This window comes from Bacillus sp. es.036, assembly GCF_002563635.1.
Classification (GTDB): domain Bacteria; phylum Bacillota; class Bacilli; order Bacillales; family Guptibacillaceae; genus Guptibacillus.
In genome coordinates this window covers 286,450-344,120 of the sequence record NZ_PDIZ01000003.1, presented here as the reverse complement: position 1 = coordinate 344,120, position 57,671 = coordinate 286,450, and the positions used below count along the sequence as shown (strand labels likewise).

Below are 57,671 nucleotides of genomic sequence, written 5' to 3'. Positions count from 1 at the left end.
TTCTTGAAATTCAGGTTCTGTCGTAGCGGGTGCATGATTTTTACTACGTTTAAAATACCAATCATGCGATTCATTATCGATCGCATGTGCTCCAGTCATCGTGCCCACAAATAGAACAATTGTTAATAAAGCTATCCTCATCTAACCCCTCCTTCTCTACCCTCCTATTTAGTGTGTGAAGTTTGATCTGCTTTCTATCCGCAATACCTTACAACTCTCTCAGGTAATTATCCCCAATCTGAAAAGGATTGTCCTTTTTCGTAAAAATAACCAGCATTTCTGCTGGTTACTGCCGAGTATTAAATTCAAAACTTAAATAATCCTGAACAGGTATCCATGCCCCAATTCCCTGCTGTGTTACATTTCGTACTTCCAATTTCATTTTGCTTCCTTTTAACACAAGATACACTTCACCATAGGTTACTTTGCCTTTCTCATTCACTGCAGGTACAAAACTTGTCAGTGTCCCATAATGCTTTGCACCAACGTTATAAACATTCCCTTTTTTCGTATCTTTCCCAATCATTGTTTGAAAAGAAAGAGATAGCTTCGTTTTTTCAGAAGCTTTCATCATCATCATTTTCTTTACATCTTCACTGTCAGGAATTGAGGCAGTTAGGCCGCCGTTTACTTTTTTCTCTTCTTCTTGACGGTATGTCATTTGAACTGGACCAGTTCCACCTCTATTGTCTACTCGGTTCACATTCGCCTGCTTATATTGCCAATTAACATTTGTCTCAGCAGAGTCATAATTCAGTGCCCACTTGCCGAGATAGATGCTCGCACGATAGCCAATCGCAAGCTTAGATGGTGAAATTGAGGAGTCATTTAATATCTGAATTAGCTCAGGATTTTCGATACGAACCTTAGCGGAGCCAGTCAACTCTTTTGTTAGCTCACTCGGCTGTAAAGTCGGTAAATCTTGGGCTGGGTTCGGGTATGTGTTCTCCTTTGAAATATTGACCGTCGAATCTGGAACTTGTAGCGATTGATTATTTCCTGCTTTCTTCCCCTCGGCAGCTAAGGAATTTAGTGGCGAGATAAAGGTTAAAAGTAGGATAATTAAGGCTAATTTCTTCATTTTAATTCTCCTTTGTTGGCAACTGTTCATTACGAATGATTCAGACTCATATCCGTATTTTTTTCTAGAAACCTTTCTTTTATCCAACAAAGTGAGATATTTAAAGCCTTAGATGTCATTAATGTTTAAACATCCATCCTATATGAAAAAAATGAACGCTTAAGCGTTCATTTTTTCAAAAGTAGGATAGAAAAACTGTACAAGTGGACCAATACCAAATGTAATAGCCAGGGTACCGATTCCGATCGGCCCTCCTAAAATAACAGCAGCAACTAGGGCAATCAGCTCACCAATTGTTTTTGAAGTTCGGATGCTTAGACCTGTTTTGTGATGAATCGCAAGCATTAACCCATCAATCGGAATAACGGCAAATTTCGCTTGAAGATAAATTGCGATTCCAAGTCCTACCAAGATCATTCCAATTGCAAAAACAGCGTATGCTATGAAAACATCCGAAATCGTCCAATCTGCAAATAATGTTAATAACCAAAAATCAATGAATAAACCTGTAACAATAATTGTAATGAGTGCAAAGAAATCCGGCCACGCTCTCATTAGAATTGCGTTTACAATAATCAAGATCACCCCAACAATAATGACCCAACTGCCAACTGTAAATCCGATTGTTTCCGATAATCCAACATTAAGGGCATCCCAGGCCCCCGCACCAATATCTGATTTGATGGTTAATGTTATTCCAGCTGTTAATACGAATAACCCAACTACATAGAACAAAAAGCGCTTCATTTTCAATGATGGCATCCTCTCTTTATCTGCATAGACTCCATTGTCCATTGTAACGCAGGAAACAGTTAAAAGACGATACTTTCCTTGAGCATTTAACCATTCTTTTTTTGAGGGACTTTGTCATCACTTGTCTCTTGATTACCTTCAAACAAATCAATTTCACGCCATTTCCCATAACGGTAATATGCAATCGCGAATAGACTTGAGATGATAAAGCTTACTCCTATTCCATATGCAATCCCCTCTGCGCCTAACCATTTTGAGAAAAGGTAAGTAAGCGGTACACGAAGGACCCAGAACGAAATAATATTAAGTACGAGCACTTGAACCATCGCACCTGCTGCTTTCACAACGCCGTTTAAAACAAAGTTAATGCCAAGAAACGGATAGAAAAAGGCAACCGTTTTTAAGTAGTTTTCACCAAAAGCAATGGTCTCCGGATCGTTAATGAACAGGCGAATCATTGATTCAGCAGAAAAGAAGATAATGGCGCTAATGGTAAGAGAAACGGAAAGAATTAAAATAATCCCATTTTTAGAGATCGCAGAGACTCTACCCCATTTCCCAGAGCCAATATTTTGTCCAGCCATGCTGTTCACCGCTGCTCCAAGTGTAAAAGCCGGTAACATAATAATGCGATCAAGTCTTTGTGCTGCTCCAAATCCTGCAACTACTTGCGTACCAAAGCTCGCTACAATTCCCATAATCGCTGTTACTCCTGCAGATACAGTCATCATTTGCAATCCTGCTGGTATACCTAGCTTGGAAATACGCTTAATTTCTTTTGAGTCAGGAAGATGCGGAATTGTAAATGGAATTTTAGACTTCCATACTGAATAAATCACGCCATACAAAAAGGCAGCACCTTGTGAAAGAATTGTCGCATAAGCTGCCCCTTCAATTCCCCAATTAAAATAAGAAATGAAAAGAGGGTCCAATACGGTATTTAATATAACAGCAAACAGTACAAAGCGAATCGGAGTTTTGCTATCCCCAAGCGCCCGTAAAACTGTCCCAATAAAGTTATAGCCAAATAAGAACAAAATACCGAGAAAATTAATTCGTAAGTACACTTTCGTACTCTCAAATATTTCATCAGGCGTTCCTAAAAATTTTAGAATGGGATCAGTAAAAATAAATCCAATAATGCCAAAAAGAACCGAGAGAATCGTTAAAGCTACAACAAATGCATTTAGCGACTCAATGAGTCCGTTTTGATCAGAGGCTCCCTTCCTCTGAGACAATACGGTTAACGTCGCACTATTCACCCCGATAATGAATGAGAGAACAGTAAAAATCACCGGAGCTGCAATAGAAATCGCTCCAAGAGCATTTGCCCCGAGTAAGTTCCCCACCCAAATGCTATCGATAAATTGATACGACGTTTGGAGTAAATTTGTTAAGAATATAGGTAACGAAAAAAAGACCATTTGTTTCGCAATATTTCCTTCAGTAAAGTCGTGTGTTTTGTTCATCTGATACCCTTCTTACTTAACGTTTTAGAATCTCACTTTGGTATACCCTTAGTATCGGTTTGAAAAACGATCGAATGCGCCACAATGACTTGTAGGAAATAATGGCATATTCAGGTGTTTTAGAATTTGAGAATAGAGGAAGATTAAGACTAGAGTTAAATTCGAAAGGAGAATTTGTAATGTCAATGTCTCAATCAGAAATTAAAAATAAGGTTTTAAGCATTTTCGATTCTCACTATGTAGGTACGCTAAGTACAGTGAAGGATAATAAGCCACATTCACGATTTATGACTTTCTTCAATGACGAGTTAACGCTCATGACACCAACAAGTAAGGAAACACATAAGGTGGAAGACATCGAACAAAATAAGAATGTGCATGTCCTACTTGGTTACGATGGCGAAGGATGGCATGATCGCTTTGTAGAAGTACAGGGGCAGGTTACCATCGATGATTCCAAAGAAACGAAGGAAAAATTATGGGGGGATCAACTGAAACGCTGGTTTGATTCACCTGAAGATCCTAACTACATCGTTCTTAAAATCAAACCGGATACAATCCGCCTCATGAACGAGGGAGAAAACACTCCAGAAACGCTAGAATTGTAGAGCAGAAACGAAAGAAGGGACACGCTCGTGTCCCTTCTTTCGTTTCTTATTCAGCTACAATTTCATAGGATTCTTCCAGTTCAATACTGCCAATAACAGATTGCGCCATAGAGCAATGTTTTTTCGTTAATTCAAGCGCTCTTCCAACCTTTTGATCGTCAAGATCACCATATAATGTAAAGTGAAGGTGAATTTTTTCAACGCGATTCGCTTCTTCTTTATTGCGTGTAACATCAGCCTTTATTTTAATATCGTCATATTTCATTCGCTTTTTATCAAGAATCTGTCGTAGCACACCACCGCTGCAAACTGCTACAGACGAGACAAGCAGCTGGTAAGGTCGAAAGCCAAACTGTTCATCTCCAGATATGTGAAGTGTCCCATACTCAAAATCAGCTGTAAAACCTGTTTCTTCTTTTTTCATGTTAAATTCCAACATGCCCACTCCTCGTTACTAGACGTTGCTCTTATTTTAAATCAGGAAATGAAAAATTGCGAATGGTAGCCCTTTTCTTTCCATTCTATTATAATGGCACTGATAAGAATTTCCTTTTTTGGCCAGATGGAGTGTGAACAGTTTGTTTGAATCAAAACGATATCGTTTCCTAATTTTAATTTCGATTGTCTTTATTTCAGGGTACTCTCAAGGTATGCTACTTCCATTATTATCTATTCTTCTTGAAGAAGCAGGCGTTTCGTCAAGTATGAATGGGTTAAATGCTTCTGCTCTTTATATCGGAATTTTATTTGCTTCACCATTTATCGAAAAACCCGTGCGCAAATACGGGTACAAACCTGCCATTGCTGTTGGACTTTTTCTTGTTATCGTTTCAATTACGTTGATTCCTATCTGGCAAGCTTTCTGGTTCTGGTTTATTTTAAGAGTAATTGTAGGAATTGGTGATAACCTTCTACACTTTGCCACACAGCTCTGGATTACAACAACAACTCCAAAAGAAAAACGGGGAAGGAACATTGCAATATACGGCTCTGCTTTTGGGCTAGGGTTTGCAGCAGGACCACTTTCTACGATTTTAGTTGAATATTCCTTGTATCTTCCATTCTTACTTGCTTCAGGAATTGCTTGCGTTACCTGGCTGTTACTATCGAAAATTAAAAATGAGTTCCCCGATCCATTAACACATGGCTCTGAACGGGTTCTCTCTAAATATGCTCACGTATTAAAAATCGGCTGGGCAGCCCTATTACCTTCGTTCGGATACGGTTTCCTCGAAGCATCCCTTCATGGGAATTTTCCCGTTTATGCGCTTCGAGCAGGATTAGACGTAAAAGCTGTTTCGATTCTACTTCCCTCATTTGTTGTAGGAAGTCTGGTGTTTCAAATGCCACTTGGGATTATTAGTGATAAATTCGGACGTAAAAACATCCTACTTATTAGTATTCTGATTGGCTGGGTTTGTTTTTCAAGTGCGATCTTTACAACATCCATCCCGTTGCTATTTACACTATTCTTCCTAGCCGGAATGATGGTTGGATCACTTTTTTCCTTGAGCATCACTTACCTAGCCGACCTTCTCCCCACTAGTCTTCTGCCGACGGGAAACATTTTAGCAGGCATTTTCTTTGGTCTTGGCAGCATTCTCGGACCGTTTCTTGGTGGAGTTTTTATCGATTGGTTTGCTACGGGAAGCATCTTCTATGCGATTAGCGGTATGTTGCTAACTTTATTTATTGCAACGGCTGTTCATAAAAATCCTGAGCCAATGAGACAATATTCTACTTCGTGAGTAAAGAAACGTTTTTATAGCCATTTTAATACTATATGGAATGAACCCTTTTCATTGACTTATGATGGATATGTACTATAATAATAACTGTGATTATCTGATAATGATTATAATTAATTCCGAATAAAGGAGTCGATAGAGAATGAAACTACGCGAAGAAATGCCTGAATTAGAAGGCGCTACACAATGGTTTAACGGAGAAGTTAAGAAAAGTGATCTTGTTGGCAACAAGCCACTTACACTTGTTCACTTCTGGTCGATTAGCTGCGGCCTATGTAAAGAAGCAATGCCAATGGTAAATGAATTTCGTGACGAGTATAGTGAAGACATGAATGTTGTAGCCGTTCATATGCCCCGTTCTGAGAAGGATCTTGATCTAGACGAAATCAAAAAGGTTGCCGATCAGCATGATATTAGTCAACCAATCTTTGTCGATAGCGACCACAAACTAACAGATGCATTCGACAATCAATATGTCCCTGCTTATTACGTATTTGATTCAGAAGGCAAACTGCGCCATTTCCAGGCAGGTGGAGAAGGACGTAAAATGCTTACGAAACGAATTACAAAACTTCTTGATAAAGCAAAAAAAGAAGACTAAGCTAAGAATCACGAAAGAGGCAGCGAATTCGCTGCCTCTTTCTATTTTCTCTTTATTATTTTCTGATAGATGATAAGAACGAAATGATAAGCCCCATAACCTACAAGCGCTCCGAGGGCATTTAAGAGAATATCGTCTATATCAAAAATACGGTGAGCCACGAAGTACTGAAGTAATTCAATAACCGTGCTCGTTAAAAATCCGATGATTCCAATGATAAGGAAAGATTTCCCCTTTTTACTGACTAGTGGCATCAAAAACCCTAGCGGCATAAAAAGCAAAATGTTCCCGATGATATTCTTTAAGATAAGCCAATAACTTCCGCTTTCCCACATAAGCTTAATGCTATCAAATAGAACAAGGTTAACGGATTTCCCATACGGATAATAATTATAAATAAACAACGTTGCATAGAAAAGTGCAAGTAAGTAGATACCTAATGCGAAGGATCCGCCTCTTTTTACCCACTTTTGCGTTGACACACCTTCATTCTGAGTCTGCATAATCTCTGTCTCTCCCTATTCTTCAGATGCCTTATGGGCTGTCTATATGCTATAGTATTCTATACAAAATATGTTCATGTAATAAAATTGAGGTGGAAAAATGCCGAGCTCCAAAGAAAATGTCTTATTGCAACTATCTTCAGACCTGAATAACTATAACATTCCTTATTTTTTCATAAACGAAACAGCACTTTGGCTTCAAGGTGCAGTGGATGCACCTCATTCTATAGCCGTTTCGGTTCAATGGGATGCTTTTGAGTCCGTACTTGAGGAATTCAACCTAAAATACGGCATTGCAACACCAGAACACAAGGCTGATATTTCTTATGCTGTCTATCCGATTGCTAATACATCTGTTCGAATAGAATGCACATATAACACGGTCATCCGAACGAACCCTTACTTAGTTTATGTTGATTTTAAAGAAAAAAGCGTCCCTTGCCTTTCACTTTACTACTATCAGCAGATTCCAGAGTGGCGTATGACTGTTGAAGCACACCTAAATAATGTTCAAGATAGCGTGACAGAACAAAACAAAAAATCTTGGAATCAACAAACATATGAAGCTTTATTAAATCGTTTCGGTACTCCGGAAGAAGCAGCAATAAAGTTAAAAGAAAATCCAACTTCACGAATGAAATCATTATTGCCTTATCTTCCTGCACTGCAAGGAAAGAAAGTAGCCAATCTAATGGGTTCACACGGTATGAAAGCAACAGCGATGAGTCTTATGGGAGCCGATGCAACGGTGATTGATTTTTCATATGAAAATGAACGTTACGCCAAGGAAGTAGCCACTAAATGTGGTATTGACCTCACATATATTGTAGCTGATATTTTAAAGATGGATCATCATCAAGACGGAGAATTTGATGTCATTGTAATGGAGCTAGGAATCCTACATTATTTCCTTGATCTTCATCCATTGTTTAAAGTAGTGTCTCGCCTCCTGAAAAGCGGCGGCACGTTTGTCCTTCAGGATTTCCATCCCATTTCTACAAAGCTTATTACATCTAAAGGTAAGAAGCATAAAGTGGATGGTAACTATTTTGATCCTACAATTCACAAAACTGTAGTCGCATATGAAAAGCATCTAACAAACGAAAAGGAAGACAGTGTGGTCTTGCAGCGGAAATGGACGCTCGGTGAAATTCTAACGAGCATGGCAGATGAGGACTTAATTATTAAACAAGTATCAGAGGAACCAAATATCAAGCTTCATGATCGAGGTATCCCAAAGATCTTTACTGTTAAAGCAACGAAACAACCTTATTAAATCAACAAAAGCACCCGAATGGGTGCTTTTCTCGTTAGGAAACAAGCGACTCAATGACTTCGTCATCTCGTTTATCAGAATAATTTTTTCCGACTACGATTGACTCTTTGTTCATTAACTCATTCAATTCACTAGCTTCTTCTTTTTCACCAGCTACGTATATTCTTTCCCACTGACGATTTTTCGCTTTTTTATCAAGTTTCGCCGCCATTGACTTATACCATCTTTCACGATTGGCTTTAATGCGATCTTCATAAAGCTCTCGCTGGGCTGTACTACCGTTTCCAGAAATATTCTCATTTCCAGTAGTTCCTTCGTAGATTTTCCAGTTGTCTTCGTCAGGATCCCAAGCATACTCTTCACTTTTTGTTAGAAAACCAAGCTCTGTTTCAAGAATACGTACATAATCATGATGAACAAGAATGATTCCTGTGTTCGGATAGTCACTTTTCAACTTCTCTAGCGCTTCAAGTTGAGGTTCTTCTTCCCAATATAAATTTGTTTCAACTGGTACCTGTGTGCGCTCCACAAACCATATTTGGTCGTCTGAGGAAGCAATAATAACAAGACCACGCTTTAAATCATTTTCGATGCGATTGAGCTCATCTTGAACTTTTTCTTTTACTTTTTCGTATTTTTCAAGCTCTTCTTTATTATCACTTTGTTTTAAGTAATCTTCAAAGTTACGAAAGCCGTTTTTTAGCTGGATCTTCCATTCGCCATTTTGTCGGTCAGCATCACGACGGTCCGTATTTAAATATAAGGTAAACACTTTATCGGGTTTTTGAACATGAGCATGTTTTAACTGATCTAACTTCTCTTTTAATAACATTTTTCTCCTCCTCATCATTACTTTGTTATTAATTCCATTCCCTCCTTTTTCCTATTCTTAAACGTAAAATCCAAAAGCCCAATTGTGATTATAAACATAGTCAAGAAGTGAAGTATGTGGTAGAATAAAATCATTAAAACATAATAATAATTCTAATCTATTGAAATCCATTCTCAGTAACGAAATCAAATGACTTATTTGTCAGTACTTAATATGCTGTGACCTCAAAAGTGGTCACAGCATTGCACGTTTATAAGGAGAATGATGATGACTATTATTCTCAATTAGGAAAAGGAGGAATGATAATGGAACAGATAAATTTACGGTCAGACACATACCCTTCCCACTCGTCATTCTGGTGGAATACATTAAAAAAACATGGCGAACTAGGTGCTGCCCTGTTAAGTGGAATCATTATAGCATTTACATGGATCACAGAAGGTATCTACTCTCCTACGATTGAATCTGTCTTATATATCACCGCATTTATAATCGGTGGATTCGCAAAAGCGAAAGAGGGAATAGAAGACTCTTTTGCTGAAAAAGATGTAAATGTTGAGCTTCTTATGATTATTGCTGCCATTGGAGCAGGAAGTATTGGTTACTGGACAGAGGGCGCTATTCTTATTTTTATTTTCGCACTCAGTGGAGCTCTTGAAACTTACACTCTTAATAAAAGCGAAAGTGAACTTCAGTCTCTCATGGAAATACAACCAGAGACGGCAACGATTCTATCTAACGGAGAAGAACGCATTGTACCAGCAGAATCTCTTTCAATAGGAGATTTCATTCTAGTCAAACCAGGAGAACGGGTGCCTGCTGATGGTGTGATCACAAAAGGCCAAACATCTCTTGATCAATCGGCCATTACTGGTGAATCCATTCCAGTTATTAAACGAATTGAAGAAGAGGTATTTGCTGGAACGTTAAATATCTCTGGTCATTTAACGATTAAAATGACCAAACGTAGTCAGGATACGGTGTTCCAAAAAATTATCGCACTTGTTCAAGAAGCACAAGATCAAAAAGCACCTTCCCAGCTTTTTATTGAAAAGCTAGAAGGCTGGTACGTGAAAATCGTTTTAATTGTAGGCGCACTTCTCATGGTCCTTCCCCATTTTCTACTTGGCTGGACATGGGATGAAACGATCTATCGCGCAATGGTCTTTCTCGTTGTCGCCTCTCCCTGTGCACTAGTCGCATCGATTATGCCTGCCACGCTCTCCGCTATTTCTGCAGGCGCACGAAATGGTATCCTTTTTAAAGGCGGAGTGCATCTTGAACAGCTAGGTACAATGAAGGCTGTTGCGCTTGATAAGACAGGAACGTTAACGGAAGGCTCTCCTGTCGTCACAAATGTTTTCACCCGAACTGATATTGATGAAAAGACGTTTATCAAAATCGTCGCTTCAATCGAGCGACAATCAACACATCCACTTGCTAAAGCGATTGTCGATCATGCCGGAGACGTCATCTTTCTAGAGCCAAATGATATGATGGATCATTCTGGATGGGGCGTGGAAGCCACAATTGAGGGAATTAGTTGGAAAGTCGGTAAATTAGCGTTCTTGTCTGAAGAGGATGGATTCAATTTATTTGAAGAAAACTATCGTCAACTGCAATCAAGTGGAAAAACAATCGTTCTTGCTGCAGATAACCAGGGCATAGCTGGAATGATTGCTTTAAAAGATAAAGTTCGTAGCGAATCAGCGAATATGGTGAAGGAACTGAAAAAGCGTGGAATTGAACCGGTGATGTTAACTGGTGACAGCGAGCAAACGGCAAAAGCCATTGCTGAAGAAGTCGGGATCGGCACGTATTACGCCAATTGTCTTCCAGAAGACAAAGTAACTCGAATGAAAGAATTAAAAGAAAAATACCAAACGGTTGGAATGATTGGGGACGGTATTAACGATGCACCTGCTCTTGCCGCATCTGATGTAGGAATTGCAATGGGCCAGGGTACTGATGTCGCTCTTGAAACCGCAGATGTTGTTCTTATGAAGAACGATCTCGGAAAACTGACACGAGCCGTAAAGCTTTCAAACCGATTAAACAAAATCGTAAAACAAAATGTGATATTCTCTATTTCCGTTATTCTTATTTTAATTGCATCTAACTTCTTTCAATTCCTAACCCTCCCTTTAGGAGTACTCGGCCATGAAGGCAGTACAATACTCGTTATATTAAATGGACTGAGGTTATTAAAATAAAAAGCCTGATAGCGCCACGCGCGCTGTCAGGCTTTTTTTCTAAAATAATTCGAAGTGGCATTCACTTCTCCACCAATAATAATGACAAGACCTGTCAGGTAAAACCAAAGCATTAGCGCGATTACGCCTCCAAGACTTCCGTACGTTGCAGAATAGTTACTGAAGTTATTTATGTAATAAGAAAAAGCCAGCGAGACAAGCTGCCATAGCACTGAAGCAAAGATAGATCCTAACAGCACATCTTTATAATTCAATCGTTTATTCGGTGCATAGAAATAAATAAACATAAACACAACAATCATGATCGAAAGACTTAGAATCCACCGAATAATCCCAAACATAAAGCTTAATGACTCAGGTAAATCAAAAAATGTAACGAAAAATCTCCACAGCGTTTCACCGAAAACAGGTAATACCAATGCAACGACAATAACAAAAATCATTGCTAACGATAAAAGAACAGACAAACCTCTCGCAAGTAGAAAATGCCGACTTTCTTGAACGTTATATGCACGGTTAAGTGATTTAATAATGGCATTAATTGCATTGGAAGCAGACCATATTGTCGCGATCACCCCGAAGGATAAAAGCCCTTTCCGAGCTCCATCTTCGAGAATAATGTTCTCTTGTATCGTGACAAATGACTCAGATGGTGCATATTGAGCGATTAAATCAAGAATTTGATCCTGTGAGAAATCAAAATGAGTCAGGAGGGTAATCGCAAATATAAGAAAAGGAAACAGCGATAACAAGAAATAATAAGCAAGTTGCGCTGACAAGTCAGTCACCTGATGTTCTTTTATTCTTGAAAAAAGCTGTTTTGTAAATTGTCCTAGCGATGCATCCACTATTTACCCTCCTGGGACTCGATTAGTGTGTCATTGGATCGCCGTTGTTACCAGTTAGCTCTTCACCGGCTTCAACGACTCTCGAGCCTATTTCTTTAAGATCATGCTGCGTTTCTTTCACAAGATTAAAGGCTTCAACTGAACTTTCTTTCAGTCCGTTAAACTTCTCTGATAAAGTTGAAATATCATCTTGTACTTCCTTCATTAGCTCACTAGCATCATCCACCGTTTGCTTCCATTTATCCGTATAGTAAGAAGGATTATTCTTAACGTCACGCAAAACACTTCCTGCTTTTTTCGAACCATTCTGAATGGATTCTCTCGTCCCTCGATCTAGAAGTGAAATAAGGGCACCTGCCAGTCCACCAATAAGGACTGCCTTAAACAGTTTATTTTGACTACCGCCTGAATATGTTTGACTCATTTCATTTCCTCCTCATTAGATTAAGATGACATTTATTTCCCTTAATCGTTCATAATGAAACCATTGCAGTCAAAACGTATACTTTTGCAGTATGCGATCCACTGCACTTCCATAGCTTTCCCCAAATAAGATCAGATGAACAAGTAAATAATATAATTGATAAATGGGAAGACGATCGGTAAATTCTTTCTCTAGCGGAAAATCAGCTTGATATTGGTCGTAAAATGCTTTCGAATACCCACCAAATAAATATGTAAAAGCAATATCGATCTCGCGGTCTCCATAATAAACAGCAGGATCGATTAAATAAGGTCCTTCATCAGTCATGAGCCAATTTCCTCCCCAAAGATCACCATGTAAGAGCGAAAAATCGGGTTGATGCCCGATAATCGCATCAAGACGTTGACGGAGTTTTGACAAACGTTGATCACGTTCCTTCGTAAGCTTTCCTTTGTTACGAGCGAGGTTCTGCATTCTCCCAAGTCGTTGATCTCTAAAAAAGGTGATCCAATCAGTGGATGGTTCATTTAGTTGATCTAATTCACCAATAAAATTGGCTTGATGTAAACCAGCAAAATTCTCTTTCTTCTGATGTAAGGATGCAACTAGACTTCCAAGTGCTCGGTCCCCTTCATTGCTCGATGGCACAGATCGAATCCATTCCATAAGAAAAACACTCTCACGATTACCTTGAGACAGAATTAAGAGAGGTTCAGGTACCGAGACCCCATGTCGTCCTAACAGCTCAAGACCATTTTTTTCAGCGTAAAAAAAATCTTCTGGTGCTGATGAATTACTTTTCGCAAAGTATTCCCTATCCTTTGTTCGAACATAGTAAGCTTCATTTATAGACCCACCTGACACACCTTCTACTACCTCAACGGAAGTCAAGTCACCGCTTTTTCTAATCGCTTCTTCGATATGTTTCATATACCTTCTTCTTTTCTGATATGTTCCAATAATTTCTCACAACCAGCATTTACCATTTCATAAACTTCTTTAAAATTCCCTTCAAAATAAGGATCAGGAACATCTTCTATTTCACTTTCACTCACATAATCCATTAACCTTGAAATAGAGGTTGTTGGATTAATTCCTGCCATTTCGTGAAGTTCTCCGAGGTTTCCTGCATCCATTGCGATGACGTATTCAAAGTGAAGCAGATCAGCTTCCTTCACTTGTCTCGCTTTTATACCATCTGTTGAGATGTTTTGTTTTAAGAGAATGTCGGCTGTCCCTTCATGTGGGGGTTCGCCTATGTGCCAATCGCCAGTTCCAGCTGAGTCGATTTCAATTTGATTAGCTAATCCAGCTTTCGCTACTTTAGACCGGAGAACAGCTTCTGCCATAGGAGAACGACAAATGTTCCCAAGACATACGAATAGAACTCGGATCATCATTATCCCTCCATAACTTTAATGTACACAGTACGGTTCCGTGGACCATCAAATTCACAGAAATAAACTCCCTGCCACGTGCCGAGAATCAATTTCCCCTCTTCAATGATGATCATTTGCGAAGCCCCAACTGTACTCGTTTTTAGATGCGAAGCAGAATTCCCTTCAGCGTGTCGATACTTAGGGTGCTCCCAAGGATAAACTTCATTCAACCTCATTAGCATATCGTGCTTCACATCCGGATCCGCATTTTCATTGATCGTAACTCCTGCTGTTGTATGCGCAGAATAAACCATTACAATTCCCTGTTTGATATTTGCGTCATGAACTGCGCTTCTCACGTCACTTGTAATATCAATCATTTCATCTCGTTGACTTGTTTTCACAGAAATTCTTTTAAGCATACGATCCCTCCTCATATTACTGTATTACTACTACCCTTGTTACTGTGATTTCATTCAAATTTCAGTATGAATAACCACGTGGAACATCGATTACTAATGAGAGTCTCGTTTTAATAGTCATCTCGTTCGTAGAGATAAAGGTATGGAATGTCGAGAAACAAGTAGTAAGACTCGTTTATAGGATAAGAATAGGTACGAATAAGTTCATTTGTTTCGATATCACTATAAAGATCGGAAAGGATCCCTACCTGATCATGTTTCATCCTTACGATGTTCTCTAGGAAATAAGGACGCCAACTCCAGTTATCACCTTCATACTCAGGTTGAAATTCCCAATTTCCATCACCATTACGATAATAGTTAGCTGAAACTTGATGACCGTCTTCATCGCAAATATATCCTCTAAAACACGCATTTCCAAGCGAATGAGCTGCTTCAGACACAATCGTATTCCAATCATGGTGTTTATTTCGCTTCATCTGCTGCTGCAAATGACGGTTAAAATTTTGGGAAAGCTCGTAAAGTGAAAGAAGGCGCTTTCTCTCATGTGTAATAAAATGTTGAAATTCTTTTGTTAGGAGTGCTCTGTACTTGTTCACATCATGAAATTCTGCCTCAGGCTTGCCAAAAAAATGACCTTGATAATACCTTCCACCATTCTCCCACGCATACTTTAATTGTCCAATCGCTTCAATCCCTTCAAACAATAGTGTTGCGCCGATTTTTCTTCCTAACATAGACAACGCATAGAGAACTTCTCGATACTCTGGAGGCATTCCTTTGTCTTTTAAGTTTAATAATCCTACTTTAATGATGTTTGGATTTAGTATAGCGATTTTTTCAATATTACTCATTGTGTTTCCGGCATGACTTATGGCAACTTGTACCCCAAGGCTTTTATAGTAAGTAAGAATGTGTTGCAGTTTCTGAAGGCTTTCATCAGCAATATCATAATCAGACACTTCAATCACAATTTGTTCATAAGCAATGCCTTTATTAAAGTATTCTTCAAGAGAATGTGTTAGTGTTTCACCATGGTCAAATAGTAAATGTCTTGCACTAGCATTAAAAAACACGCTCTGACTCGTACCTCGCTCTAAAAATAGATCAATGGCACAATCACGAATGTGCGTATCAATTTCCAATATGTACTCTTCAGGGATCGATTGATCCTGAAAGAAAAAGCCGAGACTTTTCATTCCTTCTTCTGTGTTAATTCTTCCAAGAACTTCATATCCAATAATTTGCTGCTTATCAGCACTAACAATCGGCTGGAAGTAAGGGAAGATCTCTTCTTTTTTTCCCATAACATCAAGTGCATCCATAACAAGGCCCTCCCATTCGATCACAATAAATACTCTTATTATACCATGTATACCAAACTACCTTTCTTCTCGAAAGATGTTTTGCTAATTTTTCAAAAAAATCCACCCAGTTACTTTTTACTCAAGGGATTAGATGGGTTTTTATTGGATTTTTTACGATAGCGTTTTATACTAGAAGTACCATTCAATTGTAAAAGGTGATGATCAAATGAGAACCTCGACGTCATGGAGCTGTTTATCATGAAAGTAAACAAAGAACAATTTAAGCGTATGAAAAGAAATGAATTTGTCAGAACGGCAATCGAGTATGTTGATACAGGTGTTGTCATTACTGATCCCGAACTTCCGGACAACCCCATCGTGTATGCGAATGAAGGATTTGAGAAGCTAACCGGATATACTTCGGAAGAAATCCTTGGCTTTAATTGCCGATTTTTGCAAGGAGAAGACACGGATCAAGGAACAATCGCTGAATTAAGAGATGCGATTAATAAAGAAAAAAAAGTTAAAATCGAAATTAAAAACTATAGAAAAAATGGGCAATATTTTTGGAATGAACTGCAAATCTATCCCGTTCACATTGAAAGTGAAAATCAAACATACTTTGTCGGTGTGCAACAAGATATTACAAAGAGAAAAGAAGCGGAAGAACGTTCTGAGCACTACCTCGATGAGGTCAAACGCTTATCCACACCGATTGTGCCAATCGACCGGAATGTATCCATCGTACCGCTCGTTGGAAAAATTGATGAAGAACGAATTGAGCTTCTCTTACATCACGTAAGTTCTCATATCCAAAAAAGCGGAGATGAGTTTCTAATACTGGACCTGTCCGGAGTCAGTCATTTTACTTCTGAACTTCACAAAGGTGTTTACCAACTTCATCAACTAATTAAATTAATGGGTGCTGAATTAAGAATAACAGGAATTCGTCCCGATTTCGTTTTAGAAGGGATTCAGGCGGATTTCTCTTTATCATCTGTGAAAAGTTTCCCATCTGTTAAACATGCCTTAAAAAACATAGATGATTCAAGTTCGATCAACTGAGTATGTCTATGATTAATAAGCTTTCGATACTAGTCTCGAAAGCTTATTTCATTTTGTATCCCAACTCTATATCTCCCTTATTAAAATAGAGGTGTTGTCAGTGGACAGATATTTTTCATGGTTTACCGAGAGTTCATTTACCCTATTTTCATTTCCACATCTTTTGACACTCTTCCTAGTAGGAAGTTGTATAATTGGAATGTTTCTTTTTCGAAAAACGTTAAGAAACAAACTTCCCAACCTCGTTATTCGACTAATGATTGCTTATCTCTTACTCCTATCAGAGATAAGTTTTCATGCCTGGTTCGCCTACTATAATGAGTGGAGCATCACCACGGCTTTGCCACTACAGCTTAGTAGTATATCCCTATTTCTAGCGATCGCACTCGTTCTAACAAAGAATAAAACGCTATTTCCGATCACTTATTTTGCAGGTTCCGCTAGTGCCCTACTTGCTATGATTACTCCGGACCTTGGGCCATATGCTTTCCCCCATTTTCGTTTTTTTCACTTCTTTATTGCTCATGGGGGAATACTTCTTGCCACCTGTTTTATGATTATCGTTGAAAAAGCTTTTCCCTCATATCGCTCCTTATGGATGTCGTTTGCAGGGTTAAACATTTACGTACTTTTGCTGTTCCCACTTAACCTTACACTTGGCTCAAACTATATGTTTTTAATGAAAGAACCCGCCAGTCAAACGCTCATCTCATATCTTGGTCCCTGGCCATTCTACTTACTTTCACTTGAAGTGATCACAATCATTGTTTTTCACTTACTTTATCTCCCATTCCATTTTCTACTCCGGCGACCTTTTCACCATTCACCGCTGTTTAATAACAGAGAAATTAGGAAAAGAACGTTATAAGACTTTATGGAAAGGATGACATAAAATGAAACGGTATCAGTTTATAGTGAAAGGAAGAGTGCAGGGTGTTGGATTTCGTGCTTTCACACAGCAAAAAGCAGCCCAACTTGGGCTAACTGGGTATGTTATGAATCAGATGGATAATTCTGTGGAAATTGAGGCACAGGGAGAGGAAAACACACTTACAAAGTTCCAATCTGCCTTACAAAATGGTAGTCCCTTTTCAGCTGTTGATGAAGTTCAGGTGCATGAAAAACAAGTCCATGATCACGAGCGCTCCTTTTCCATTCGATATTAGTAGGCATTCTAACCTCTTTCCACTATAATAAAAGGAAAAGTTAGTTGAATTACGGAGGTAATGAGTTGGTAGAAACAACTTTTTTTTCACATAGTGAAACAGTTAGGGCTCTTAACAGTTTAGGAGATAATATATTCGTATGCGATTTAGACTTAAGAGTAGTCTGGTTTAATGACCAGGCCGAAACCTTATTACACTCAATCATCTCTTATTTGCATATTAATCATCCTTTAGATCTGATTGGAAAAAGCATTGATGAATTTCATCAAAACCCTTCACATCAAAGAAACATTTTACTTCACCGTCTTCCATATGAAAGTACCATTACATTATTCGACCGCTTTGCGGCGAGCATTGTGATATCCGAATACAAAGATGATGCAGGAGTTAAGATAGGATACCTTCTTGTCTGGCGTGATGTTACGGAAAAACAAAAAGAGCTTCAGGAAAATAAAAAACTTGTCCATGAATTGTCTACTGTCATTATTCCAACGGTAATCGATAACGCCATCCTTATACCCCTTATCGGTACAATGAATGAAGAACGAACAGAAAGACTCGTTCAAAGGACATTGAATTACTGTGTAACGAACAATACAGATTACGTATTACTTGATTTCTCTGGACTTTCCGAACTGGATAATAGCTCAGCACAAGTCCTCTGTGAAACGATGACCAAGTCTCTGACTTTGATGGGTGTTTTCGTCGTTTATGTCGGAATTACAAAGCAAGTCGTGCAGTGGCTAATGAACCTTAACTTAGATCCTACTATCCCCACCTTTGCTACATTTCGTCAGGGCATTAACCATGTTGTCAATCTTGAAGGTTACTCGCTCGTTTACGAGAAAAGATAAAAAAGAAGCTGAACGATTCAGCTTCTTTTTTGTGCTATCTTTTTTTGTGCTGCCTTTATAAGCAATATGTTATCTTTCTTTACTAGAAAATTGTTGGAAAACCGTATTAGTGTTCTCTTTAAAAAGGGGTTTTCCTGCTACAGCATTCAATACTCGTTTATTTCGCTCGACTGAAAGAGCCAGGTTCGTAGCTCCCGTTCCATGTGAATGATCCAGGTTTGTTAAGGAAAAAATGTGATTCACTCTTTCGTCTTTAAAAACGAGTTGCTGATCTCGTTCCACTTTAAACCGCTTCTCATCTTCCCATTCAATTTCATTCTCTATTCGTTTAAACCATTCTGGAAAATGAGGCTTGTATCCAGTAGCCAGAACGATTTTTTCGGTTTTGACCTCGAACTCATTGTCCTCTTGCCACTGTCTGCAACTTAACTCATAGTGCCCATCTGACTTTTCCACTCCACTTACTTCTGCTAACGGTTGAATCATAACGTCTAACGGTTTCTCAGAAGAGCGATGATAAAGAAGGTGATAAATATTTTTTAATGTAGATGGATCGATTCCTTTTCTCAATGTACCAAGAGTTGAAAGGGCGTCTTTACGATCGTCAAACGAAAGACCGTGAAAGTAACTCACATAATCAGGCGAGAATACTTCCTGACCTAATTTCGCTGATTCTAATTGAAAGAAACCTGCTGATCGCGTTAGCCAATTTATATGATAACCATATTGCTCTTGATCATGAAGGAGATCATAGAATACTTCCGCAGCACTTTGTCCCGATCCTACAACTGTAACGGATTTTGATTTCTTTAACTCTTTTTCATGGAAAAGGTAATGATTCGTATGAAGAACGTCTTCAAGTGGATATGATTCAAAGCCTTGTGGAATATTGGGTACGCTCCCTGTACCAAGAACAACGTGCTTCGCTTGAATAACAGCAGAGCGCCTCGTTTTCACATCCTCAATTGTAACGTTATAGCACTCTTTTTCTTGAGCATAGTTCACATCAATTACTCTTTTACCAAAAAAACAATTTGATAATTTTGATGCTACCCAGCGAGTATAAGCATTGTATTCCTTTCTCGGAATATCTAATTTATTAAAAAAATAAAATTGGTAAAGACGATCATGTTCATGTAAATAATTTATAAACGTATAAGGACTTTTGGGATCTGCAATCGTGACAAGATCAGCTAGAAACGGAACTTGCAGATCCGCTCCATCAATCAACATGCCTGGATGCCAATTAAATTCCTCTTTTTGATCAAAATAAATTGCGTCTACTTCTGATTCATCCGCAAGGGCTGCCATCCCTAAGTTAAATGGACCTATCCCAATTCCTACTAGATCATATCGTTTTGTTGTATCCACTATTTCCACGTCCTTTTATCTACATTACAAATTCAATTGATTTGCTTGATCGAAACACTTCGATGCTCGCATATCTTGTTTTACCCTATTTCTGCCACTTTTAAATCTTAAAAGACATATTCATCCCCCCATAATTTATACCTCCCTGCTATAATGGTAATTACTAACAGGAGAGGATTTTTAATGATGACGAACTCCGTATTCGAATTCTACCTAACTGAGGTAGATCAACCTTTTTCAGGATGGGACTTTTCTTATATCACAGACACGGAACGAGTAAGTGCAACCCCGCTTCCATGGTCTTACACTTCTTCAGTGATCAAACCATTTCGAACAAGTGAGAGCGTTTTGGATATGGGAACAGGTGGCGGAGAATTTCTTAATGCGCTAAAACCATTTCCAAAGAAGCTATCAGCTACAGAAGGCTATCCACCTAACCTTCCTATTGCAAAAGCTCATCTCGAACCTCATGGCGTCATTGTTAAAGGATTTGAAGATGACCATCACCTTCCGTTTTCAAATGAAGAATTCCAATTGGTAATTAATAAACATGATTCTTACTCACCAACGGAGGTTCACCGCATTCTGAAAACAACTGGATCTTTCATTACGCAACAAGTGGGGGGCGAGGATATGAAGGAACTGAATCACGTTCTAGAAGCTCCTTTAAAAACTGAATATGACCATTGGAATTTAGATTATGCCGTTCTAGAACTTGAAGCTGCCGGCTTTCAAATTCTTGAAGCAAATGAAGCTTTTCCTTCAACAAGATTTTATGACATTGGAGCGATTATTTATTATTTAAAAGCGATTCCATGGCAGATTCCTGACTTTTCAACGGCCCGTTATCAATCCGCCCTTTATCGTCTTCATGAGCAAATCGAGAAAAATGGTTTTATCGATTTTCCATCTCATCGGTTTCTCATCCATGCAACAAAACCCGATCACGCAGATGAATATTGGCTACAAAAAAGAAGCGCACAGTAAGCTTGCGCGCTCTTAGTCAGCACTAACCGCTTTTGAGGCACTTATTGCTGAGAAGCTAATCGTAATGGCACATAAGAGTGCAATCACTAAGAATCCCCTAACAAGTGGCCAGGCTTCCCATCCGTCAATAAATACCGACCGCATTGCTTCAAATAAGTATGTCGTTGGATTGATCGTTGCGGCTACTTTTAACCAACTTGCTTCGATTAGTTCATAAGGTACAAAAGTCGTACTTAGAAATATTAGTGGAAAAAAGACGAAAGTACCGGCCTGTGCGGATTGGGCATTTTTTGTTCTTAGTGCCACACCAACTGAATACCCCGCAAATGCAAGCCCCCAACCAAGCGTCAACAATAAAACAACGATTACTCCGCCAAACCCAGCTGCCACTTCTAGACCGAGAAAATAAGCGACAACTAGAATTAAAACCGTTTGAATAAGCAGCTGTAGCATACCTGCAATAATCGGTCCAAGAACAATTGCAAGCCTTGAAGAAGGTGTAAGAAGAAGACGTGAAAAATACCCATTTTCTAAATCCTTCACAAGAGCTTGCCCCGCACCACCTGCTCCTCCAATCGCTGCTGAAACGATTGATACTGGTAAAATAAACGCCAGGTAATTGGCCCCTTCAAATGCCGGAAGCTCTGAGATCCCGCTTAAACCTCCTTCATACACAAACAAGAAGAAAAGACTAATAATTAGGTTAGGAATAAATATTAATGGATTTCGAATGATCGTAATGATACTCCTTTTTGTAAATACAAGTGTATCAACTAGAAAAGAACCCTTTTTTTGTTCACTCATGCCCTCACGCCCTTTCCTTTTGTTCATTCGTGACATTAATAAAGACATCATCCAAAGATGGAGGTTTTACATTTAATGTTTTCGGCGAAAGGTTATGTTCATCAAGTTTTCTGACGAGATCAGAGAGGAGTTTGGTGCCGTTCTCTGTATAAAGCGTTACCTCATTTTTTGAGCGTTCAATATTCTCTCCAAGATCTACAAGAATTTGACCTGCTCGCTCTGCTTCTTCATCCAGTTCAAATAATAGTTGAATGGCATCAAAGCCGAGTTTTCTTTTCAACTCTTCAGCACTTCCAGAGGCTACGATTTTTCCTTGATTAATAATACTAATGCGATCCGCTAATTGATCAGCCTCTTCAAGATATTGCGTTGTGAGGAAGATTGTCGTGCCTTCCTCTTTATTTAACCTCTTAATTTCTTTCCAAATAGCTTTTCGGTTAGAAGGATCGAGTCCTGTTGTCGGTTCATCTAGAAAAAGAATTTTAGGCTTATGAACTAAAGTTAGTGCGAGATCTAGTCTCCTCCTCATACCACCAGAATATTTTCCACATGGGCGATCAGCGGCATCATTTAAGTCAACTAGAGCAAGTAACTCAACAGCTCTTATTTTCGCTTCTTTTTTAGTGAAGCCAAATAACCGCGCCTGCATTTCAATTAATTCTCTTCCCGTTAGTACCGGGTCGATCCCCGTTTCTTGTAAGGCTACTCCAATATTCCAGCGCACGCGCTCTGGTTCTTCTCCAACATCAACTCCGCCAATCCGAATGGATCCTGTGGTAGGTTTAACGAGTGTAGTTAAGATCTGAACGGTTGTCGATTTCCCCGCGCCATTCGGACCAAGAAAAGCAAAAAACTCTCCTTCAGCCACTTCAAAACTGACACCCTGCACCGCCTTCACATCACCTTTATACGTTTTTACTAGATCTTGAACTGAAATAGAACCATTCATGCCCGCTCCCCCTCTTTTGTCGGTACGCTTCACGTCGACCTTCACTTTTCCACGCTGTTATACATACATTCGCTTCAGAACTACCTTCTCCTTTAAGCGTGCATGCAAAAAAACCTCATAGTGTATGAAGGGGTAATAGTACGAATAAGAAAGTTTCGTATGCACTTTATGCTGATACTCGGAGACAAAAATTGCATGTCGCTCATAAGCTAGCCAAAATCCATGCATATTTTTCCTTTCTGTTATGATCCATTTTGCTTTTTATTTTTCATAAAATAAGAAGAATAATTTCCACTAAAAGAATTACTGTTTTCCCCTTTTCAATAAATCCAATGGATGATAACATGGTTGACGGTTAAGGTTTATAGAATAATCCTTATAGAATTTTCATTAGAGAAAGGATGGTTCGATGCATTACGCAAGCAAAGGCTGGTACGTTGAACAGCTTAAAAAACATGATGTACGTTACATTGAAGGACGCAAGACAGAGAAATTTAAGAAACACGTACTTGCAGCTCTTCTTGAAAAGCAATAAATTGAAGTTCCTTTAAAGGGGGACCCTCCCCCTTTTTTTACATACCATCTATCCAAAGATACACAACGTTTGATACATCGGAACGAATTGGTTTTCTTTCCACTGAAGCGGTGTTGAAAGAAAGCCTAGTCCATCCGCATTGTATCTGCCGATTACCCTCTGATAAACCAATAATTCATCCACTCCATCACGTTGCAAGTCGATTGGATATACGCCTCCTGGAGGCAGCACGTCACCTGCTATTGGTGCTTTTAATTGGCCATTCTCCTTATATATTTCCGAAAGATATTCCTTTCCCTTATAAAGCAAACTCACAACGTAACTCTGATTTAACGTTTTATTTTCGACCTTCGCTTGATAGTAATCAAGATAATTCACCTCATAAGTAAAAGACTCATAAAAGCTTTGTTGATCAAAAAGTAATCTTAAAGATTGATTGAGATAAGAATACAGAAAGTCATACGTGATGCCTCCACTTCCTCCTGAATCCGTGCGGACTAATATTTCCTTCACCTTACTCCCTGTAAAATCTCCCAAATAAAGAGTAGGCCGATAGCCACTACTTCCGGGCAGTGAGAAAGAAACCTCTCCTCCCGAACCGTCATTCTGAATCGTTAACAACACTTCATCGACAAATGGCGTTTCGGGTCCATAAGGTTTCGTACCAGTAAGACGAACAAGATCTGGAAGCCCATTACCTGTTACGTCTCCAATTTGTTGATCTAATAAAATTCGTTCAATCCTCATTACCTTTCCCCCTTCCCTCTCTTACACAATGTATGTTACTATTCAAACTCTTTTTCATTGTAATGATTTGGAAAGGAAGCTAAACTGGTAAGAGTGACACTATTGAAACGAGGATTCGTATATGAAGAACTTAGATAATGAACAAACAATCGGTATACTTTCCGGTGCAGGCGCCTACTTCTTATGGGGGGTTCTTCCTCTATATTGGAAGCTAGTCGGGAGCGTGCCATCTGAAGAAGTACTCGCTCACCGTATCATCTGGTCATTTGTTTTTATGTTAATCATTCTAGCTCTGCTGAGGAAAATCTCTTCTTTTAAAGGTGAACTGTACGCCATCTTTCGCCAGCCTAAAAAGCTAATGGCTATTGCCTTTGCTTCTTTATTTATTACAATTAATTGGTTTGCGTTCATTTGGGCGGTTAATCACGATCACGTGATTCAAACAAGTCTTGGATATTACATCAACCCATTAATTAGCGTTCTTCTTGGAATTCTATTCTTAAAAGAAAGACTGTCATTCTGGCAGCTGATTTCTTTCTTGCTTGCGACAATTGGCGTATTAAATCTCGTTTTTCGTTTTGGGGAAATACCGTGGGTTTCTCTTATTCTCGCGATGAGCTTTGGTTTATATGGCTTATTGAAAAAGAAAGCAAGACTTGGTGCTCTAACGGGACTTACCATTGAAACACTACTCATCACGCCGTTTGCATTAATCTATTTAATGACAGTGCGCTCTAGCGTTGCGGATGCTTTATATATTCAGGATTCAGTTATTTTCAGTCTATTGCTTGGTGCAGGAATCGTAACGGCTGTCCCACTCCTTCTATTTGCAAGTGGCGCTAATCGCATCTCTCTTTCCATGATTGGCTTTTTACAATACATCGCTCCCACGCTAATGCTTGTACAAGGTGTATTTCTTTATGATGAATCATTCACTTCTGTACACGTCGTCAGCTTTACGTTAATCTGGGCAGCGCTCATACTTTTCAGTTTTGCCCGTACGAAACTATTCCGTAGAATTGAACCACCCTTCTTTCAAAGAAAACATTCACTAGAATCTTAGCAAGACAACAAGCCCGCTTCACTTCGAAGAGGAGCTTGTTGTTTTTGTTATCTTTTCAAATGGCCACAAATAAGTTGTCACAGATCTAGAAAAATGAGTGATGTAAGAATCATGATAGTAATACGACTGAGAGAGTGTATCTCGGAGAACAGCCACGTCTACTTTTTGGAGCGGCCACTTATCATGCCTAATTTCACCCTGATAAACGTTGTTTTCACGTACGATAAAAAGCCGATCTCTTTCTGTCAGCCAGTAATCAAGATTTCCTTCTGTTGTCTCGAAGGTATCACCTACTGGTTCGTAAATAATGTGATAATCGGCTTGTTTAGCATCTTTATTGGTTCGTGATGACCAGAAACTAATTTGGTTTCCATCGCTTTTTTTACCCATCTTTGCGTGAAAGTATGGAAGGTGAAAAAGATTTCTAGCAATCGCGACACCTGCTTTATGACTAGCATCAAGGCTAAAGAAATATACTCCACGCTTTTCACCATATTTCACATACGTTCGTACATTTAATTCAAGTAGTCTTGAAGCAAATGGAACCGAAGGCAATCCTCTAAACCGAATATGGGCCATTTCAAATGGAACGATCCCTATCCATGCTTTTCCATTAAACGTATCAACTTCTAATTGAGGTGGAAGCATTGATTGAAGCCAGGAGGGATCAACGGACCAGTGCAAGAATAAGAGGTCCACCCAAGTTTGCTTCATGATCCATCCGGTTAATTTTTGACTCAATTGCCTCTCCTCCTCTCACAAGTATCATAACCAATTGCGAGGATTTTTTTCAAAAATAGCACCATTTGAATGTGCTCTCAACTAAATATCCCCCTCTATCCTGGGTAACCTAACAAATAACACTTTCCATATTTAGAATGCGAATGTTTTGATGAACTGTAATGTTTTATGGTACCGTTTAAGTGGAACAGCTTAGATAGGAAATGAATGAAGCATCAATCATATAATGGAGGGATTATGAATGAGTAAACAAAGACAAATTCATCTAGCAAAACGACCAGAAGGTATGCCTTCAATGGAACACTTCAACATTGTTGAAGCGGATATTCCATCCCCGAAAGATGGAGAAGTTCTTCTGCGTGCACTATACCTTACAGTAGACCCTTACATGAGAGGTCGTATGAGAGATGCAAAATCATACGTAGCACCATTCCAAGTAAATGAACCATTAAATGGTGGTGTTGTAGCTGAAGTAGCAGAATCTAAATCATCACACTTTAATCAAGGTGACGTCGTTATCGGGCACTTGAACTGGGAAGAATATTCAGTAGTTAACGAAAAACACCTTCGCAAAATCGACCCAAGTGTTGCACCAATTACCACGCACCTTGGAATTCTCGGCATGCCAGGTCAAACGGCTTATTTCGGACTTTTAGACATCGGTCAACCTAAAGAGGGCGAAACAGTAGTCGTCTCAGGCGCTGCTGGAGCAGTAGGCTCTGTAGTTGGTCAAATCGCTAAAATTAAAGGCTGCCGTGTGGTTGGAATTGCTGGGTCTGATGACAAGATCGATTATATTAAAAACGAGCTTGGCTTTGATGAAGGCATTAATTACAAAACACAGGACGTCTATCAAGCATTAAAAGACGCTTGTCCAGACGGCATTGACGTATATTATGAGAACGTTGGTGGCGAAATTGGCGATGCCGCTATTAGCTTACTAAACAAATTTGCTCGCATCCCTGTATGTGGCGCTATCTCTTCTTACAATAATAAAGAAGCAGATCTTGGTCCACGCGTTCAAGGTAAACTAATTCAAACAAGTTCTCTCATGAAAGGCTTTGTTGTTGGCGACTATTCTGATCGTTTTAATGAAGGTGCTGAACAACTTGGTAAATGGCTACAAGAAGGCAAATTAAAATACGAAGAAACGATCGTAGAAGGATTCGAAAACGTTCCAAATGCATTCCTTGGCCTTTTTGAAGGTAAAAACCTTGGTAAACAACTTGTTAAAGTGGCAGATCCAGAATATGCTACACTTCCTAATCGCTAAACAAACTCACCTGCTCCTTACCTGGAGCAGGTTTTTGTATGTGCTCTTGCTCATAAAAAGGCGGTTATCTTTAATGTCGAGAAGGAATAGTATGTACTATAGACTATAACGAGGAGGTTCTTATGGGTAAATTTCTTCTTAACCTTATTGCATACTTGATCGTCGTAACGGTAAACGGGCTAGCTAATGCACTTCCACTAAATGGACAAACGACTGGAGAAATTTCAAATAGACTAAATGTATTGTTTACACCTGCTGGTTATGTGTTTAGTATTTGGGGACTAATTTATCTTTTATTAGGGATATGGGTTATCCGCCAATTCCCTAAAAGTCGTCGCGATCTGCCAGTCTATCAGGAAACGAGCGGACTATTTGTATTAAGCTCCATCCTAAATAGTCTATGGATTTTCCTATGGCATTATGAATTCTTCGGACTATCTGTTATTGTTATGCTTCTTTTACTCTTAACTCTCATCAGACTATACACGAAAGCAAAATCAGCAGACGCATCCTTCTTTGACTTACTCCCTTTTTCCGTATATCTTGGGTGGATTAGCGTAGCGACAATCGCAAATATTAGTTATTATCTAACCTATATCGACTGGGATGGTTTCGGCTTATCTGATTCGTTATGGACTATCCTTCTATTAATTATCGCCACAATATTGGCGCTTACTTTCCTAAAGAAAGAGCAAGATTGGGTTTATCCGCTCGTATTTGTATGGGCCTTTATTGGAATTGGTGTAAAAAATCAAAATGGAGACGTTCCGCTGGTCGTCTTTTCATCCTACTTTCTTGCTGCACTGATCTTCATCGTCACTATTGTGTATGCTATTAAAAATAAACGCTAAATAAAAGCCTCGTTTCCAAAAGGAAACGAGGCTTTTATCAATTAAGCAAGTGATTTAAAGTCCTGACCAAGAATTTCCTTCATACTATGAACAGTTATAAAGGCTTTTTGATCAACCGCACCAACGTGCTTTTTCAGTTTTAGAAGATCTTTTCTTCCAAGAATCGTTGTAATCACTTCTTTTTCATCTGAAGTAAATGCGCCTCTTGCTGTGTGAATTGTAGCGCCTTTCCCAATTACTTCAACAATAAAGGAACGAATTTCTTCACTCTCTTTACTAATGATTACAATCTCTTTCTTTGCTTCAAAGCTTTGAAGCGTATAATCAATCACTAAGCCGTTTAGTATGACACCAAATATTGCATACATTCCGATTTCAGGTCCAAATAAGACGACTGAGAATAGGGCAATTGAAATGTCTGAAACCAGAACGGCTTTCCCAACTTCCATTGAGAAGAATTTATTGAGAATCATCGCAATGATATCCGTACCGCCAGTAGAAGCTTTCTGATGAAAGACAAGTCCCATGCCAGCTGCAGCAATACACTGTCCAATGATCAATTGAATTAAGATATCCTGACTAAATGGCTCAGTCACTGGGATAAAGCGCTCAAATGCCCATACAGCAAGTGATAACGCAAAGCTTGCATAGATCGTTTTAACACCGAATTTAGGTCCGAGAAAAAGAATTCCAACTAACAAAAGAACTGCGTTCAAAATAATCATAAACATTCCGACTGACAGGTTTGGGACAAGATGGTTCATCAGAATCGACAAACCACTGACTCCCCCTGTTGCAAGACTATTAGGAGATAGGAAGAAATGAACGTGGGTAGCAACACCGAGCGCACCCAAAGTAATTAGCAGATAAGTTTTGATGTGATGAAGCATCTATTATCCCTCCCGTTGTTTTGTTTTCGTTTCGTAAGCACAATCGGGATTATAATAGGGATTTAATGCTTTGTAAACAACCTAAACCTAAGATTTTTAATTGAAGCGGTTACAATAGATAAATAGGCTTTTAGTACTATGATATCAACTTATTTCGACAGTGATATACAAGAATTTTCTTAATTTTCGGTGCTGGTGGTTTGTTTCTTTTCATCAGTTCACAAGGTTGTGTTTAAATGCGTAAATAACAGCCTGAGTTCGATCCTGGACCTCAAGTTTACCAAGGATATTACTTACATGAACTTTCACGGTTTTAAGAGCAATAAAACATTCATCTGCGATTGTTTGGTTTGCTTTACCCTGAGCCATTAATAAGAGTATTTCCATTTCTCTTTCCGTTAACTCTTCATGAGGTAGCGTTTGAACCCGGCTACGCATGCGTGACATCATCTTCCCAGTCACTTCAGGTTCAAGCACAGATTCTCCATGATAAGTTTTTCGAACGGCATTCGCAATTTCCACAGCTTTTGATGTTTTTAGCATGTAACTTGTAGCCCCAGCTTCAAGTGCCGGATACACTTTCTCATCATCAATGAAGCTTGTGACAATAATAATCTTTGCTTCAGGCCACTCTTCAATAATGTGCTTCGTTGCTTCAATACCATCCATCTCTTCCATTACAAGGTCCATGAGAATAATATCAGGCCGAAGTGAAAGAGCCAGTTCTACACCTTTCTTTCCATTGTCTGCTTCTCCAACAACGGTAATATCTGCTTGAGCTGACAAATAAGACGATACCCCGATTCGCACCATTTCATGATCATCAACAAACAACACCTTAATCATTTCGTTCCCCTCCAACGTTTGGTACGCTCACCTCTAGTCTTGTCCCCTTTTGTGGCAAGCTGACTAACTTAAGAACGCCTCCAATTTCTAATGCTCGTTCATGCATATTTTGTAGACCATATGAGGTAGCTTTCTTCTCATCCATCTTAAATCCGATACCATCATCAACAATTCTTAAAATTGTTCGCCCCTCACGCCGAATAAGAAGAACATCAAGTGTTGATGCTTTCGCATGTCGCAACGTGTTGGAAACACATTCTTGTAAAATACGAAAAAGGTGGTCTTCCACACCTTTCTCTAGTTCGAGAGTTTCAAGTTTCCAACTCACATTAATTGGAACCTTTTGTGACAATTCGGTTAGAAGTTCCTTTATTCCTTCTTCAAGGGAACGGTCCTTTAAAGCGGCTGGTCTAAGATGAAGCAAAAGGGCGCGCATTTCTAACTGAGATTGATGAATGGTTTCCTCAACCATTTTAAGATGCTTTGTTTCTAAATCATCTGCTTCCTCACGCTTCTCTGTGATGGTACTCATGAGCATTGAAGCAGCGAAAAGCTGTTGGCTAACTGAGTCGTGTAGTTCTCTCGCAAGACGATTGCGCTCTTCTGACACAACTTGTTGGACACGCTTCTCATGATCTTCTGCTTTTTCATTCGCTAGCTTTTGAGCTAATCTCACCTGCTCATTTATCCGATTTTGCAGCTTGCTAATCTGTTCAAAAACGCCATTTAGAACTGTGCTGTTTTTATTATGTATCGTGCGTCCTTTATCAAGTTCTTGAAGCGTATCAGCCACATATTGAAGCTCTTTACTAACGTAAAATCCTGATATTCCTCCAGCAACTCCTCCAAGTATAATTGTAATAATTGGAACAATTAACCCAAACGGTAAATCCATTAAATCCTTTTCAAACAATAGAGAGAAGGAGGCGATTGGATAGACGGATAAGTAAGCGACAGTGAAGAGGAAAAGCAGCAATAGAGAGAGCAACGCACCAATGAACATATGACGCTGTATCACATTCATACGCGCTTCACCTCTAAATCCCCTGCAAACATGGAGGTTACAAGCTTCACTTTCTCAGAAGCTTCCTCATAGCCATTCGTTTTGTAAGAAAGCACTTTATTAAACATACCTGGCTCTTCATGATGGAAGATTGTGGATGATCCGAACATAGATGAATGTTGAATACTTACTTCAAGTTCATACGGCACAAGCACCTGGATGTTGCCCACAATGTTACGAATCATAATTATTGATTCGCCTTTCGGAAGAACAGTATAGCTTAAATCAATGACTGTTTCTCCAAAACCAGCCTGGATGTTCACATCGTTCCATTCATACACATGTTCATGTGTCCTTTGTTTTCCAACCCATCTATTTTGAAAAATCGGCTCCTGATGAACAAGACCTTCTTTCACATGTGCAGGTTTTTCTAAAACAGGACAGATTTTTTTAGGTTTTTGTTTTGACTGATAGAGTTGAAACCCAAGGTATACTAACAATACAAGAAGAAAAAACTTTACGACGACCATATTCATTACCGTCGTAACAAAAAAGAAAATACCCCCTCCCAGAAATACCTTTCCGGAAGTTCGTGGCAAACGTTTCCTTCCCATATAAATCAATACACCGGATACAATTAATAAGAATAGAAGGCCACCATTTAAAGAAACTTCTAGCAGTATTAGAATGACTCCAATAATTAAAAGCCCTTTAACCGTGTCACTATTTAAATTCTTCCACATCGGTGTACCTCCTTGCTTCCGTCTGATCCGACTCATCACTAAAAAAGGCGCAAGCGCCTCTTTTAGAATACCATTATTTCTTTTAAGATTTTAATGAGTTTCTTGCGTTTTTACTTTTTTTCTAAATCGTGAAATCGAACGTCCATGCTCGAAACATAGTAATCTCGATTCACCTTTTTCTCTAAATGATCAATATACGTCTCCATCTCATCAAATCGATTAAATGGTTCGTTAAGATGACTCTCTTCAAGAATCACGTCCATTTTGTGATGGGCTCTTATGCTATTCTCTTTACCCATTAATTCCATTCGTTTAAGCGACATATCTTTTAGCTTATGTTTCATCTTCTCATGTTTTTGTTCGAGTCGTTTAAGTTCAAGTCCTGCTTTATCCATTGATTCCGATAACCGATCTGCTCGTTCTTCGTACTGAACCTGCTCCTGTTTAGCAAACTCGTACAAATCTGTTTCACCAGCTTCACTAGCTAGCACAGCTTGTCCTGCACGCTTCTCTGCATTTCGTCTTGCCTTATCAAGTTCTCTTCTAAACTCACCTAATAGCGTTGATTGTCGCTCAACCAGTTTCCCTGCCTTTTCCACTTCCCGTTCACACATTCTTAGATAGTGATTTAACATTGAAATTGGATTTTTTTGTTCTTTTTGATCAAGAATACTATGAAAATCAGCTTCGATCGAATTTTTGATGCGTGTAAGTAATTTCGCCATAATATTTTCTCCCCTTTATTAGTTTCGTTTAAGTTCATCCCACTGCTTCTCAAAATTGGTGAACGGATCATCGGATTCTTCTTTATCTTGTTCATCCCACTTCTTATAAATAACATAGAGGATGTAGATTGCTACAAGCCCAAGAATCGCTGGCATATTTGCTACAGCCGTGCTTAAAGCAATGAACCCTATGATTCCCCAAATGACCTTTCCTGATGTTGAATCCGTTTGAAGGAATTTCTTAGCAGCTACGTATAAGATACCGAGGCTGATGATCATTCCTACTAACGATCCAAGGTTCGATAGTAAGACAACTGCAGCAATAACCCCTACTAATAACAAACCTGCTTTCTTCATCATAATCGCCTCCTTTCATATTTTTATTCTACTTTCTTGCATTAGCTTTCATAATGAGCTAGAGCTATATCTTTGCATAAGACCTGAGTCCTAGTTAGATGATAGATAGTGTCACTTATATGGTTAGTGCCTGTTCTATCTTAACCGAGCAAATCATGGTAAAGTGAAATCAGACATCACGGAAAGGAGTTCGGGAATGGTTATTATTGTTACAATTATCGTTGTAATCATTATGACAATTGTCATTGCCGCTGCTTTTGGAATAGCTGTATCAAAAGGATACAGCGTCAAACATACTGTCGATCCGTTGCCAGAGGAGCATCGGCACAAAACGACAGAGGAAGAGGGTAAACATGAACGGACAGAATCGGAGTAATATAGCACCTGGGAAAACCGTTGATATCGTCTTGAAACAAGATCAGCGATCAGGTAAAACAACACGTGGAATTGTGAAAGATATTTTAACAAAGTCTCCAACTCACCCACACGGTATTAAGGTACGTCTTGAAGATGGACAAGTTGGTCGTGTAAAAGAAATTTTGTCATAATAAATAGAAAAACCCCCGGACAATTCCCGGGGGTTTTCACTTTCCTATGGTTTTAACGCCATCCAACTATCGAGATAATGAATAGAAAAACCTTCTACAGCTGTTGAATTTTCATACGCTGTTTTCACTATGAGAAGCTCTTCAGTCATTTTGGCTTCTCCTTCTTCAAAAAATGTAATGTAGGAAGCTTCTGACGTTTCTCCCGTCTCTACACCGATAGAAATTTTTTTATCATACTGTTCAGCGAATGCTATTTCATTACGAACAAGCGCAATAATCCCATTCCCTCCATCAGCACGATCTCGATAAGCCATCAATGTCGTCACATCAGCTATTTGAATAATCCATTCAGCCAAATTCCCTTTTCCATATCGATTTTGATACGTTTGTTCATCAAACCAGAACGGTGTGTCTACTCCAAATGATAGACCGAGCTCTTTGGCTCGTGCTTTTCCATCTGTTAATCGATCCTGATAAAAAGCGATTGTATTCTGATAGTTGTTTGTCCATCCAGAATGGAGATATGGCTCAATATCTAGGTGAACACCGCTAAATTTTTGGAGCTCTGATGCAGTGGCCTGATATGCTTTCAACCAATTAAATAAATTCGCTTGATATGTAGCACCTTTAAGCGTAGCCCAGTTTGGTGCTCCATCAAGCGCATGGACACGTATCCCTCTAGCAGTCGCTCGTTCGATAAATGTGTGATATGAGGATGCTATAATGGATCGGTTGATTTGTAAATACGCATCACTAACTTGTTGTTTTTCCATAAATTGAAGGATTTCTTCAGGTTTTGTTTCAATGTCCCTTGTGTTCCAAATCCATGTAGCAAGGGATTTGTCCATTTCGATCGCCTCAGCTCTCCCATCGGGCAATACAATAGATTGTACAAAATCGCTCAGTACAAAAAAGAGAATAACAACAGCAACAGGTACCTTTTTCACATGTATGCTCTCCTTTTTTCTGAACCCAGAGCTCAACCCCTGGCAGTCTGGCAACCATTCGCAACATGGCGGGCAGCCCCAAAACTTTGCCTCCCTACTTTTCAATAGGTATGCCTTTTTCAGTTTTATCTTCCAACTACTTTTATTATCGGTAGAGAGATCGTGAGAGTTTAGCTAAATTTTATCGCATATTAAATCATACTGTGCAGCTAATTCTTCAAGAATGCCGCCTCTTATTTCTTAAACAAACGTTTGATTAACTTGGTAACAACGTTGAAGGAACCTCTGTATAAAACAGTTTGAGCTCGTGCAATGCTCGCGTACAACCCACATATAATAGTTTTGCATCTTCCACATTGGATCCGTAATTTCCTTCATTCGCATTTGCTATGATAACCCCATCGAATTCTAAACCCTTTGTTAGATAGATCGGTACTATGGAAATGTCGCCTTCATATGAGCGATCTTCTTTTGTAAGAAGATTGACATCTTTCTCCTTAGCAAACTTTTGATACAACTGCTCACATTCTTCTTCAGTTCTTCCAACAATGGCAATCGTTTTCATCCCTCGACTTTTCATTTCCTGAGCTGTGTCAAACAAGCGATCGAATAAACTTTCTTTCTCTATTTTACGAACGGTAACACTCTCTCCACTACGAAATACAGGGACTGCAGGTTGAACAGGTATGTTAGCATGCGCAATAATTTCATTTGCAAATTCAATAATTTCTAATGTAGAGCGATAGCTTTGTTCTAATTCGATATACAGCTCGTTTTTCTGAAAGAGGTCTTTGAATTCCTGCCATTGATGAATCCCTTTATAGGCATGAATACCCTGAGCTAGATCGCCTAGAATCGTAAACGATTGCGATCGATTCACTGCCATCAATAAAGCTAATTGAAAAGGGGAAAAGTCCTGCGCCTCATCTATCACAATGTGTTGAAAAACATCGTCTTTATGCACGCCGTTTAATTTAAATTGAATATAGAGAAGAGGAGCAAGGTCAGATGGGGATACTTTCTTCTTTTTTAATAGCTTAGATGTTCCTGATATTATTCCTTCATCTAATAGTTGCGTTCGTTTTGTTTTAGGAACATACTCTGGAGGATTTGCCTGAAACAATTCCTTATAAAAAGAAAGCGCTGTTTGCTTCGGCCATCTTTTAAAATATAGGTTTAGCTGTGTATTCGCAACTTTACGATACTCTTTTTGTAAATGACTCCCATCAATTGACTTAATCTCATCTTTGATCCAGACCTTAAAGCGATTCATGATCATATCACGCTTTCGTCCAACAGGATATGCGGAGAGATCTTCTAGCCACTGCTGAATTTTAACTTCAGGCAGCTTACTTCCTTCAAATGGAATGAAGTCTCCTTCTGGTCCTACGGATTGGCTATAAAAGAATAGGGCTTTGTCGATCCAGTCTTTGAAAAGAATCGATCCTTTCACCCTTCCCCCAGCTAAGTTCATATCTGGCCGCTCTCTCGCGAACCATTTTTGAAGGTCGTCTTCTGTAGCATCTAATTTCACTTTTTCCTCAATCATGCTTAATGTCCAATCAGTAAAAGTCGATTGTTGAATTCCTCCTACCCCTAACTCAGGAAGAACACCAGAAATATAGTCAAGAAACATACGGTTCGGTGCAAAAATAATCATTCTTCCTGCTTGTATCGTATCTCGATACTCGTACAACAAGTAAGCTAACCGATGCAAGGCAACTGTTGTTTTACCGCTTCCTGCTGCACCTTGAATGATTAAGGGTGTCGATCGTTCTGCACGAATAATATCATTTTGTTTTGCTTGTATTGTAGAAACAATGTCGCGAAGGCGATTGTCTTTATTTTCACTGAGGCGATAGAGTAGAAACTCATCTGATCCACTTAAATCATCGCTTCCTTCTACATAAGTGTCCACCACTCGCTGAAGTTCTTTATCTCGAATCACAATGTTTCTTTTTAGTTCGATATTCCCTTCAATCACGCCATCTGGAGACAAATAATAAACATCTTCTTCTGGACCAGTAAAGGCATAGAACATACTTGCAACAGGCGCTCGCCAATCAATGACTAGAGAATCCTGTGAATCACCATCTGCTACGCCAACCTTCCCAATGTAGTAGGCGCGTGATGACTTCTCATCTTCTTGAAAATCCATTCTCGCAAAATACGGTTCTTTAGCAGCGATAGCAAGTGATTGACGATTTTCTTCACGAATGCTTTCAAGAGCCTGTTCGGTTACATTATCACCTGAATACCGGGGATACCCTTCCAATGTTTTTTGTTGTTTTGTAATCTCGGCAGCAATTTGATCGAGTTGCTGCTTCTCTTTTCGATAGGCACTTTGATTTTTATGATCCAAGATCAGTTACCTCCTTCTGAGATTTGTCTTTAACTGAGACAGAAGTTTAATACTACCATAAGTGCAGTTTATCTACCAAGTTATTTTTGGAAAATTTAAAAATATGATCTTTTCTAAAAAAATAGTTCTTAAAATGATCCAAACTCTTTTTCACCTCGTTAGCTGTATGTAATCAAAATTAACGGAAAAAAAACGAGGAGCGTGAAGAAAAAATGAACATGAAAAAAGCATTTAAAAAATTAATGGTTCCGGCTCTAGGGCTAACCCTATTGTTTCCAACAGTTGCAGGTGCAGCTGACCCAGAACCAACAGTAAGCACACCAGCTGCCGATCTACGAGCCACACTTGATCAACTCTTATCCGAACATTTTGTACTAGCTGTTACGTCGATGACGAAATCGTATGATGGCACTGAGGATGCTGAAGAAGTGACAGAAGCACTCGATCAAAACGCAGCTGATATGACTCCAGCGATCGCATCTGTTTATGGCGATGAAGCCGCGCAACAATTTGATGACATTTTTAGAGGGCACAATGATTATTCTACTGATTTCGTAAAAGCGGCAACAGAAGATGATGCAGAACTTCGAAAAGAAGCTGAGAAAGAAGTCGATGAATTTGTTGATGAATTCTCCACTTTCCTTGATACGGCAACTGAAGGAAATCTTCCAAAAGACGCTGCTGCAGATGTTTTAGAAGTCCATGAAGACCAAGTTCTAACAACATTTGATGAATATACGGAAGGAAATTACGAAGAGGCTTATACCACATTCCGAGAAGGACATAAGCATATGTTTGCAATTAGTAAAGCATTATCGAGTGCGATCGTAACGCAGATGCCTGATAAATTCGAAAACACGAAAGCTGATACACCAGCTGCCGATTTACGATCAACGCTAAACAGTCTGGCGTCTGAACACTTTGCTCTTTCTTCCATTGGTCTTGAAAAAGGTTATGATCAATCAGAAGACTACGACTTTGTAAACTGGGCGGAAGACAGAAACACCGCTGACTTTAAAGCTGCAATCGGTTCAATTTACGGAGATGAAGGTGCAGCTCAGTTTGAAAAAATCTGGCAGGAAGATCATATCGCTGCACAAGCTGATCTAGTCGTTGCCTCTCTTTCTGAAGACGAAGAAACGATGAAAATGGCTAAAGAACGTCTCTTAACAACTTTCCCTGAAAATTTCGGTACTTTCCTTGGAACAGCAACAGAAGAAAACCTTCCAACTGATGCAGCAACTAAAGCACTTATGGCTCACGAAGAACAAGTTGTCGGATCATTTGAATCATATATGTCTGGTGATTTTAAAGCATCCACAGATCAATTCCGCGAAGGTTATGCTTTCATGTTTGGTGTAGGTGAATCTCTAGGTGGTGCGATTGTGAAACAAATGCCAGATAAGTTCGCTGGAGAAGCAATGCCTGGTGATATGCCTAAGACAGGTATGGGTGGTGCGAGTGAGCAGTCATCTGACCTAACAGCTCTTTGGATTACAGTAGGTTCCCTCGCTGTAGCCGGATCAGCATTTGCTATTCGTAGAAAAGTCGTTAATCAGTAATCCACCTATCATATTCCTCCTAAAATAAATTGATACGTAAAAAATCGCTTCTAACATTGTTAGAAGCGATTTTGCTATGCGTTATACTTTTTTAACACATCAATGACAGAGTCGATTTTTGCATGATCCTCCGGAGACTGATCAATATGATGCCAAATTAGCTTCCCGCTATCATCATAAATCCATGTCCCACCTTGTATATAAACATCTTGAGTTTTCATTGATTTAAGAACAAAGTCTTTCTTCTTTTGCTCTTTTGGGATAAATCCATCCATCTTACGAGTGATGAACCCAATGGCTGCTTGTCCAAGTAATTTCCACTTCGGCATTGTATGGTGACCCATCCCTCGATAGGCTTCTCTTTTCGGGTCTCCCGCAATAACAAAAGGAAACTCTCCGAAGGCTTCTGTGAACTGACCGATATATGTGGCATTAGAAGGAGCAATCGCTATAATTTGAAAGCCTTCCTTCTCAATCTCATTTACGCGCTTACGCAACTGCGTAAGATAAGCACGACAAACGGGTCAGCCAAGATGACGTACAAATACAACCATTGATTTCTTATGATGTATAACCTCTGCAAGCGTAACATTTTTACTTTCTGGAATTTCAAGTTGATAAGTTAATTGATCCATAGTAACCTCTCCTTACTTGTCATGACGTTTGATCTGTGTTGATTACCTGTTTCTTGTGTTCAATTTTACACCTTTTTTGATAGTAGTGATACCCAATGAATCCAATAACTGCCACGATTAAGATTAAGAAGACGTATTTCTGAATACTTCCAAAAATGGCTTGGACTGATTTGATATTTCCATTCTTTCCGATCCACAACATCGCAATTGTCCAAGGAAAGATCCCCACAAAGGTAAGTACGGCAAATACCCATGCCTTTACTTTACTCATACCAGATACGTAGGACACATAATTTCCTACACCAAGCGGGCGTGTAATCGCAATACTCCATGATCCGCACTTTCTAAACCACTTTTGTACACGTTCTACTTTCTTCTTCTTAAGCTTTTTCTCTACTTTATCCTTAACTTTCAAACCGATCCCATAAGGAATAAAACTAAAAATGGTATAGATTACGCTTGTCAGAAATGCAAAACCGACCATTTCAATAATGGAAGCATTTAATAAGTAACCATACGTTAACGTCATCATACCACCAGGGAAAGGTAAAGATGACGCTTCAAGCGCATTGCTAATTAAAAGACCCCAGATGCCAAGCTCTTTCAGGAATTGAATCAGAAATTCCAACATATTGGATCTCCTTTACTCTCTATTTAAAACTATCTATTCAATTCCCTGATCTCCAAGTACGAAACCGAAATAAGTTTGTTTTAATCTTCCAATCGAATTTTTAATCTATATTTCGCGGATATGATAAATATTTCCGCGGAAATGATCAAATCTGCACGAATTTTGTTTAGATACGGAAAAGTTTTGTAAAAGCAAAAACCCTATCATCAACTTGATGATAGGGTTAACCTTATTACGATCCTATAGGGACAGCCTTTTCTTGTTCAAAAGCAGTTACAGCTTCCTCAAAAACGCGCAGACCTTCATCCAACTGTTCTTTTGTAATAATGAGCGGAGGAATCATTCGAATAACTTCCTGATGCTTCCCGCAAAGATAAAATAGCACACCTTTTTCAAGTGATAAGTCTAGAACACGCATCATCCCGTTTCCATCAGGTGCACCTGTTTCAGGGTCGACAATTTCGATGCCTATCATTAAGCCTACACCACGCACATCACCAATCACTTGATGCTTTTCCTTTATTAACGCCAGTTTTTCTAAAGCATATGCCCCCATTTCCCGGGAGTTTTGAAGTAATCCTTCCTCTTCAATCACATCAAGAGTTGCAAGCGCTGCTGAACATGCGATTGGATTCCCGCCAAATGTTGTCCCGTGTGTCCCCATTGGCCACTGACTCATTAATTCTTTTGAAGCGACAGTAGCACTCAATGGCATCCCAGAAGCAATTCCTTTTGCAATCGCCATAATGTCCGGTGTGACATCAAACGTTTGCGCAGCAAACCAATCCCCTGTACGCCCGAATCCTGTTTGAACCTCATCAAAAATGAGTAACATGCCGTGTCGATCACAAATCTCTCTCACTTTCTGTAGCCATTCTTTTGGAGGAATTAAGTAACCGCCCTCTCCTAGTACCGGCTCCACGATAACACACGCAACTTCCTCAGGAGTAACCTGATGATCAAAAAGACGCTCAAAATCCTTCTCAAGTTCTTTCACACAATAGTCTTCAACGCTTTGATCTTCGGGACAACTAGCAGTATCAGCATATGGAATTTGATACGTTAGTCCATTCGGTTGCAAAAACTTTCGATACTTGCTTTTGGATGTACTCACACCCAGCGCTCCCAGCGATCGACCATGGAAACATCCTGTAAATGAAATAACGTACTGTCGCTTCGTTACATATTTCGCTAATTTCAACGCCCCTTCAATGGCCTCAGTACCGCTGTTTGCAAAGAAAAAGCAATCCAAACCTTTGGGCATAATCCCTTGCAGTCGTTCAGCTAGTTGAAGAATGGAGTCATACATAATAACTCCAGATGGTCCGTGCATCAGAGAATCCGCACCATCTTTGATTGCCTGTATCACTTTTGGGTGACGATGTCCTGTATTTGCAACAGCAATCCCAGAAGTAAAATCAAGGTAGGTCTTTCCATCAGCACCATAGTAATAGCATCCTTCTTCTTTCACGACAGGTAAATTAGGATGATCTTTCGCCATACTAGGTGCTAGATAGTCTGACATGTTGCTGTATCTCTGTTCAAATGATGTAGACAATGTGATCTCCTCCTTTAAATTCAGCTTTTATTTTATAAAAAGAAATGAGCCATAACGACGATAATCGGGAGCGTAATAACTGTACGTTGTAAGAAAATAATCGCTAGTTCAAGAACTGAAATCGGAATCTTAGATTTTACTAGCAAAATCCCAATCTCCGACATGTAGATAAGCTGAGTTAACGAAACAGCCGCGATAACAAAACGGGTAAGTTCACTTTCGATACCCGTCCCAATTACAGCAGGTAAAAACATATCTGCAAAACCAACGAGCATGGCTGGAGCTGCAGCAGCTGCTTCAGGAATCTGCATCAGTTCTAGTACAGGGACTATCGGCATCGATAAATACGTAAAGAAAGGAGTGAATTCAGCAATGATCAGTGCAATGGTACCAAGAGCCATCACTAGTGGGATCAAAGCGAAGTAAATATCTAGCACTGTATTCACACCTTGCCCTGCTATATACTTAACACCTTTTACTTCTGAAGCCTTCTCGAGCGCTTTCTGCATTCCCCATTTAAAGCTAGAAACACCTTGAGGAACATCTTCTGAAATCTGTTTTCCTGTCCCTTCATAATACGTGTCCGCTTTACGAGATAGCGGTGGGATTCGAGGACAAACAAATGCAGCAACTAACCCTGCAACGACAACCGTAAAGTAAAAAGGAATAAACATATCTTCTAAACCAATAAAACTAATCACAACAAGACTGAATGCAATCGAATTGATCGAAAAGTTTGTTGCAATAACAGCCGCTTCTCTTTTTGTATAGTAACCTTCTTCATACTGTTTCGTTGTAATCAATACACCAACGGTCCCGGCTCCCATCCAGGAAGCAAGCGCATCGATGGATGAGCGACCAGGTAATTTAAATAATGGGCGCATCACATGGCGAAGGGCTGTTCCAAAGAAATCCATTAATCCAAATTCCAGTAGGAGTGGCATTAAAAGTCCTGCAAAGAGAAACCATGCTGCAAGAACAGGTACAAGGGAGTACAGCATCGTCCCACCTGATACATCTGAAATGATAAATTCTGGTCCAAACTTAAATAACGTCATGACCGCAAAGAGCGCTCCTACCAATCTGGTTCCGATCCAGAACCAGTTCACATAGAATAGTTGCTTAAGAAAAGGACGAAGCATGATTGCCTTAGGTTCAAACGCTTTTGTAACAATAGGTATAATAGCAGATAAAATGAGTATAGCAGTCATAAAGCCAGGTAGAATTGGAGCCAGTTTTATTTGAATAGATTCGGCTAGAATTCCTACACCAATCGTCATTTTCCCATTAAAAGGAACAGGGACAAGAAATAGTAAGATACCAATTAGAGAAGGAATGATAAACCACGAATATGCTTTTTTTGAATGAGAAGCATTTACCGATTGACTGGCACTTTCAAGAGAATACGACTTTTCCTGTTTAACTTCCATTTTTCACTCTCCTTCGACAAATTTAATATTAATTCATATTCTTGCATATAAATTAGAAAAGAAGCAAGAGAAATTTTCACTCTTTGCTTCTTTTAACATGCAAGTATTGTGCCATAAGTTATTTTATTCTGTATTTTTTGAGTTTTCTAACCACTGTAGGTTGACTCATTCCTAGCGCCTCAGCTATTTTTGTTGTCGTACGAAAATATCGTCTTGCTTGCTCGAGGCGTTCTTTCTCAACTTTCTCTACTGTTTCTTGTAATGTCTCATTAAAATTATTCATTTCTGAATAAAATTCTGTTGCTTTTTTATATGTAGAAGGCAAATCTTCTTCGTGTATAACGAATGCATCTGAAGTAACAATAAGGCGTTCAATTAAATTCATCAGCTCTCGTACATTCCCTCTCCACACATGCTGTGTTAATTCATGAATAACAACTTTATTCAATATCCGCTTTCGTTTGTACGCCTTGCAGAAGTGATCAACAAACGATTGGATGAGAGGAAGGATGTCTTCTTTTCTCTCTCGTAAAGGGGGGATCACTAACGGAACAACATTCAATCGAAAATATAAATCTTCTCGAAACACTTTCTCACGTACTGCTAGTTCTAAATCTTTATTCGTCGCACTGATGATTCGAAAATCTGAGCTAATCTCCTTTCTGCCTCCTAAACGATAAAAACGTTTTTCTTGTATAAGTTTCAATACCTTCACTTGATTTTGTGGCGAAAGTTCTCCAATCTCATCAAGAAAAAGCGTTCCACTAGCTGCCATTTCAGCAAGACCAATGCGGCCGCCTTTTCTAGCTCCAGTAAATGCGCCATCTTCATATCCGAAAAGTTCCGCTTCAAATAAAGACTCAGGAATGGCTCCACAATTCACTTCAATAAAAGGCGCCTCTTTCCGTTCACTTTTAGAATGAATGTAGCGTGCAAGTTCTGTCTTCCCTACCCCTGACTCACCTAGTAGAAGAACGTTCACATCTACCCCAGCAACCTGCTTTCCAGTAGCCAGTATTTTTCTCATAGAATCACTTCTTGCAATCAACCCTCCTTCATCCTGCTGTTGTTTGAGCTGTTCAAGCTCACTTCTAACACGCTCCATCTCAGAAGACATCTCTTCCATTCCAGCCTTAATTTCCATTAATTCCGTGATATCGTGTGAATAACTGACAATCCTTACAAGCTCCCCGCGATCATTGAAAACAGGAAGGCCGGTAACAAGAAGCTTTCTCCCATCAGGACCGGTTTGTACAAACGTGACGCGCTTCTTTTCTTTCACTACTAGCGGCGTTGCTAGTGGTGTAAATAATCCTTCTTTCTCAAGCTCATAAACGGATCTACCCATCAAGTCACTGGCTTTCACGCCATACACCATACCCGTTCCTTCACTAACTTTGACGATAATTCCATTTCGATCTGTTACTAGAATATCGTCTTGCAAAGAATGAAAGATCGCTTTATATTCGTTCCACTCTGTCAAATAAACACCCCACTTATTCATTTTTGAATATTTTTCAGTCATCCTCTTACAAAGTGCCTTATATTCTCGTTAGTTATTATTCATTTTTGAATAATATTACATTCATATCTTATCATACAAGGCGTTAATTCAAGCAAAATTCTTTTCAGCAATAAAATGAACGACTAGAATATACGGTGGAATGGAACTTGAACAGACTTAAGGAGGAGTCACCATGGTAGCACTAAAAGGAAAAACAGCGCTCATTACTGGAGCAGCTCGAGGGATTGGTCGTGCAGTAGCGATCGCTCTTGCAAAAGAAGGCGTCAATATTGGACTGATCGCACGTACAGAAGAAACACTTCAAAACGTTGCGAAAGAAATTGAAGCTGTAGGTGTCAAAACTTCTTACGCAATTGCAGATGTTTCTTCTAATGAAGAAGTGACAACAGCAGTTGCTAAGATTAAAGACGAGCTTGGTGAGACCGACATTCTTATTAATAATGCCGGTATAGCAAAATTTGGGGGCTTCATGGATCTTGATATCGCAGAATGGGAAAAAATCATTCAGGTTAACTTACTGGGTGCTTATTATGTCACTCGGGCTGTACTGCCAGACATGATCGAACGGCAATCAGGAGATATTATCAATATTTCTTCTACAGCAGGACAAAAAGGTGCCCCAGTAACAAGTGCCTATAGCGCTTCTAAATTTGGATTAATGGGACTAACTGAATCACTTGCTCAAGAAGTTCGCAAGCATGATATTCGTGTTAGTGCACTAACACCAAGTACCGTTTCCACTGATCTTGCAGTAGAGAATAACTTAACAGATGGACAGCAGGACAATATGCTCCAGCCAGAAGATATGGCCGAATTTATCGTTGCCCAACTAAAGATGAACAAGCGTGTTTTCATTAAGACAGCAGGTTTGTGGACAACAAACCCATAAACGGATATTCCCCTATCATTTTCAGTGAATTGTAAATAAAGAAAAACAGCCAGCCTATTTGTGCTGGCTGTTTCTATATTCTCTAAATGATCCATAGTATTCGTAAGCTTCCCACTGTTCTTCATTAGAATCAAAGTAAATCCAAATCGGTACATCATCAAGTTCCGGATAAGTTTGAAATAACCCCGTATCTCCTACTCTTATAGCAGATAATGCCCCTGGCAACTCTTTTCGAAATATACGATTCCTTACTTGTTCTCTCCCTTCTTCAGTTGGATCATCCACTAAAACATATGCGTAATAATACAATCCACAGTCGTTTCGAAAGCTTCCAAGCACCTCATCTCGAATGAAAGAAATACGATCAATGGCATATTCTTTTCCAATAGTTAAAAATAGCTCACCAGTGATATCAGAGTGTGTTAATGTGTATTTTCTTCTTAATACACATTTGTTTCCGTTCATCCCATCACGATACGTCACTGTAGGTTGCTGTTTCACTTGCGATCACCCTCTCCCCTAACAGGTTATGGGCAATCATAGAGATAGGTTCATTTCATTCTTATAGACTATGACAACCTATTCATTGCGTAAATTAATAGCAGTAAAAACCTTTTTTTGAGAGGATGAGAGAATTTGAGTCAACAGCCTCAATTAATCAGCTCTGTAGACCCGTATGTCTATCAAACACTCCTGTCGATTGAAGGAAGAATGATTACAGTACAAACAACAAATGGATCGCTCCAAGGGATGCTGCAATCCGTGATGCCAGATCATATTGTTTTGGAAGTGAATGAAACCCCTTTTTTTGTTCGAATTCAACAAATCGTCTGGGTATTTCCTAATTAATAGGGGGGGATGACATGTTTAAGCGATTTGATAAGCAGTTGATTGAACTTCCGATACCAGAGCATGGCGATGCGAATGCCGCAGCTGCTGTACAGGATTTGCTTGGTGGACGCTTTGGAGAGTTATCTACGTTAAATAACTACATGTTCCAGTCATTTAGCTTTCGTGAGAAAAAAAAGTTAAAACCTTTTTATGATCTTGTTGCCAGTATTACTGCAGAAGAATTCGGACATGTGGAATTGGTCACAACCTCAATTAATCTGTTAACCACAGGAAGTTCTTTTCAAGCTCCACCTGATTTAACCCCGTTACAAAATGCCAAGGACCTGCGTAATACAGCTCAATTTGTTGCTACAGCCCAGACAGCTCTTGCAGCTGATAGTATGGGCAATTCATGGCGTGGCGATTATGTCTTCAGTAGCGGAAATCTTGTTCTTGATCTCCTTCACAACTTTTTTCTTGAGGTTGGTGCACGAACCCATAAAATGCGCGTCTATGAAATGACAGATCATCCAACCGCACGTGAAATGATCGGTTACTTACTCGTACGTGGCGGAACTCATGTACTTGCATACGCAAAAGCGATTGAGATCGCGACAGGTACAGACTTAACAAAAATGCTCCCAATACCAAGTCTTGATAACTCCAAATTCGACTATGCACGAAAATTTGAAGAAAAGGGATTAAACAATGTTCTTTACACTTGGAGCGAAGGAGATTATCTAGGAATTAAACAGATTTGGAAAGGTACGAATCCAGAAAATGGGGAACGGCTGCGCGTGATAGAAGGAGCTCCAGAAGGAGCGCCGATTCCTAATCTGGATGATCTTCCAGAAGAATTTGCACCCGGAATTACGAAGGATCATTATGAACAGATTGCCAAGCGGTTATTAAGAAATTTATAAAAAAAAGTACCTGCCTCAGTTTCGGCAGGTACTTTTTTCTACCAGATCGCTTCCACCCATTCAGGATGGTCAATAAACGGATTCCGGTTGTGTTGGTACTGGTCATAGATCACATTGTTTCGATTTTCTTCAAAAGAATCTACTGGATCCATTTCATTCCAAGCCTTCAGTACAGAGACCTTACCGATATATGGTGATGATCCATTGTTTACAAGGTCATTCACCTCAAGATCAACTTCACCGCTATCGCCTTCGTAACGAACCGCCATATAGAAAATCATTCGAGCCACGTCCCCTTTTACACGATCGCGCGGCTCCCAGGAATCGCTATCATAGTAGTTTCCAGGTGCTTCTGATTGGGGAGAGCCACCGTTATCAAAATCAAGATTACCACGTGAGCTATTAACGGTAACATCAGTTGGGCGCAGGTGATGAATGTCTGTTCCTGGTCCCATCGATGTTCCAAAATCTCCATGAGATTTTGCCCATACGTGTTCACGATTCCAGTCGTCTACATTTCCACCGTTTTCATACTTACTTTGAGATCTTCCACTATAAAGAAGAAGCACATTATTAGGATTTAATGGATCTTCATCTGTCACCCTCAAGGCATCCCACACGCCACTATAAGAAAGCTCTGTATGATCATCGATAATCGTATGCAATTCTGTTTTCAAAGAACTGCCTGTTTTTCCAACAGCAGAGCGATAGTATGTATCATCATAAGGAGAAGACCCGCCTTCTCCAGTTTCATCAGTACCTCCGCTGTCAGATAATTCGATCGTTGAAACACTTTTAACTCCCGCATGAGCAAAGTAATCTGTTAAACTTCCACTTACAACAACTGATTCACCTATTAAATCCGGATTACTTTTTAACCCAAAATCACTTCTTAACGAGGATGGAACCTGGACAAAAAGCATCTCATTGATATTCGTTTCATCTACCTGGTCAGCAATTGCAATCGCATAGTCATCTGAGAAACTAGATGTTGCAATGGAGGATGTTGATTCTGGTTTTCCTACAATAATCCCTTCGACTGCTCCACTACTCCCCTGATTTGCAATCCCCTGTGTAACCGAATATGGTGATGACGATGTTCCTGAGCCATCTGCAAATGATGGTGTAATTGTAAAATACATCATAATTAACGAAACAACTAACATAAAAACTACTGTTCCATACGTACGATGTGCCGTGTTCATTATGCTTCCCTCCCCTTTATAATTGCTTCTTGTTCATGAAGCTTCTTTTAGTTTAAACGTACACGATTTAGCCAGTGGTAACACGATGTAAATATTCCTTTATTTTTAATAGGTCAAATGTATTAGGTTGAATAAAACCAAGTCTTTTTTACTACAAATGTTGCTCTGACGAAAATTCCCATCGTTTTCCCCTCTTCCTGACTTTCATCAAAGCTCATTGTCCGATATAATCAATGAGGATTGTTAAACCATAAATAAAGGGTGTTTTCCTATGAGTATATTAACCGTGAAAAACCTTACGCACGGATTCGGTGACCGTGCCATCTTTGATGATGTATCTTTTCGTCTATTAAAAGGTGAACATATTGGATTAGTTGGAGCGAACGGCGAAGGTAAATCAACGTTCATGAATATTATTACAGGTAAGCTGGAACCTGATGAAGGTTCTGTAGAATGGTCTAAAAATGTGAGAGTCGGCTATCTTGATCAGCATACTGTTCTTGAGCGAGGCATGACAATTCGCGACGCACTGAAAGGTGCTTTTCAATATCTATTTGATTACGAATCAGAGATGAATGAACTGTTTGCGAAAATGGGGGAAGCTTCTCCAGAAGAACTAGAGAAGTTATTAGAAGAAACAGGAACGATGCAAGATATGCTTGCTAACAATGATTTCTACGTTATTGATGCAAAAGTAGAAGAAATTGCACGTGGGCTTGGACTTGATGAAATAGGCCTTGAAAAAGATGTTCAGGATTTAAGTGGTGGGCAACGAACAAAGGTCCTTCTTGCTAAACTACTTCTTGAAAAACCAGATATTCTTCTTCTCGATGAGCCAACGAACTACCTTGATGAGCAGCACATCGTCTGGCTCAGACGGTATCTCCAGGAATATGAGAATGCGTTTATCCTTATTTCACATGATATTCCTTTCTTAAACAGTGTCATCAACTTGATTTATCATATGGAAAATCAAGAATTAACAAGATATGTTGGTGACTATGATAACTTCTTGTCAGTATACGAAGTGAAGAAGCAACAAGTTGAAGCCGCATTTAAGAAACAGCAACAAGAAATCTCTCAGCTCAAGGACTTTGTTGCTCGTAACAAAGCACGCGTTGCCACACGTAATATGGCCATGTCCAGACAAAAAAAGCTTGATAAAATGGATGTTATCGAGATCGCAAAAGAAAAGCCAAAACCAGAATTTCATTTCAAACAAGCTCGTGCTTCTGGCAAGCTTATTTTTGAAACAAAGGATCTTGTGATTGGTTACGATGAGCCACTATCTCGTCCATTAAACCTTTCAATGGAAAGAGGTCAAAAAATAGCCCTCATGGGTGCAAATGGTATTGGTAAAACAACCCTGCTTCGCAGTATTCTTGGCGAAATCAAACCAATTGAAGGATCCGTTGAGCTTGGTGATTACCTTTATACTGGTTATTTCGAGCAAGAAATCAAAACAAGAACATCAAACACTTGTATTGAAGAAATGTGGCGAGAGTTCCCACACTACAGCCAGGCGCAAATTCGCGCTGCTTTATCGAAATGCGGTCTGACGACAAAACATATTGAGAGCAAGGTTGATGTTCTTAGTGGTGGTGAAAAAGCAAAGCTTAGACTTTGTAAATTAATGAATACAGAATCAAACTTATTAGTATTTGATGAGCCAACAAACCACCTTGATGTTGAAGCTAAAGCTGAACTAAAACGCGCATTAAATGAATACAAAGGAAGCATCATTTTGATCTCTCACGAACCTGAATTTTACCAGGACATTGCAACCGATGTCTGGAACTGTGAAGATTGGACAACAAAGTTAGTATAGAAAAAAGGGCTTATCCGTTTAATCGGATAAGCCCTCTTCTTTATCTTCAATCGAATAATCAGGTACTAATATTTTTCCATTGTTATTCTTGTTCACAAGAGATTTAATCAACGATTTCGTCAAGTTTTTGGGAGGATACGGTTTAATAAGGTAGTCTTTTGCCCCTAGTTCAAATCCACGCTGCTTCTCTTCACTCACGGTTGAAACAAAGATCGGTATATTTTTTGTCCGCTCTGTTTCTTTTACTGTTTTCAACACGTCCCAACCACTCATACGACCATCTAACATTATATCAAGGACGATTCCCTCAGGTGTCATTTGCTCAAGGAGCTCAATCGCGTCTTCACCACTTCTACAATGACGGACAGCAAACCCGTTTCCGGTAATTTCCTCCATCAATAAGAGAGCGAGACTCTCATCATCCTCTACAATCAAAACGCCAGAATCTTGAAGTTCTCCAGATTTAGAGTCTACCGACTGCTTTTCGATTCCTAGTGGGAAAACAAGGGTAAACGTACTCCCTTTTCCCAATTCTGATGTTACGAGAACGTCGCCATTATGAGCAGTCATGATCTCCTTTGATATGGCAAGTCCTAGTCCGGTTCCACCAATTTGGCGTCGGTCTGAATTATCAACACGAAAGAACTTTGTAAATAATTTGGAGAGTGCATCCTGTGGAATCCCAAGACCTTCATCTCTAATATCCACGTAAAGCTCATCATTCTCTACTCTAAATCTCGTTAATATAGTGCCGCCTTCTGGAGAATATTTAACTGCATTGCTGACAAAGTTATTGAACACCTGTTTAATTTTATCCCCATCACCAATAATCTCATGTTTATCCGCTAAATCTTCAATAGTAAAAGAATGGAGCTTGGAATGATCACGGTAACTATCGAGTACTTCTTCTATCATCTCTTTAAGATCAATTCGCGTTTTATCATAGTTTTGCTTACCAGCTTCCATCCGCTGAATATCAAGAAAATCATTGATTAGAGATGTTAAACGCTTTGCTTCTTTATAGATCGTATTTAAATATTTTTTCTGCTTATCAGGTTTTAACTCTTTGGATAGCATGAGCTCCGTAAAACCAAGGACACTCGACAGGGGTGTACGAAGTTCATGACTTACCGTACTGACAAATTCGTTCTTCATTTCATCTACTTCATGTTCACGGGTTATATCCCGATGGACGAAAATCGAACCAATAAATTTACCGTCAGTATATAAATGCTCGTAGTACATTTGGATAAATAGGGAAGGTTCCGTATTCGTTTGATAGATAAGTTCACTCTGTTTAGGCTTAACCCCTGCAATAACATCTTGAACATATGAATTCACTGCATCCCGATCATTTAAATCGACTTGCATAAGGAACTTAGAACTCCACTCAGTAAACGGTTTTTCATTCGCACCATCAGGAAAGCACGCATCCAACATCGTACACATTTGATCATTCACAGCACGAGTTGTTCCTTCTCTGTCAACGAGCTGAATCCCTTCACGAATCGTATTTAAGATCTCTCTATTGATTTGACGCTCATTCTCAGTCGTTTCATATAATCGAAGCTTATCGAGAGCGAGCGAAATTTGACGCGACAAATCGGATAGTTCCGTTACTTCATCAGTCGTAAATTCTCCACCTATTCTCGTAATACAAAGTAAAGCAACTGGTTCGTTATCAGAAAGAACTGGAATGTAAATATCATTTGAAATTTCTTCTACTCCATGATAACCTGCTTCCCCAATTGAAGCCTGTCTTTGAACAGTATGAAATTTCTTTTGCTCGATTGCTTTAACGCCAGGTCCGTCTATTAAATGATCAATCCACTCGTGGACTTTCTCTTGACTAACGCCTAGCGATGCATAGTCTTTCCCTTGATTTAGCATAACGATAATACCCTTATCAGAGTTAAGGATATGAATCATGTTCGTAATGATACTTTGCAATAGTTCACTTTTCGTTAAGGTAGACGCAAGCGAACGATTTAATTCATTGCGATGCTCTAACACTTTTTTTTGTACATTCATCGCTTTTACATTTTGTTCAAGCGTGAATTTACTTCCTTTAAGTTCTTCGCTCTGCTCGACTAATGCATCGTTCGAAGTAATGAGTGCCCTCTCATTTTGCTGGATATTTTTAACCATTAAATTAAATGATCGTGCAAGCTCCCCTAGTTCATCTGATCTTCTCACATGGGGCATTTCCACATTTTCTCCTGAAGATACTTGACTAGAAGCTAACGCCAATTCCTGAAGTGGTTTTCCAATACGCCTAGCCATAATACCAGCAAGTATCGTTGCAATTAATAGAAGGAAAATAACAAATGAGACGAAAAGCATCTGTAAATTCGATAAGCGATCAACCAAATCTTGCTCAGTTGCATAGATTTCGCTCTCCACATCAGAAACGAGATCACGCGTTTGAGCTCTTAAATCATAGACTAAATTACTCCCGCCCTGATCTTGAGAAAGATTTTGCAACCCTTCTGTATTATCTGAAGCTACCTGTATTTTCGCGTCTTCAAAAAGATTATAATAATTAACCAATTCACCTTGAAGGTCTGAAATATATTCCTTTTCTCCTCTACTTTCTAGCTCTGGTTCAAGCTGTTTGATCTTATTTGCAATCATATTTTTTTGAGTAACATAATTTCTTAAAAAAGGTTCCTCTAAACGGAATCCTAAATACCCTCGAGCTTCAAAAAACATATCATTTAAACTATCTTCGAGTTCAACTGCATACTGTTGTTTTTGTCGAAGGTCTACCACTTTCTCCTCATACTTTGCTTCTATTGACTGACTATAAAGCCCCAGCCCAGCTGCCGCAATTAAAATTAAAAACAAAAATCCACTCATAAACCAGACAAATTGTCGAGATAAACTACTTTTCCATTGTCTATTCACCTAAAATGTCCCCTACTACGTTTGCGAGTTCCACTGGACTAAACGGTTTAGAAATAAAGTAATCCGCTCCTGCCCCTCTTGCAATCTCTTCATCTTTTTTTTGCGCTTTTGCAGTAAGCATCATTATTTTAACATTGTGATTCCCTTGCTCTCGAACCTTTTTAATCACTTCAAGACCGGTCATTTCTGGCATCATATAATCAAGTAAAACGAGGTCATACGCTTTGCTTTGAATATAGTCATATGCTTCAGCGCCATCTTCAGCTTCATCGATTTCATAATCATCGTCTTCAAGCGTATCAACGATTAACATTCGTAGAATTTCTTCATCTTCTGCGACTAACAACTTTGGAGCCACGAAAATCACCCTTTTCAATTAATTGAAAGAAGAATAGAAGGGTCTCCCCTCTATTCCTTATATCGGCTAAACTCTTCCTGCATAATATAGTAAGATTGTTTTAATCTTTCATGATAATGAGGTTCTTCCCATTTGTCCCAAGTAAATTCATACAATTCGTCCAACTGTCCGTTTTTAGTAACCGGTTTTGTTTCATTAATAGAAGTGAGCGAGAGACTTGCATCCTCCTCATCTCCTTCGTACATCACCACACCAACCTTAAAACTGTCTATTGTCTTTGAAGCACTCAGACCGTCTTTCCACATATCCTCCATGATTTCTTTTTCACTTGGATCCTTCACATTGAAAAGAGCCCACGGTAATCGTATTTCGATAGAATTTCCTTTCACAATAAAATCTGAAAGGGAATTGTAATCCTCACTCTCTGGATTTCCATTACCATAGGTTAGGATGCCTGTTTCATAATCATCAAATGGAAGCGTTTCTCTTGTGCTCGGAATCGTTAGTTGCTTGTTCAAGGCTAAACGTATTGGATGAAACACATCGTTATCCTTTTTACTGGCATAGTTTTTTTCCTCAATCAGACCAAGGTCTTCAGCATACTGGTAGTAGAATGCATCATAGTAGCTGTGTACGGTAAGTCGTGAAGTTTCTTCTCCAGTCAGGTTAAGTATAAAATCAATTCCAGACGAAGTTTTTAATTCTGGATCTTTAGAAATATCCTTGCTTCCCTGTCCGTTAATCGTATCAAACAGTAGCATCGTCTTATCCTGTTCCATTCGTTCTGGTGACATGTTTTGATAGTCTAGTCGGAAGTAAATAGATTTCTCATCGCTAGTCATAAAGAAACGTTGGAGGTTTTGAGTTTTAACAGTTGATTCAAATAAAGGCTCTTCACCTTCCCAATCCGTTACATCTCCGTCCACTTTTATTTTCAGCTTTTCACCAGGATCAAAACTTAGTAATCCAAACTGCTGTTCATTTGTTTGATCATTTGACCAGAATGGTCGACGATCTGCATTATCGAAATCCATTGTGTTCCATGTTCGTTTAAACCATTCATCCTGCCAGGAAAACACCATTCCACCTGCATAATTTTCCGCAACGATGTTCTCAAACAATTTGGCATCTGTCTTTCCCTGCTTCTCCTCAGAGTTTCCGCCCTGATTCATGCCGTAGACATTCCGATGCGTCATCCCTCTCGAAGCCGGTACACCAAACTCAGCAACTACAACTGGCATCTTATGCACTTTTCTAAGTGCATTAAGGTAGCCTGCATAATTGTTTTTCTCACCGCTCTCATCAACATAATTTACGTATTCTTCTTCGTAATTTAGGAAGTCTGGATAATAAGGATAAATATGATAAGAAGCGAATTGCCCTGCATAATAGTCTTCCTTTAATTGAATGACATTCGGATCAACGGAAACCAAATCTTCTTTTTTAGAGGGTTCTGCAGGATGATCGAGTAAATCAGTCGTCACCCAATTTGTAAAGCTTACAGGTCTTTGATAGTTGTATTTTTCCATCTCATAATGAACCGTATCATCCATCATATTTGCGATCCATATTTCAAAAGGACTCGCATCCTTTGTCGTGATGAAGCTGCCATTATATTGCTTCATGTCACGATGCTTTTCATTTGTAGCTACAACGACTTCAGGATCCCACTCAATTCCAAGTACCCAGCCAAGTATGTATGGTGACACATCTGCCGTATAACGGCCTCCTGCATGACCCACCTTCTTTTCAATCATTGCATTCCCATGAATAAGATCAACCGTATCTTTCGTTGCTTTTTCAAGAAGCTGCGTATTTTCATTCGCATAAGCATCTTGAGTCTTAAGTAACGGTTCTTCCTCTACCCATACACCATGAAATATATATAGCGGCTTATCTGCTTCTTTATTGTGTTCTAATAGTGCCTCATAAAAAGCGGGCGGATGAATGGTATAAATCCGCACAGCATTTGCATTCATGTCAGAGATTTGATCGAACCATCGTTTGTATTCTGATTTTGTGATCGCTGCTTCCCCTGGAAAGTAACCTGGTTTTGCGATCCCCATATTAACGCCTTTAATAATAAGGTCTGACCACTCTCCATCTTGAAACACTTGAATTTTATCGTCACCGACTTTACTCGCAACCTGCACACCTTTTATAGTAGGGATATTCACATAACTTTCTTCCTTTTTATCAGAGTCTTTAAGGTTTTGTAAGATTGTTTCCATCATCGGCATATAAACTTTCCAGTAGAAAGCTTCAACCGTTTCGTTATCACCTGTTGTCAATAAGCGATTAATGGCCGGTAACCACTTATATTGGTGAAAATTCAAGTCACCATCATAATCGGCGTAATCACCCGCAAAATAATAAGAGTGATTGTGTTTCATAACAGCTGGAAAAGATAGCGGAATTCCAGCGTCTTCAAGTGATTTTTCTGCTTCTTGACTCACATCTACTGTATAGTTTGCAAGCACGTCTTCCTCGTCAATTGGTTCCACGATGTCAAACCAATAATGATATGACATCGACTCTTTCACTAAAGAATCTTCAATCCATTCCAATCCTTTATCATTGAATGAAAATTGGACTGTTTGATCTCCAATGCCTTCTTTCTCAATGACAATGATCGAGTCATCTTCGTTCACAAAAACAAGCCCATGATCCGAAAAGTCCCACTTCCCATCATACTTTTTTTCATAGTTATCAATAGCCCAACCCGGCACTTCACCACCGACCGAAAGATCATCGAAATATCGCCCAATCCACCCTGACCACTCAAGGTTTAAAGTTGAATAAAGACCCTGCCGTGCCTTCTCTTCAGTCGGACTACCAAATGCATTAAATTCAGCAATAAAGGTTGACCCCTTCTGCACAGCTTCTGAAATCAAACTCACTTCTTCTGGAGTCATTCCACCGTAAATATTTTCAGAACGATCACCTTCGGATGCTTTCCCATACCAATCGTCTTCGTATACGCCATAGGAATCCGCTAAATAGATGAGGTCATTACCTACTAACGAATCTGGAAAAGAGTCAATGCTATACTCCTCACCATCTCCTGGGTGGAATCCTATATAATCTTCTGATGCGTTGTATGGCGTTCCATTATTCTTTATCCACTTCTTATGATTCAAAATCCATGTAAGTCCTTTATGTTCACGATACGTTTTATCTGGAATGGTTTTATCAATAATGACAATATCACTGGTAGATTCATTACTCATAAACCAAAGCAGGACAGGAGACAACAGAATAAGTACTAGTGCTATTACTCCAAGTAGGAAACCAATGATCGTCTTGCGCTTTATGTGACTCACTTATTTTGAAACCCCTTTTCTACTCATTTCTCCCCAACTGTTGTTTCGACGAATAAGCTGAATAATTCCTTCCACTCTCCATAATACAGTTAACGGCCTAAACCAAAACGCTTCAGATAAAGAATAGAAATATAGTCGAATTAAATCTTGTACTTTTGTATACCTTCTTAAGCTCCATTCTTCTAGCAGGACAGCACTCATTGATAAAAGCGACCCATAAATAACTGCTAGAAGGAAGAGAAGGACTGCAAAAGAAGTGTAAATCCCTCCAAGAAATGGGGAAATAATTATAATGATATAGCCTAATAACTCAATGACCGGACCTAGAAATTCAACAATTAAAAAGTATGGCATTGAAACGACACCTACAAGACCATACTTAGGATTACATAGCATTTTCTTATTGTGCCAGAGACTTTCGAAAAGCCCTCTGTGCCAACGACTTCGTTGTCTTCTTAGGATCTTCGAAGATTCTGGTGCTTCCGTCCAACAGACGGGATCCGGAACATATACAATTCTCTTACCTGATTTCTCTTCTTTAATTTGTTTATGAAGTCGAACGACAAGATCCATATCTTCACCGACCGTGTCCGTGCGATAACCGTTTACTTTAACAACACTCTCTCTGTGAAAGACGCCAAATGCACCCGAAATGATTAATAAGAGATTGTGTCTCGAGAGTCCAATTCTTCCCATAAGAAAAGCTCGAAAATATTCGATTACTTGCATAACGACAAGCGGAGTTTTTGATAATTCAACCTTCATTACTTCTCCTCGCTCAATTTTACAACCATTTGCGATTCGCACACTTCCACCAACTGCCACAATTTCTTCTTTCGAGTCTATGATTGGCTTCATCACTTTCGCAAAGGCATCTCGCTCAATAATTGAGTCACCATCCAGTGAACAAAAATAGGGATAATGAGCAATGTTTATTCCCGCATTAAGGGCATCAGCCTTCCCTCCATTTACTTTATCGATAGCATATAAGTTTTCATAAATGGTTGATTGATAGACGCTAATAATTTCGTTCGACTTAATTTGTTTTCGAATAACTTTCTCAACCTTAACCATTTCAAAGGACTTAATAACGACTTCTAATGTTTGATCTTTTGATCCATCGTTAATAACGACCACTTCATACTCAGGGTAATTAATACTAAGAAGTGATCGCACGCTTGGTACAATACCAGCCTCCTCATTATAAGCAGGTACTAGAATCGACACAGGTCTTGTAAAAGAGGATTGAGACAATTCTTCATATGGCTCGTACTGATCAAGTTTGTATTCTTTCCTTAGTTGGATAGCAGAGATGACAAAGAGGATAAGGTAAAATAAAATAATTCCAACCATATACACAGCTACAAAAATAGTAAATATAAGTAGCATGGTAGAAAACACACTAGCGATAGACACGATCTACACCTCCTCTAACTAACCATTCTTTTGCAGTATCACGCGCAAATGGATCAATATGAGTTGCCGCAACCTCTTCCAACAACGCTCGACCGTTTTCCTGAGCTAGAAGCGATTCGGCTGCAGTGGTTCTAACCCACCAGCTTTCATCAGATAGAAGGTTTAACAAATCTTCGAGAAAACGGTGATCTCTCACCAATTTAAACAACCTAGCTGACATCATCCTTTCTTGCCAGCTTTCTGCATGGAGTGATGCCTTAACCTTCATTGCATCTGTCACATAGCCAACTTTCACAAGAGACTTTAGTGAACGAATTCGAAATTCCGTGTCGTTTGACGTTATAAAAGATTCAATTGTT

At 39.2% G+C, this 57,671-nt stretch carries 58 protein-coding genes, 1 pseudogene and 1 riboswitch (2 of these 60 only partly in view); of the genes and pseudogenes, 21 read left to right on the top strand and 38 right to left on the bottom strand.

Translation table 11 applies throughout. From position 1 onward, the window contains the following. The 4 genes from pdaA to ATG70_RS20460 all read right to left on the bottom strand — a co-directional run. A protein-coding gene (gene pdaA / locus ATG70_RS20475) for a delta-lactam-biosynthetic de-N-acetylase (protein ID WP_098446291.1) crosses the window boundary here: on the bottom strand, nucleotides 1-141 show its beginning. It extends 639 nt beyond the left edge of the window; only the first 141 of its 780 coding nucleotides appear in the window; the start codon lies at nucleotides 139-141; its stop codon lies beyond the left edge, outside the window. Nucleotides 142-286: 145 nt separating this feature from the next. Continuing rightward, nucleotides 287-1,081, bottom strand: a complete 795-nt coding sequence (locus ATG70_RS20470) for a YfkD famly protein (RefSeq protein WP_098446290.1) — start codon at nucleotides 1,079-1,081, stop codon at nucleotides 287-289. Between the two features lie 159 nt (nucleotides 1,082-1,240). Then, nucleotides 1,241-1,828 (bottom strand): YczE/YyaS/YitT family protein, encoded by a 588-nt coding sequence (locus ATG70_RS20465; RefSeq protein WP_098446627.1) that lies wholly within the window; start codon nucleotides 1,826-1,828, stop codon nucleotides 1,241-1,243. 92 nt (nucleotides 1,829-1,920) lie between these two features. After that, nucleotides 1,921-3,303, bottom strand: a complete 1,383-nt coding sequence (locus tag ATG70_RS20460; protein ID WP_098446289.1) for an MATE family efflux transporter — start codon at nucleotides 3,301-3,303, stop codon at nucleotides 1,921-1,923. Nucleotides 3,304-3,488: 185 nt separating this feature from the next. Here ATG70_RS20460 and ATG70_RS20455 point away from each other — a divergent pair, with 185 nt between their 5' ends. After that, nucleotides 3,489-3,911 carry a pyridoxamine 5'-phosphate oxidase family protein gene (locus ATG70_RS20455; protein WP_098446626.1) on the top strand — a complete coding sequence of 141 codons (423 nt, stop codon included), beginning with the start codon at nucleotides 3,489-3,491 and terminating at the stop codon, nucleotides 3,909-3,911. A gap of 46 nt (nucleotides 3,912-3,957) precedes the next feature. On the opposite strand, the gene ATG70_RS20450 is transcribed toward ATG70_RS20455, so the two are convergent. Continuing rightward, nucleotides 3,958-4,347: an OsmC family protein gene (locus ATG70_RS20450; RefSeq protein ID WP_179886354.1), complete on the bottom strand. Its 390-nt coding sequence runs from the start codon at nucleotides 4,345-4,347 to the stop codon at nucleotides 3,958-3,960. Between the two features lie 133 nt (nucleotides 4,348-4,480). On the opposite strand from ATG70_RS20450, the gene ATG70_RS20445 reads away from it, so the two are divergent. Together ATG70_RS20445 and ATG70_RS20440 are read left to right on the top strand one after the other, a co-directional pair. Next, nucleotides 4,481-5,659, top strand: a complete 1,179-nt coding sequence (locus ATG70_RS20445; protein ID WP_373560806.1) for an MFS transporter — start codon at nucleotides 4,481-4,483, stop codon at nucleotides 5,657-5,659. Between the two features lie 142 nt (nucleotides 5,660-5,801). Next, nucleotides 5,802-6,260, top strand: coding sequence for a TlpA family protein disulfide reductase (locus tag ATG70_RS20440; RefSeq protein WP_098446285.1), 459 nt, complete (start codon nucleotides 5,802-5,804; stop codon nucleotides 6,258-6,260). A gap of 41 nt (nucleotides 6,261-6,301) precedes the next feature. Here ATG70_RS20440 and ATG70_RS20435 read toward each other — a convergent pair whose 3' ends face one another. Next, a complete protein-coding gene (locus tag ATG70_RS20435) occupies nucleotides 6,302-6,763 on the bottom strand; it encodes a VanZ family protein (protein WP_098446284.1) in 462 nt (153 codons plus the stop codon). Between the two features lie 100 nt (nucleotides 6,764-6,863). On the opposite strand from ATG70_RS20435, the gene ATG70_RS20430 reads away from it, so the two are divergent. After that, on the top strand, nucleotides 6,864-8,039 hold the full coding sequence (locus ATG70_RS20430; RefSeq protein WP_257147823.1) for a class I SAM-dependent methyltransferase: 1,176 nt from the start codon (nucleotides 6,864-6,866) through the stop codon (nucleotides 8,037-8,039). A 34-nt stretch (nucleotides 8,040-8,073) separates the two neighbouring features. Here ATG70_RS20430 and ATG70_RS20425 read toward each other — a convergent pair whose 3' ends face one another. Further along, nucleotides 8,074-8,871 carry a VLRF1 family aeRF1-type release factor gene (locus ATG70_RS20425; RefSeq protein WP_098446283.1) on the bottom strand — a complete coding sequence of 266 codons (798 nt, stop codon included), beginning with the start codon at nucleotides 8,869-8,871 and terminating at the stop codon, nucleotides 8,074-8,076. A gap of 299 nt (nucleotides 8,872-9,170) precedes the next feature. Between ATG70_RS20425 and ATG70_RS20420 the strand changes: the two genes are divergently transcribed. Continuing rightward, nucleotides 9,171-11,084 carry a heavy metal translocating P-type ATPase gene (locus ATG70_RS20420; RefSeq protein WP_373560805.1) on the top strand — a complete coding sequence of 638 codons (1,914 nt, stop codon included), beginning with the start codon at nucleotides 9,171-9,173 and terminating at the stop codon, nucleotides 11,082-11,084. 26 nt (nucleotides 11,085-11,110) lie between these two features. Here the strand turns inward: ATG70_RS20420 and ATG70_RS20415 are convergent, their stop codons facing one another. The 6 genes from ATG70_RS20415 to ATG70_RS20390 form a co-directional block, all read right to left on the bottom strand. Beyond that, nucleotides 11,111-11,932: a YihY/virulence factor BrkB family protein gene (locus ATG70_RS20415; protein ID WP_098446280.1), complete on the bottom strand. Its 822-nt coding sequence runs from the start codon at nucleotides 11,930-11,932 to the stop codon at nucleotides 11,111-11,113. A 22-nt stretch (nucleotides 11,933-11,954) separates the two neighbouring features. After that, on the bottom strand, nucleotides 11,955-12,356 hold the full coding sequence (locus tag ATG70_RS20410; RefSeq protein ID WP_098446278.1) for a YtxH domain-containing protein: 402 nt from the start codon (nucleotides 12,354-12,356) through the stop codon (nucleotides 11,955-11,957). A 69-nt stretch (nucleotides 12,357-12,425) separates the two neighbouring features. Beyond that, nucleotides 12,426-13,286: a fructosamine kinase family protein gene (locus ATG70_RS20405; protein ID WP_098446277.1), complete on the bottom strand. Its 861-nt coding sequence runs from the start codon at nucleotides 13,284-13,286 to the stop codon at nucleotides 12,426-12,428. After that, nucleotides 13,283-13,753, bottom strand: a complete 471-nt coding sequence (locus tag ATG70_RS20400; RefSeq protein WP_098446275.1) for a low molecular weight protein-tyrosine-phosphatase — start codon at nucleotides 13,751-13,753, stop codon at nucleotides 13,283-13,285. Before ATG70_RS20400 ends, ATG70_RS20405 begins: the two co-directional genes overlap by 4 nt. A 2-nt stretch (nucleotides 13,754-13,755) precedes the next feature. Beyond that, nucleotides 13,756-14,157, bottom strand: a complete 402-nt coding sequence (locus ATG70_RS20395; protein WP_098446274.1) for a secondary thiamine-phosphate synthase enzyme YjbQ — start codon at nucleotides 14,155-14,157, stop codon at nucleotides 13,756-13,758. 110 nt (nucleotides 14,158-14,267) lie between these two features. Continuing rightward, nucleotides 14,268-15,482, bottom strand: a complete 1,215-nt coding sequence (locus tag ATG70_RS20390) for an EAL domain-containing protein (protein WP_098446272.1) — start codon at nucleotides 15,480-15,482, stop codon at nucleotides 14,268-14,270. A 240-nt stretch (nucleotides 15,483-15,722) separates the two neighbouring features. On the opposite strand from ATG70_RS20390, the gene ATG70_RS20385 reads away from it, so the two are divergent. The 4 genes from ATG70_RS20385 (at nucleotide 15,723) to ATG70_RS20370 (ending at nucleotide 18,549) form a co-directional block, all read left to right on the top strand. Next, nucleotides 15,723-16,529: a PAS domain-containing protein gene (locus tag ATG70_RS20385; protein ID WP_257147822.1), complete on the top strand. Its 807-nt coding sequence runs from the start codon at nucleotides 15,723-15,725 to the stop codon at nucleotides 16,527-16,529. A gap of 91 nt (nucleotides 16,530-16,620) precedes the next feature. Beyond that, entirely contained in the window at nucleotides 16,621-17,397 is a 777-nt protein-coding gene (locus ATG70_RS20380) for a YwaF family protein (protein ID WP_306472727.1), read from the top strand. Nucleotides 17,398-17,422: 25 nt separating this feature from the next. Then, entirely contained in the window at nucleotides 17,423-17,695 is a 273-nt protein-coding gene (locus ATG70_RS20375) for an acylphosphatase (RefSeq protein WP_098446267.1), read from the top strand. 65 nt (nucleotides 17,696-17,760) lie between these two features. Continuing rightward, complete coding sequence (locus ATG70_RS20370; protein WP_098446266.1) at nucleotides 17,761-18,549, top strand: STAS domain-containing protein; 789 nt, start codon at nucleotides 17,761-17,763, stop codon at nucleotides 18,547-18,549. A 69-nt stretch (nucleotides 18,550-18,618) separates the two neighbouring features. Here the strand turns inward: ATG70_RS20370 and ATG70_RS20365 are convergent, their stop codons facing one another. Further along, nucleotides 18,619-19,920, bottom strand: a complete 1,302-nt coding sequence (locus ATG70_RS20365) for a lysine N(6)-hydroxylase/L-ornithine N(5)-oxygenase family protein (protein WP_257147821.1) — start codon at nucleotides 19,918-19,920, stop codon at nucleotides 18,619-18,621. 183 nt (nucleotides 19,921-20,103) lie between these two features. Between ATG70_RS20365 and ATG70_RS20360 the strand changes: the two genes are divergently transcribed. After that, complete coding sequence (locus ATG70_RS20360) at nucleotides 20,104-20,907, top strand: class I SAM-dependent methyltransferase (protein WP_098446264.1); 804 nt, start codon at nucleotides 20,104-20,106, stop codon at nucleotides 20,905-20,907. 12 nt (nucleotides 20,908-20,919) lie between these two features. Here the strand turns inward: ATG70_RS20360 and ATG70_RS20355 are convergent, their stop codons facing one another. Both ATG70_RS20355 and ATG70_RS20350 read right to left on the bottom strand, forming a co-directional pair. After that, the gene (locus ATG70_RS20355; protein WP_098446263.1) at nucleotides 20,920-21,711 is read right to left on the bottom strand and encodes an ABC transporter permease; all 792 of its coding nucleotides are present in this window, start codon (nucleotides 21,709-21,711) and stop codon (nucleotides 20,920-20,922) included. A 4-nt stretch (nucleotides 21,712-21,715) separates the two neighbouring features. Next, on the bottom strand, nucleotides 21,716-22,660 hold the full coding sequence (locus tag ATG70_RS20350; RefSeq protein ID WP_098446261.1) for an ATP-binding cassette domain-containing protein: 945 nt from the start codon (nucleotides 22,658-22,660) through the stop codon (nucleotides 21,716-21,718). A gap of 409 nt (nucleotides 22,661-23,069) precedes the next feature. On the opposite strand from ATG70_RS20350, the gene ATG70_RS20345 reads away from it, so the two are divergent. Continuing rightward, nucleotides 23,070-23,195 carry a DUF2639 domain-containing protein gene (locus tag ATG70_RS20345; protein ID WP_084006676.1) on the top strand — a complete coding sequence of 42 codons (126 nt, stop codon included), beginning with the start codon at nucleotides 23,070-23,072 and terminating at the stop codon, nucleotides 23,193-23,195. A gap of 48 nt (nucleotides 23,196-23,243) precedes the next feature. On the opposite strand, the gene ATG70_RS20340 is transcribed toward ATG70_RS20345, so the two are convergent. Further along, the gene (locus ATG70_RS20340) at nucleotides 23,244-23,942 is read right to left on the bottom strand and encodes a spore coat protein (RefSeq protein ID WP_098446260.1); all 699 of its coding nucleotides are present in this window, start codon (nucleotides 23,940-23,942) and stop codon (nucleotides 23,244-23,246) included. Between the two features lie 121 nt (nucleotides 23,943-24,063). Between ATG70_RS20340 and rarD the strand changes: the two genes are divergently transcribed. Next, complete coding sequence (gene rarD / locus ATG70_RS20335; protein ID WP_098446259.1) at nucleotides 24,064-25,005, top strand: EamA family transporter RarD; 942 nt, start codon at nucleotides 24,064-24,066, stop codon at nucleotides 25,003-25,005. An 18-nt stretch (nucleotides 25,006-25,023) separates the two neighbouring features. Here the strand turns inward: rarD and ATG70_RS20330 are convergent, their stop codons facing one another. Then, nucleotides 25,024-25,746, bottom strand: a complete 723-nt coding sequence (locus ATG70_RS20330) for a YqjF family protein (RefSeq protein WP_098446258.1) — start codon at nucleotides 25,744-25,746, stop codon at nucleotides 25,024-25,026. Between the two features lie 241 nt (nucleotides 25,747-25,987). On the opposite strand from ATG70_RS20330, the gene ATG70_RS20325 reads away from it, so the two are divergent. Then, nucleotides 25,988-27,019, top strand: coding sequence for an NADP-dependent oxidoreductase (locus tag ATG70_RS20325; protein ID WP_098446256.1), 1,032 nt, complete (start codon nucleotides 25,988-25,990; stop codon nucleotides 27,017-27,019). 122 nt (nucleotides 27,020-27,141) lie between these two features. Beyond that, entirely contained in the window at nucleotides 27,142-27,870 is a 729-nt protein-coding gene (locus tag ATG70_RS20320; RefSeq protein ID WP_098446255.1) for a TspO/MBR family protein, read from the top strand. A 41-nt stretch (nucleotides 27,871-27,911) separates the two neighbouring features. On the opposite strand, the gene ATG70_RS20315 is transcribed toward ATG70_RS20320, so the two are convergent. From ATG70_RS20315 to ATG70_RS20290, 6 genes are all read right to left on the bottom strand, one after another. Continuing rightward, nucleotides 27,912-28,760, bottom strand: a complete 849-nt coding sequence (locus ATG70_RS20315) for a YitT family protein (protein ID WP_098446253.1) — start codon at nucleotides 28,758-28,760, stop codon at nucleotides 27,912-27,914. Nucleotides 28,761-28,973: 213 nt separating this feature from the next. Then, entirely contained in the window at nucleotides 28,974-29,606 is a 633-nt protein-coding gene (locus ATG70_RS20310; RefSeq protein ID WP_098446252.1) for a response regulator, read from the bottom strand. After that, entirely contained in the window at nucleotides 29,599-30,630 is a 1,032-nt protein-coding gene (locus tag ATG70_RS20305; protein ID WP_098446251.1) for a sensor histidine kinase, read from the bottom strand. The genes ATG70_RS20310 and ATG70_RS20305 overlap by 8 nt, the downstream gene beginning before the upstream one ends. Next, entirely contained in the window at nucleotides 30,627-31,352 is a 726-nt protein-coding gene (gene liaF, locus ATG70_RS20300; protein WP_098446250.1) for a cell wall-active antibiotics response protein LiaF, read from the bottom strand. The genes ATG70_RS20305 and liaF overlap by 4 nt, the downstream gene beginning before the upstream one ends. Nucleotides 31,353-31,462: 110 nt before the next feature. Next, nucleotides 31,463-32,077 (bottom strand): PspA/IM30 family protein, encoded by a 615-nt coding sequence (locus ATG70_RS20295; RefSeq protein ID WP_098446249.1) that lies wholly within the window; start codon nucleotides 32,075-32,077, stop codon nucleotides 31,463-31,465. A gap of 18 nt (nucleotides 32,078-32,095) precedes the next feature. Then, the gene (locus ATG70_RS20290) at nucleotides 32,096-32,434 is read right to left on the bottom strand and encodes a lmo0954 family membrane protein (RefSeq protein ID WP_098446248.1); all 339 of its coding nucleotides are present in this window, start codon (nucleotides 32,432-32,434) and stop codon (nucleotides 32,096-32,098) included. 196 nt (nucleotides 32,435-32,630) lie between these two features. On the opposite strand from ATG70_RS20290, the gene ytzI reads away from it, so the two are divergent. Then, complete coding sequence (gene ytzI, locus ATG70_RS20285; RefSeq protein WP_098446247.1) at nucleotides 32,631-32,810, top strand: YtzI protein; 180 nt, start codon at nucleotides 32,631-32,633, stop codon at nucleotides 32,808-32,810. Further along, nucleotides 32,788-32,982, top strand: coding sequence for a YwbE family protein (locus ATG70_RS20280; RefSeq protein ID WP_098446246.1), 195 nt, complete (start codon nucleotides 32,788-32,790; stop codon nucleotides 32,980-32,982). The genes ytzI and ATG70_RS20280 overlap by 23 nt, the downstream gene beginning before the upstream one ends. A gap of 44 nt (nucleotides 32,983-33,026) precedes the next feature. Here ATG70_RS20280 and ATG70_RS20275 read toward each other — a convergent pair whose 3' ends face one another. Together ATG70_RS20275 and ATG70_RS20270 are read right to left on the bottom strand one after the other, a co-directional pair. Continuing rightward, the gene (locus tag ATG70_RS20275; RefSeq protein WP_098446244.1) at nucleotides 33,027-33,929 is read right to left on the bottom strand and encodes an amidase; all 903 of its coding nucleotides are present in this window, start codon (nucleotides 33,927-33,929) and stop codon (nucleotides 33,027-33,029) included. A gap of 38 nt (nucleotides 33,930-33,967) precedes the next feature. Further along, a riboswitch (cyclic di-GMP riboswitch) is annotated at nucleotides 33,968-34,054 on the bottom strand. 131 nt (nucleotides 34,055-34,185) lie between these two features. Then, nucleotides 34,186-36,291, bottom strand: coding sequence for a HelD family protein (locus ATG70_RS20270; protein WP_098446242.1), 2,106 nt, complete (start codon nucleotides 36,289-36,291; stop codon nucleotides 34,186-34,188). Between the two features lie 218 nt (nucleotides 36,292-36,509). On the opposite strand from ATG70_RS20270, the gene ATG70_RS20265 reads away from it, so the two are divergent. Next, nucleotides 36,510-37,853 carry a copper amine oxidase gene (locus ATG70_RS20265; RefSeq protein WP_098446623.1) on the top strand — a complete coding sequence of 448 codons (1,344 nt, stop codon included), beginning with the start codon at nucleotides 36,510-36,512 and terminating at the stop codon, nucleotides 37,851-37,853. A 74-nt stretch (nucleotides 37,854-37,927) separates the two neighbouring features. Here ATG70_RS20265 and ATG70_RS20260 read toward each other — a convergent pair. The 5 genes and pseudogenes from ATG70_RS20260 to ATG70_RS20240 form a co-directional block, all read right to left on the bottom strand. Continuing rightward, nucleotides 37,928-38,365, bottom strand: a pseudogene (locus ATG70_RS20260) (peroxiredoxin-like family protein); the annotation flags it as partial. 142 nt (nucleotides 38,366-38,507) lie between these two features. Further along, nucleotides 38,508-39,119 carry a DedA family protein gene (locus ATG70_RS20255; RefSeq protein ID WP_098446240.1) on the bottom strand — a complete coding sequence of 204 codons (612 nt, stop codon included), beginning with the start codon at nucleotides 39,117-39,119 and terminating at the stop codon, nucleotides 38,508-38,510. 232 nt (nucleotides 39,120-39,351) lie between these two features. Then, nucleotides 39,352-40,677, bottom strand: a complete 1,326-nt coding sequence (locus tag ATG70_RS20250; protein WP_098446238.1) for an aspartate aminotransferase family protein — start codon at nucleotides 40,675-40,677, stop codon at nucleotides 39,352-39,354. Between the two features lie 32 nt (nucleotides 40,678-40,709). Next, on the bottom strand, nucleotides 40,710-42,107 hold the full coding sequence (locus tag ATG70_RS20245) for a YjiH family protein (protein WP_098446237.1): 1,398 nt from the start codon (nucleotides 42,105-42,107) through the stop codon (nucleotides 40,710-40,712). 118 nt (nucleotides 42,108-42,225) lie between these two features. Then, on the bottom strand, nucleotides 42,226-43,611 hold the full coding sequence (locus tag ATG70_RS20240; RefSeq protein WP_098446622.1) for a sigma-54 interaction domain-containing protein: 1,386 nt from the start codon (nucleotides 43,609-43,611) through the stop codon (nucleotides 42,226-42,228). A 193-nt stretch (nucleotides 43,612-43,804) separates the two neighbouring features. On the opposite strand from ATG70_RS20240, the gene ATG70_RS20235 reads away from it, so the two are divergent. After that, nucleotides 43,805-44,521 carry a 3-ketoacyl-ACP reductase gene (locus tag ATG70_RS20235; RefSeq protein ID WP_098446236.1) on the top strand — a complete coding sequence of 239 codons (717 nt, stop codon included), beginning with the start codon at nucleotides 43,805-43,807 and terminating at the stop codon, nucleotides 44,519-44,521. A 54-nt stretch (nucleotides 44,522-44,575) separates the two neighbouring features. Here the strand turns inward: ATG70_RS20235 and ATG70_RS20230 are convergent, their stop codons facing one another. Further along, complete coding sequence (locus tag ATG70_RS20230; RefSeq protein WP_257147819.1) at nucleotides 44,576-45,022, bottom strand: staygreen family protein; 447 nt, start codon at nucleotides 45,020-45,022, stop codon at nucleotides 44,576-44,578. 135 nt (nucleotides 45,023-45,157) lie between these two features. Here ATG70_RS20230 and ATG70_RS20225 point away from each other — a divergent pair, with 135 nt between their 5' ends. Next, a complete protein-coding gene (locus tag ATG70_RS20225; protein ID WP_202407304.1) occupies nucleotides 45,158-45,370 on the top strand; it encodes a YuzF family protein in 213 nt (70 codons plus the stop codon). A 14-nt stretch (nucleotides 45,371-45,384) separates the two neighbouring features. Further along, on the top strand, nucleotides 45,385-46,275 hold the full coding sequence (locus tag ATG70_RS20220) for a manganese catalase family protein (RefSeq protein WP_098446235.1): 891 nt from the start codon (nucleotides 45,385-45,387) through the stop codon (nucleotides 46,273-46,275). Between the two features lie 38 nt (nucleotides 46,276-46,313). Here the strand turns inward: ATG70_RS20220 and ATG70_RS20215 are convergent, their stop codons facing one another. After that, nucleotides 46,314-47,480, bottom strand: coding sequence for an endonuclease (locus ATG70_RS20215; protein ID WP_098446234.1), 1,167 nt, complete (start codon nucleotides 47,478-47,480; stop codon nucleotides 46,314-46,316). Between the two features lie 271 nt (nucleotides 47,481-47,751). Between ATG70_RS20215 and ATG70_RS20210 the strand changes: the two genes are divergently transcribed. Beyond that, the gene (locus ATG70_RS20210; RefSeq protein WP_098446233.1) at nucleotides 47,752-49,308 is read left to right on the top strand and encodes an ABC-F family ATP-binding cassette domain-containing protein; all 1,557 of its coding nucleotides are present in this window, start codon (nucleotides 47,752-47,754) and stop codon (nucleotides 49,306-49,308) included. A gap of 18 nt (nucleotides 49,309-49,326) precedes the next feature. Here the strand turns inward: ATG70_RS20210 and ATG70_RS20205 are convergent, their stop codons facing one another. The 5 genes in view from ATG70_RS20205 to ATG70_RS20185 are tightly spaced (at most 50 nt apart) and all read right to left on the bottom strand, a layout consistent with a single transcriptional unit that may run on beyond the window. Then, entirely contained in the window at nucleotides 49,327-52,215 is a 2,889-nt protein-coding gene (locus ATG70_RS20205) for an ATP-binding protein (RefSeq protein ID WP_098446232.1), read from the bottom strand. Next, nucleotides 52,208-52,573, bottom strand: coding sequence for a response regulator transcription factor (locus ATG70_RS20200; protein WP_257147818.1), 366 nt, complete (start codon nucleotides 52,571-52,573; stop codon nucleotides 52,208-52,210). The genes ATG70_RS20205 and ATG70_RS20200 overlap by 8 nt, the downstream gene beginning before the upstream one ends. A gap of 50 nt (nucleotides 52,574-52,623) precedes the next feature. Beyond that, nucleotides 52,624-55,896: a hypothetical protein gene (locus tag ATG70_RS20195; RefSeq protein WP_257147817.1), complete on the bottom strand. Its 3,273-nt coding sequence runs from the start codon at nucleotides 55,894-55,896 to the stop codon at nucleotides 52,624-52,626. Next, the gene (locus ATG70_RS20190; RefSeq protein WP_098446617.1) at nucleotides 55,897-57,285 is read right to left on the bottom strand and encodes a glycosyltransferase family 2 protein; all 1,389 of its coding nucleotides are present in this window, start codon (nucleotides 57,283-57,285) and stop codon (nucleotides 55,897-55,899) included. Nucleotides 57,286-57,298: 13 nt separating this feature from the next. Further along, nucleotides 57,299-57,671: the 3' portion of a HEAT repeat domain-containing protein gene (locus tag ATG70_RS20185; protein ID WP_098446231.1), read on the bottom strand. The gene runs 671 nt beyond the window's last position; only the last 373 of its 1,044 coding nucleotides appear in the window; its start codon lies beyond the right edge, outside the window; it ends in the stop codon at nucleotides 57,299-57,301.

What these genes read in the sequence shown, in the direction of transcription:
- ytzI (WP_098446247.1), top strand. Translation starts at nt 32,631, where the DNA reads ATGGTTATTATTGTTACAATTATCGTTGTAATCATTATGACAATTGTC.
- ATG70_RS20455 (WP_098446626.1), top strand. Translation starts at nt 3,489, where the DNA reads ATGTCTCAATCAGAAATTAAAAATAAGGTTTTAAGCATTTTCGATTCT.
- ATG70_RS20255 (WP_098446240.1), bottom strand. Translation starts at nt 39,119, where the DNA reads ATGTTGGAATTTCTGATTCAATTCCTGAAAGAGCTTGGCATCTGGGGT.
- ATG70_RS20345 (WP_084006676.1), top strand. Translation starts at nt 23,070, where the DNA reads ATGCATTACGCAAGCAAAGGCTGGTACGTTGAACAGCTTAAAAAACAT.
- ATG70_RS20390 (WP_098446272.1), bottom strand. Translation starts at nt 15,482, where the DNA reads ATGGATGCACTTGATGTTATGGGAAAAAAAGAAGAGATCTTCCCTTAC.
- ATG70_RS20240 (WP_098446622.1), bottom strand. Translation starts at nt 43,611, where the DNA reads ATGAATAAGTGGGGTGTTTATTTGACAGAGTGGAACGAATATAAAGCG.
- ATG70_RS20420 (WP_373560805.1), top strand. Translation starts at nt 9,171, where the DNA reads ATGATAATGGAACAGATAAATTTACGGTCAGACACATACCCTTCCCAC.
- ATG70_RS20385 (WP_257147822.1), top strand. Translation starts at nt 15,723, where the DNA reads ATGAAAGTAAACAAAGAACAATTTAAGCGTATGAAAAGAAATGAATTT.
- ATG70_RS20245 (WP_098446237.1), bottom strand. Translation starts at nt 42,107, where the DNA reads ATGGAAGTTAAACAGGAAAAGTCGTATTCTCTTGAAAGTGCCAGTCAA.
- ATG70_RS20325 (WP_098446256.1), top strand. Translation starts at nt 25,988, where the DNA reads ATGAGTAAACAAAGACAAATTCATCTAGCAAAACGACCAGAAGGTATG.
- ATG70_RS20405 (WP_098446277.1), bottom strand. Translation starts at nt 13,286, where the DNA reads ATGAAACATATCGAAGAAGCGATTAGAAAAAGCGGTGACTTGACTTCC.
- ATG70_RS20400 (WP_098446275.1), bottom strand. Translation starts at nt 13,753, where the DNA reads ATGATCCGAGTTCTATTCGTATGTCTTGGGAACATTTGTCGTTCTCCT.
- ATG70_RS20425 (WP_098446283.1), bottom strand. Translation starts at nt 8,871, where the DNA reads ATGTTATTAAAAGAGAAGTTAGATCAGTTAAAACATGCTCATGTTCAA.
- ATG70_RS20460 (WP_098446289.1), bottom strand. Translation starts at nt 3,303, where the DNA reads ATGAACAAAACACACGACTTTACTGAAGGAAATATTGCGAAACAAATG.
- ATG70_RS20315 (WP_098446253.1), bottom strand. Translation starts at nt 28,760, where the DNA reads ATGCTTCATCACATCAAAACTTATCTGCTAATTACTTTGGGTGCGCTC.
- ATG70_RS20435 (WP_098446284.1), bottom strand. Translation starts at nt 6,763, where the DNA reads ATGCAGACTCAGAATGAAGGTGTGTCAACGCAAAAGTGGGTAAAAAGA.
- ATG70_RS20220 (WP_098446235.1), top strand. Translation starts at nt 45,385, where the DNA reads ATGTTTAAGCGATTTGATAAGCAGTTGATTGAACTTCCGATACCAGAG.
- ATG70_RS20410 (WP_098446278.1), bottom strand. Translation starts at nt 12,356, where the DNA reads ATGAGTCAAACATATTCAGGCGGTAGTCAAAATAAACTGTTTAAGGCA.
- liaF (WP_098446250.1), bottom strand. Translation starts at nt 31,352, where the DNA reads ATGTGGAAGAATTTAAATAGTGACACGGTTAAAGGGCTTTTAATTATT.
- ATG70_RS20280 (WP_098446246.1), top strand. Translation starts at nt 32,788, where the DNA reads ATGAACGGACAGAATCGGAGTAATATAGCACCTGGGAAAACCGTTGAT.
- ATG70_RS20190 (WP_098446617.1), bottom strand. Translation starts at nt 57,285, where the DNA reads ATGCTACTTATATTTACTATTTTTGTAGCTGTGTATATGGTTGGAATT.
- ATG70_RS20395 (WP_098446274.1), bottom strand. Translation starts at nt 14,157, where the DNA reads ATGCTTAAAAGAATTTCTGTGAAAACAAGTCAACGAGATGAAATGATT.
- ATG70_RS20265 (WP_098446623.1), top strand. Translation starts at nt 36,510, where the DNA reads ATGAAAAAAGCATTTAAAAAATTAATGGTTCCGGCTCTAGGGCTAACC.
- ATG70_RS20305 (WP_098446251.1), bottom strand. Translation starts at nt 30,630, where the DNA reads ATGAATGTGATACAGCGTCATATGTTCATTGGTGCGTTGCTCTCTCTA.
- ATG70_RS20290 (WP_098446248.1), bottom strand. Translation starts at nt 32,434, where the DNA reads ATGAAGAAAGCAGGTTTGTTATTAGTAGGGGTTATTGCTGCAGTTGTC.
- ATG70_RS20465 (WP_098446627.1), bottom strand. Translation starts at nt 1,828, where the DNA reads ATGAAGCGCTTTTTGTTCTATGTAGTTGGGTTATTCGTATTAACAGCT.
- ATG70_RS20440 (WP_098446285.1), top strand. Translation starts at nt 5,802, where the DNA reads ATGAAACTACGCGAAGAAATGCCTGAATTAGAAGGCGCTACACAATGG.
- ATG70_RS20430 (WP_257147823.1), top strand. Translation starts at nt 6,864, where the DNA reads ATGCCGAGCTCCAAAGAAAATGTCTTATTGCAACTATCTTCAGACCTG.
- ATG70_RS20470 (WP_098446290.1), bottom strand. Translation starts at nt 1,081, where the DNA reads ATGAAGAAATTAGCCTTAATTATCCTACTTTTAACCTTTATCTCGCCA.
- ATG70_RS20355 (WP_098446263.1), bottom strand. Translation starts at nt 21,711, where the DNA reads ATGAGTGAACAAAAAAAGGGTTCTTTTCTAGTTGATACACTTGTATTT.
- ATG70_RS20210 (WP_098446233.1), top strand. Translation starts at nt 47,752, where the DNA reads ATGAGTATATTAACCGTGAAAAACCTTACGCACGGATTCGGTGACCGT.
- ATG70_RS20340 (WP_098446260.1), bottom strand. Translation starts at nt 23,942, where the DNA reads ATGAGGATTGAACGAATTTTATTAGATCAACAAATTGGAGACGTAACA.
- rarD (WP_098446259.1), top strand. Translation starts at nt 24,064, where the DNA reads ATGAAGAACTTAGATAATGAACAAACAATCGGTATACTTTCCGGTGCA.
- ATG70_RS20375 (WP_098446267.1), top strand. Translation starts at nt 17,423, where the DNA reads ATGAAACGGTATCAGTTTATAGTGAAAGGAAGAGTGCAGGGTGTTGGA.
- ATG70_RS20350 (WP_098446261.1), bottom strand. Translation starts at nt 22,660, where the DNA reads ATGAATGGTTCTATTTCAGTTCAAGATCTAGTAAAAACGTATAAAGGT.
- ATG70_RS20360 (WP_098446264.1), top strand. Translation starts at nt 20,104, where the DNA reads ATGATGACGAACTCCGTATTCGAATTCTACCTAACTGAGGTAGATCAA.
- ATG70_RS20235 (WP_098446236.1), top strand. Translation starts at nt 43,805, where the DNA reads ATGGTAGCACTAAAAGGAAAAACAGCGCTCATTACTGGAGCAGCTCGA.
- ATG70_RS20295 (WP_098446249.1), bottom strand. Translation starts at nt 32,077, where the DNA reads ATGGCGAAATTACTTACACGCATCAAAAATTCGATCGAAGCTGATTTT.
- ATG70_RS20320 (WP_098446255.1), top strand. Translation starts at nt 27,142, where the DNA reads ATGGGTAAATTTCTTCTTAACCTTATTGCATACTTGATCGTCGTAACG.
- ATG70_RS20310 (WP_098446252.1), bottom strand. Translation starts at nt 29,606, where the DNA reads ATGATTAAGGTGTTGTTTGTTGATGATCATGAAATGGTGCGAATCGGG.
- ATG70_RS20215 (WP_098446234.1), bottom strand. Translation starts at nt 47,480, where the DNA reads ATGAACACGGCACATCGTACGTATGGAACAGTAGTTTTTATGTTAGTT.